This window comes from Pseudoalteromonas sp. PSi26 (assembly GCF_054960575.1).
On record NZ_JBHNYT010000008.1, the window covers coordinates 1 to 57328 of the forward strand.

At 39.5% G+C, this 57328-nt stretch carries 59 protein-coding genes, 1 rRNA gene and 1 pseudogene (1 of these 61 cut by a window edge); 45 read left to right on the plus strand and 16 right to left on the minus strand.

Going from position 1 to position 57328, the window contains the following annotated elements; genetic code table 11:
* Positions 1–105: 105 nt before the first annotated feature.
* Positions 106–220, plus strand: a 5S ribosomal RNA gene (gene rrf / locus ACFI34_RS10210).
* 928 nt (positions 221–1148) lie between these two features.
* Positions 1149–2072, plus strand: coding sequence for a glutaminase B (glsB, locus tag ACFI34_RS10215; RefSeq protein ID WP_462673400.1), 924 nt, complete (start codon positions 1149–1151; stop codon positions 2070–2072).
* 15 nt (positions 2073–2087) lie between these two features.
* On the opposite strand, the gene ACFI34_RS10220 is transcribed toward glsB, so the two are convergent.
* On the minus strand, positions 2088–3392 hold the full coding sequence (locus ACFI34_RS10220; RefSeq protein ID WP_010556927.1) for an inosine/guanosine kinase: 1305 nt from the start codon (positions 3390–3392) through the stop codon (positions 2088–2090).
* 178 nt (positions 3393–3570) lie between these two features.
* On the opposite strand from ACFI34_RS10220, the gene tadA reads away from it, so the two are divergent.
* Positions 3571–4068: a tRNA adenosine(34) deaminase TadA gene (tadA, locus tag ACFI34_RS10225; RefSeq protein WP_462673401.1), complete on the plus strand. Its 498-nt coding sequence runs from the start codon at positions 3571–3573 to the stop codon at positions 4066–4068.
* Between the two features lie 9 nt (positions 4069–4077).
* Here tadA and ACFI34_RS10230 read toward each other — a convergent pair whose 3' ends face one another.
* Positions 4078–4245, minus strand: a complete 168-nt coding sequence (locus ACFI34_RS10230) for a hypothetical protein (protein WP_006791597.1) — start codon at positions 4243–4245, stop codon at positions 4078–4080.
* A 164-nt stretch (positions 4246–4409) separates the two neighbouring features.
* On the minus strand, positions 4410–5840 hold the full coding sequence (gene mltF / locus ACFI34_RS10235) for a membrane-bound lytic murein transglycosylase MltF (RefSeq protein ID WP_462673402.1): 1431 nt from the start codon (positions 5838–5840) through the stop codon (positions 4410–4412).
* Positions 5841–6051: 211 nt separating this feature from the next.
* Here mltF and purL point away from each other — a divergent pair, with 211 nt between their 5' ends.
* The 4 genes from purL to ACFI34_RS10255 all read left to right on the plus strand — a co-directional run bounded on the left by purL (position 6052) and on the right by ACFI34_RS10255 (position 13072).
* Complete coding sequence (gene purL / locus ACFI34_RS10240) at positions 6052–9942, plus strand: phosphoribosylformylglycinamidine synthase (RefSeq protein WP_462673403.1); 3891 nt, start codon at positions 6052–6054, stop codon at positions 9940–9942.
* A gap of 133 nt (positions 9943–10075) precedes the next feature.
* Entirely contained in the window at positions 10076–12532 is a 2457-nt protein-coding gene (locus ACFI34_RS10245) for an intermembrane phospholipid transport YdbH family protein (RefSeq protein WP_462673404.1), read from the plus strand.
* Between the two features lie 2 nt (positions 12533–12534).
* Complete coding sequence (locus ACFI34_RS10250) at positions 12535–12732, plus strand: YnbE family lipoprotein (protein WP_010556932.1); 198 nt, start codon at positions 12535–12537, stop codon at positions 12730–12732.
* A gap of 10 nt (positions 12733–12742) precedes the next feature.
* Positions 12743–13072 (plus strand): YdbL family probable chaperone protein, encoded by a 330-nt coding sequence (locus ACFI34_RS10255; RefSeq protein WP_462673554.1) that lies wholly within the window; start codon positions 12743–12745, stop codon positions 13070–13072.
* 31 nt (positions 13073–13103) lie between these two features.
* Here the strand turns inward: ACFI34_RS10255 and ACFI34_RS10260 are convergent, their stop codons facing one another.
* Positions 13104–13652, minus strand: a complete 549-nt coding sequence (locus ACFI34_RS10260) for a DUF1415 domain-containing protein (protein ID WP_462673405.1) — start codon at positions 13650–13652, stop codon at positions 13104–13106.
* A gap of 2 nt (positions 13653–13654) precedes the next feature.
* Complete coding sequence (gene waaA, locus ACFI34_RS10265) at positions 13655–14932, minus strand: lipid IV(A) 3-deoxy-D-manno-octulosonic acid transferase (RefSeq protein WP_462673406.1); 1278 nt, start codon at positions 14930–14932, stop codon at positions 13655–13657.
* 182 nt (positions 14933–15114) lie between these two features.
* On the opposite strand from waaA, the gene ACFI34_RS10270 reads away from it, so the two are divergent.
* Both ACFI34_RS10270 and hldE read left to right on the plus strand, forming a co-directional pair.
* Positions 15115–15705, plus strand: coding sequence for a D-sedoheptulose-7-phosphate isomerase (locus ACFI34_RS10270; RefSeq protein WP_006791589.1), 591 nt, complete (start codon positions 15115–15117; stop codon positions 15703–15705).
* The gene (gene hldE / locus ACFI34_RS10275) at positions 15705–17144 is read left to right on the plus strand and encodes a bifunctional D-glycero-beta-D-manno-heptose-7-phosphate kinase/D-glycero-beta-D-manno-heptose 1-phosphate adenylyltransferase HldE (RefSeq protein WP_462673407.1); all 1440 of its coding nucleotides are present in this window, start codon (positions 15705–15707) and stop codon (positions 17142–17144) included. The genes ACFI34_RS10270 and hldE overlap by 1 nt, the downstream gene beginning before the upstream one ends.
* A gap of 87 nt (positions 17145–17231) precedes the next feature.
* Here hldE and ACFI34_RS10280 read toward each other — a convergent pair.
* Positions 17232–18449 (minus strand): annotated as a pseudogene (locus ACFI34_RS10280) (capsule assembly Wzi family protein); the annotation flags it as partial.
* Between ACFI34_RS10280 and ACFI34_RS10285 the strand changes: the two are divergent.
* Positions 18404–19414: a glycosyltransferase gene (locus ACFI34_RS10285; protein WP_462673408.1), complete on the plus strand. Its 1011-nt coding sequence runs from the start codon at positions 18404–18406 to the stop codon at positions 19412–19414. The pseudogene ACFI34_RS10280 and the gene ACFI34_RS10285 overlap by 46 nt on opposite strands.
* Here ACFI34_RS10285 and ACFI34_RS10290 read toward each other — a convergent pair.
* Positions 19403–20125: a 3-deoxy-D-manno-octulosonic acid kinase gene (locus tag ACFI34_RS10290; RefSeq protein WP_462673409.1), complete on the minus strand. Its 723-nt coding sequence runs from the start codon at positions 20123–20125 to the stop codon at positions 19403–19405. The genes ACFI34_RS10285 and ACFI34_RS10290 overlap by 12 nt on opposite strands.
* Before the next feature lie 123 nt (positions 20126–20248).
* Here ACFI34_RS10290 and ACFI34_RS10295 point away from each other — a divergent pair, with 123 nt between their 5' ends.
* The 6 genes from ACFI34_RS10295 to glpG all read left to right on the plus strand — a co-directional run bounded on the left by ACFI34_RS10295 (position 20249) and on the right by glpG (position 25507).
* A complete protein-coding gene (locus ACFI34_RS10295) occupies positions 20249–21310 on the plus strand; it encodes a glycosyltransferase family 9 protein (RefSeq protein ID WP_462673410.1) in 1062 nt (353 codons plus the stop codon).
* Complete coding sequence (gene gmhB / locus ACFI34_RS10300; RefSeq protein WP_462673411.1) at positions 21307–21867, plus strand: D-glycero-beta-D-manno-heptose 1,7-bisphosphate 7-phosphatase; 561 nt, start codon at positions 21307–21309, stop codon at positions 21865–21867. The genes ACFI34_RS10295 and gmhB overlap by 4 nt, the downstream gene beginning before the upstream one ends.
* Positions 21868–22034: 167 nt before the next feature.
* Positions 22035–23231, plus strand: a complete 1197-nt coding sequence (locus ACFI34_RS10305) for a glycine C-acetyltransferase (RefSeq protein ID WP_006791581.1) — start codon at positions 22035–22037, stop codon at positions 23229–23231.
* Positions 23232–23275: 44 nt separating this feature from the next.
* Positions 23276–24301, plus strand: a complete 1026-nt coding sequence (gene tdh / locus ACFI34_RS10310) for an L-threonine 3-dehydrogenase (protein ID WP_462673412.1) — start codon at positions 23276–23278, stop codon at positions 24299–24301.
* Positions 24302–24368: 67 nt separating this feature from the next.
* Complete coding sequence (glpE, locus tag ACFI34_RS10315) at positions 24369–24686, plus strand: thiosulfate sulfurtransferase GlpE (protein WP_243531466.1); 318 nt, start codon at positions 24369–24371, stop codon at positions 24684–24686.
* Positions 24683–25507 (plus strand): rhomboid family intramembrane serine protease GlpG, encoded by an 825-nt coding sequence (gene glpG / locus ACFI34_RS10320; protein WP_462673413.1) that lies wholly within the window; start codon positions 24683–24685, stop codon positions 25505–25507. The genes glpE and glpG overlap by 4 nt, the downstream gene beginning before the upstream one ends.
* Positions 25508–25513: 6 nt before the next feature.
* Here the strand turns inward: glpG and ACFI34_RS10325 are convergent, their stop codons facing one another.
* On the minus strand, positions 25514–25912 hold the full coding sequence (locus tag ACFI34_RS10325; RefSeq protein ID WP_006791577.1) for a flagellar basal body-associated protein FliL: 399 nt from the start codon (positions 25910–25912) through the stop codon (positions 25514–25516).
* 167 nt (positions 25913–26079) lie between these two features.
* On the opposite strand from ACFI34_RS10325, the gene ACFI34_RS10330 reads away from it, so the two are divergent.
* Together ACFI34_RS10330 and ubiA are read left to right on the plus strand one after the other, a co-directional pair.
* Positions 26080–26619 (plus strand): chorismate--pyruvate lyase family protein, encoded by a 540-nt coding sequence (locus tag ACFI34_RS10330; protein ID WP_462673414.1) that lies wholly within the window; start codon positions 26080–26082, stop codon positions 26617–26619.
* Positions 26616–27494: a 4-hydroxybenzoate octaprenyltransferase gene (ubiA, locus tag ACFI34_RS10335; protein ID WP_462673415.1), complete on the plus strand. Its 879-nt coding sequence runs from the start codon at positions 26616–26618 to the stop codon at positions 27492–27494. The genes ACFI34_RS10330 and ubiA overlap by 4 nt, the downstream gene beginning before the upstream one ends.
* Before the next feature lie 5 nt (positions 27495–27499).
* Here the strand turns inward: ubiA and ACFI34_RS10340 are convergent, their stop codons facing one another.
* The 3 genes from ACFI34_RS10340 to ACFI34_RS10350 form a co-directional block, all read right to left on the minus strand.
* Positions 27500–28120 (minus strand): 2OG-Fe(II) oxygenase, encoded by a 621-nt coding sequence (locus tag ACFI34_RS10340; protein WP_462673416.1) that lies wholly within the window; start codon positions 28118–28120, stop codon positions 27500–27502.
* A gap of 95 nt (positions 28121–28215) precedes the next feature.
* Positions 28216–29100 (minus strand): LysR family transcriptional regulator, encoded by an 885-nt coding sequence (locus ACFI34_RS10345; protein WP_462673417.1) that lies wholly within the window; start codon positions 29098–29100, stop codon positions 28216–28218.
* 360 nt (positions 29101–29460) lie between these two features.
* Positions 29461–29892, minus strand: a complete 432-nt coding sequence (locus ACFI34_RS10350; protein WP_006791572.1) for a DUF2721 domain-containing protein — start codon at positions 29890–29892, stop codon at positions 29461–29463.
* 81 nt (positions 29893–29973) lie between these two features.
* Between ACFI34_RS10350 and ACFI34_RS10355 the strand changes: the two genes are divergently transcribed.
* Genes ACFI34_RS10355 through tsaD form a run of 3 tightly spaced genes read left to right on the plus strand, consistent with a single transcriptional unit; the run spans position 29974 to position 31974 of the window.
* Positions 29974–30321, plus strand: coding sequence for a putative signal transducing protein (locus tag ACFI34_RS10355; protein WP_462673418.1), 348 nt, complete (start codon positions 29974–29976; stop codon positions 30319–30321).
* Entirely contained in the window at positions 30314–30904 is a 591-nt protein-coding gene (locus tag ACFI34_RS10360; protein ID WP_462673419.1) for a YjaG family protein, read from the plus strand. Before ACFI34_RS10355 ends, ACFI34_RS10360 begins: the two co-directional genes overlap by 8 nt.
* A 56-nt stretch (positions 30905–30960) precedes the next feature.
* Positions 30961–31974 carry a tRNA (adenosine(37)-N6)-threonylcarbamoyltransferase complex transferase subunit TsaD gene (gene tsaD / locus ACFI34_RS10365; RefSeq protein WP_462673420.1) on the plus strand — a complete coding sequence of 338 codons (1014 nt, stop codon included), beginning with the start codon at positions 30961–30963 and terminating at the stop codon, positions 31972–31974.
* Positions 31975–31983: 9 nt separating this feature from the next.
* Here tsaD and plsY read toward each other — a convergent pair whose 3' ends face one another.
* Entirely contained in the window at positions 31984–32595 is a 612-nt protein-coding gene (plsY, locus tag ACFI34_RS10370) for a glycerol-3-phosphate 1-O-acyltransferase PlsY (RefSeq protein ID WP_462673421.1), read from the minus strand.
* A 244-nt stretch (positions 32596–32839) separates the two neighbouring features.
* On the opposite strand from plsY, the gene folB reads away from it, so the two are divergent.
* From folB to ACFI34_RS10385, 3 genes are read left to right on the plus strand one after another with little or no spacing between them, the layout of a single operon-like run.
* On the plus strand, positions 32840–33199 hold the full coding sequence (gene folB / locus ACFI34_RS10375; protein ID WP_006791567.1) for a dihydroneopterin aldolase: 360 nt from the start codon (positions 32840–32842) through the stop codon (positions 33197–33199).
* Entirely contained in the window at positions 33200–33688 is a 489-nt protein-coding gene (folK, locus tag ACFI34_RS10380) for a 2-amino-4-hydroxy-6-hydroxymethyldihydropteridine diphosphokinase (protein ID WP_462673422.1), read from the plus strand.
* Entirely contained in the window at positions 33685–34485 is an 801-nt protein-coding gene (locus ACFI34_RS10385) for an undecaprenyl-diphosphate phosphatase (RefSeq protein ID WP_462673423.1), read from the plus strand. Before folK ends, ACFI34_RS10385 begins: the two co-directional genes overlap by 4 nt.
* Positions 34486–34535: 50 nt before the next feature.
* Here the strand turns inward: ACFI34_RS10385 and ACFI34_RS10390 are convergent, their stop codons facing one another.
* Positions 34536–35324 carry a hypothetical protein gene (locus tag ACFI34_RS10390; protein WP_462673424.1) on the minus strand — a complete coding sequence of 263 codons (789 nt, stop codon included), beginning with the start codon at positions 35322–35324 and terminating at the stop codon, positions 34536–34538.
* 246 nt (positions 35325–35570) lie between these two features.
* Between ACFI34_RS10390 and mpl the strand changes: the two genes are divergently transcribed.
* The 5 genes from mpl to trmB are packed head-to-tail and all read left to right on the plus strand — an operon-like array spanning position 35571 to position 39913.
* Positions 35571–36926: a UDP-N-acetylmuramate:L-alanyl-gamma-D-glutamyl-meso-diaminopimelate ligase gene (mpl, locus tag ACFI34_RS10395; protein WP_462673425.1), complete on the plus strand. Its 1356-nt coding sequence runs from the start codon at positions 35571–35573 to the stop codon at positions 36924–36926.
* A 1-nt stretch (position 36927) separates the two neighbouring features.
* Positions 36928–37548: a flavin prenyltransferase UbiX gene (locus tag ACFI34_RS10400; RefSeq protein ID WP_006791563.1), complete on the plus strand. Its 621-nt coding sequence runs from the start codon at positions 36928–36930 to the stop codon at positions 37546–37548.
* Positions 37548–38477, plus strand: a complete 930-nt coding sequence (locus tag ACFI34_RS10405) for an ABC transporter ATP-binding protein (RefSeq protein WP_462673426.1) — start codon at positions 37548–37550, stop codon at positions 38475–38477. Before ACFI34_RS10400 ends, ACFI34_RS10405 begins: the two co-directional genes overlap by 1 nt.
* On the plus strand, positions 38478–39245 hold the full coding sequence (locus ACFI34_RS10410; RefSeq protein WP_462673427.1) for an ABC transporter permease: 768 nt from the start codon (positions 38478–38480) through the stop codon (positions 39243–39245).
* The gene (gene trmB / locus ACFI34_RS10415; RefSeq protein WP_462673428.1) at positions 39245–39913 is read left to right on the plus strand and encodes a tRNA (guanine(46)-N(7))-methyltransferase TrmB; all 669 of its coding nucleotides are present in this window, start codon (positions 39245–39247) and stop codon (positions 39911–39913) included. Before ACFI34_RS10410 ends, trmB begins: the two co-directional genes overlap by 1 nt.
* A gap of 59 nt (positions 39914–39972) precedes the next feature.
* Here the strand turns inward: trmB and ACFI34_RS10420 are convergent, their stop codons facing one another.
* Positions 39973–41856 (minus strand): EAL domain-containing protein, encoded by a 1884-nt coding sequence (locus ACFI34_RS10420; protein ID WP_462673429.1) that lies wholly within the window; start codon positions 41854–41856, stop codon positions 39973–39975.
* A 276-nt stretch (positions 41857–42132) separates the two neighbouring features.
* On the opposite strand from ACFI34_RS10420, the gene panP reads away from it, so the two are divergent.
* Positions 42133–43761 carry a pyridoxal-dependent aspartate 1-decarboxylase PanP gene (gene panP, locus ACFI34_RS10425; RefSeq protein ID WP_462673430.1) on the plus strand — a complete coding sequence of 543 codons (1629 nt, stop codon included), beginning with the start codon at positions 42133–42135 and terminating at the stop codon, positions 43759–43761.
* A gap of 53 nt (positions 43762–43814) precedes the next feature.
* On the opposite strand, the gene argE is transcribed toward panP, so the two are convergent.
* A complete protein-coding gene (gene argE / locus ACFI34_RS10430; RefSeq protein WP_462673431.1) occupies positions 43815–44960 on the minus strand; it encodes an acetylornithine deacetylase in 1146 nt (381 codons plus the stop codon).
* Positions 44961–45181: 221 nt separating this feature from the next.
* On the opposite strand from argE, the gene argC reads away from it, so the two are divergent.
* The 13 genes from argC (at position 45182) to ACFI34_RS10495 (ending at position 55523) form a co-directional block, all read left to right on the plus strand.
* Positions 45182–46192 carry an N-acetyl-gamma-glutamyl-phosphate reductase gene (gene argC, locus ACFI34_RS10435; RefSeq protein WP_462673432.1) on the plus strand — a complete coding sequence of 337 codons (1011 nt, stop codon included), beginning with the start codon at positions 45182–45184 and terminating at the stop codon, positions 46190–46192.
* Complete coding sequence (gene argB, locus ACFI34_RS10440; protein WP_462673433.1) at positions 46192–46959, plus strand: acetylglutamate kinase; 768 nt, start codon at positions 46192–46194, stop codon at positions 46957–46959. The genes argC and argB overlap by 1 nt, the downstream gene beginning before the upstream one ends.
* A 7-nt stretch (positions 46960–46966) precedes the next feature.
* Complete coding sequence (locus ACFI34_RS10445) at positions 46967–47899, plus strand: ornithine carbamoyltransferase (protein WP_462673434.1); 933 nt, start codon at positions 46967–46969, stop codon at positions 47897–47899.
* A complete protein-coding gene (locus tag ACFI34_RS10450) occupies positions 47896–49098 on the plus strand; it encodes an argininosuccinate synthase (protein ID WP_286890498.1) in 1203 nt (400 codons plus the stop codon). Before ACFI34_RS10445 ends, ACFI34_RS10450 begins: the two co-directional genes overlap by 4 nt.
* Positions 49099–49146: 48 nt before the next feature.
* Positions 49147–51012, plus strand: a complete 1866-nt coding sequence (argH, locus tag ACFI34_RS10455; RefSeq protein WP_410899110.1) for an argininosuccinate lyase — start codon at positions 49147–49149, stop codon at positions 51010–51012.
* Between the two features lie 259 nt (positions 51013–51271).
* Positions 51272–51472, plus strand: a complete 201-nt coding sequence (locus tag ACFI34_RS10460) for a hypothetical protein (protein WP_286890501.1) — start codon at positions 51272–51274, stop codon at positions 51470–51472.
* An 18-nt stretch (positions 51473–51490) separates the two neighbouring features.
* A complete protein-coding gene (locus ACFI34_RS10465; RefSeq protein WP_286890503.1) occupies positions 51491–52024 on the plus strand; it encodes a hypothetical protein in 534 nt (177 codons plus the stop codon).
* Positions 52025–52377: 353 nt separating this feature from the next.
* Positions 52378–52887 (plus strand): hypothetical protein, encoded by a 510-nt coding sequence (locus ACFI34_RS10470; protein ID WP_462673435.1) that lies wholly within the window; start codon positions 52378–52380, stop codon positions 52885–52887.
* Positions 52887–53417: a hypothetical protein gene (locus ACFI34_RS10475; RefSeq protein WP_462673436.1), complete on the plus strand. Its 531-nt coding sequence runs from the start codon at positions 52887–52889 to the stop codon at positions 53415–53417. Before ACFI34_RS10470 ends, ACFI34_RS10475 begins: the two co-directional genes overlap by 1 nt.
* Positions 53417–53947, plus strand: a complete 531-nt coding sequence (locus ACFI34_RS10480; protein ID WP_462673437.1) for a hypothetical protein — start codon at positions 53417–53419, stop codon at positions 53945–53947. The genes ACFI34_RS10475 and ACFI34_RS10480 overlap by 1 nt, the downstream gene beginning before the upstream one ends.
* A complete protein-coding gene (locus tag ACFI34_RS10485; RefSeq protein ID WP_462673438.1) occupies positions 53947–54477 on the plus strand; it encodes a hypothetical protein in 531 nt (176 codons plus the stop codon). Before ACFI34_RS10480 ends, ACFI34_RS10485 begins: the two co-directional genes overlap by 1 nt.
* Positions 54478–54501: 24 nt before the next feature.
* A complete protein-coding gene (locus ACFI34_RS10490; protein ID WP_462673555.1) occupies positions 54502–55008 on the plus strand; it encodes a hypothetical protein in 507 nt (168 codons plus the stop codon).
* A complete protein-coding gene (locus ACFI34_RS10495) occupies positions 55008–55523 on the plus strand; it encodes a hypothetical protein (protein ID WP_462673439.1) in 516 nt (171 codons plus the stop codon). The genes ACFI34_RS10490 and ACFI34_RS10495 overlap by 1 nt, the downstream gene beginning before the upstream one ends.
* A gap of 59 nt (positions 55524–55582) precedes the next feature.
* On the opposite strand, the gene coaD is transcribed toward ACFI34_RS10495, so the two are convergent.
* Positions 55583–56074: a pantetheine-phosphate adenylyltransferase gene (gene coaD, locus ACFI34_RS10500; protein WP_006791542.1), complete on the minus strand. Its 492-nt coding sequence runs from the start codon at positions 56072–56074 to the stop codon at positions 55583–55585.
* A 188-nt stretch (positions 56075–56262) separates the two neighbouring features.
* Here coaD and ACFI34_RS10505 point away from each other — a divergent pair, with 188 nt between their 5' ends.
* Together ACFI34_RS10505 and thiI are read left to right on the plus strand one after the other, a co-directional pair.
* Positions 56263–56916 (plus strand): TetR/AcrR family transcriptional regulator, encoded by a 654-nt coding sequence (locus ACFI34_RS10505; RefSeq protein WP_462673440.1) that lies wholly within the window; start codon positions 56263–56265, stop codon positions 56914–56916.
* Positions 56917–57014: 98 nt separating this feature from the next.
* Positions 57015–57328, plus strand: the start of a protein-coding gene (thiI, locus tag ACFI34_RS10510) for a tRNA uracil 4-sulfurtransferase ThiI (RefSeq protein ID WP_008129371.1). It continues 1144 nt past the right edge of the window; 314 of the gene's 1458 nt are visible here — the first part of the coding sequence; it begins with the start codon at positions 57015–57017; its stop codon lies beyond the right edge, outside the window.

Genomic DNA, 57328 nt, shown 5'->3' on the forward strand with positions numbered 1-57328 from the left:
GATGATAGTGTAGCATTTGCTATGTGAAAGTAGGACATTACCAGGCTTCAAATTTAGTCGAAGGACTTTAAACTAAATAAAAATAAGAAAATTGAAAAGAATTTTCTTGGTGACAATAGCGTTTTGGACCCACCTGACTCCATGCCGAACTCAGTAGTGAAACGAAACAGCGCCGATGATAGTGTAGCATTTGCTATGTGAAAGTAGGACATTACCAGGATTTAATTAAGAGAAACCCGTTACAGCAATGTAACGGGTTTTTTGCTGTTTGGGGTTTAATAAATAGCCAAGAGCCCAAATCGCACTCGGTAGTGGCCGCTCTCGTACATCCTGTACTTCACGGCATTCGTATTCCTATACATCAAACAAAACAGTTCGAGGGGAGCCCCGCGGAAGGCCGCCCCGACGCAAAGATAGTATCCCATGTGCTATGTGACTCTCCACTGCTGTGGGCACCATGACATTACCAAGCTTCAATTAAGAGAAACCCGTTACAGCAATGTAACGGGTTTTTTGTTGTCTGGGGTTTAGTAAATTGGCGTTAAGCATACCGAGTTCAGTAATAATACCAATCCTAAAGTGAGCTTACATAATACCGACCAACACAATGAAAGTATGCTATCAGCGATGTGACTTTTTATCCCTCGGGTATTCAAGTGAGTGGTGCAACGACTTTAATTAAGCGAAGCCTGTTGCAGTAAAGTGACGCTTTTTGTATTTTGAAATGAAGTAAATCAATTAAGTTACAATTTCAAGGTGAGCTTTACTAATTCGTATAATTAAAGGATCTAGTCTTAAGTAAGGTAATAATATAAACAACAAGGTTATATTATTTATCTCTGTCTAATAACTGATAACTTTAACCCTATAAGCGTCAGCTTTTCTATCAGGGGTTGATTAAATATTACAGCTAAAGAGTTTAAGGTTTGGTGAATAATAGCCTTATGTTTAGGTGATATAAATAGGTTATTGAATTTGCCAATTAGTGGTACTTATCATTAATTGTTTTTTCTTGTCGTTTGACCTCGCTTTAGAATGTTTATTGCGAATATAATTCACAATACAATTAATTTCATCTAACTAAACTAGCTCGTTTAATCTGAGGCATGGTAATATTTTCATTTAGCTAAATCTATTTGAGGTGCTAATTGCCGACTACAGATTACCAACGTGTATTAAATGAAATTACTCAAGAAGTCGCCCCTTTACTGTCTAAAGGGAAAGTAGCCGATTATATCCCTGCACTTGCTGAGGTTGACCCTGAGCAGTTTTCTATTGCCATATACACTACTGAGGGTGAAATCATTTGCGCAGGTGATTGTTCTCAGCGATTTACCATTCAATCAGTATCTAAAGTGATGACATTAACCATGGCGTTACAGCGTTATGGTGACGAACTTTGGAACAGGGTAGGTAAGGAGCCCTCTGGTACAGCGTTTAACTCGCTTACGCAACTTGAATTTGAAAAAGGTGTGCCGCGTAACCCATTCATAAATGCGGGTGCTATTGTTACTTGTGATGCGCTTTATAGCCGCTTGTCTGCACCTATGCACTCGATGCTCGAAACATTCAGGTTACTATCAGGTAATCGCGGCATTGTGATTGATAAAAAAGTGGCTAATTCTGAGTATGAATTTAGACACCGCAATGCTGCTATGGCGCATTTGATGAAATCGTTTGGTAATTTTGAGAATGACGTTGATGATGTGCTTTGGTCGTATTTCAACTTTTGCTCTATTGAGCTTAATTGTGTTGAACTCGCTAAGGCATATAGCTTTTTGGCAAATAGAGGAGTTGATCAGCCATCTGGTGAGCAGGTTTTAAGTAGTCGTCAAAATAAACAGCTTAATTCACTATTATTTACCAGTGGTTTATATGATGCTGCGGGTGATTTTGGGTATAGGGTCGGTATGCCAGGTAAATCAGGGGTATCAGGAACTATTCTTGCGGTATTACCTAATAAGTTTACAGTAGCCGTTTATTCCCCAGGGCTTAATTCGTTTGGTAACTCAGTGGCAGGAATAGCAGCATTAGAGCTGCTATCTAAAAAGCTTGATATTTCTATCTTTTAGAGAGATGAAGGGAGCTTATTGCTCCCAATATACTTGCTCTAAACAATCTTCACGTTCAGGTAAACCACGCGATAAGCGGGGAGAGTGCTGAACAAGTACTTCATAACTTGCTCTGTTTGCATATTTACTAATTTGTGCAAGAGATGAGTATGTAATAGCTTGTTGATCGTGCTTTGCTGAGTTAGCGACATTAAGCTTATGATAAACATTTGCTGATAAGTCATGAAGTACAGCAGCGAGTGCACAGTCGCCAGCGCCATTGGTATTTTTGATTGAGTCAGGTCCGCCCATAAAAGGAGCCGTATGGCTGTATGCTCTTATAGGGTTTTCGCAATCTGCTTTACGCATAGCGCGTGAAAATTCATAGCGATTAAAGTCTGCAATAGCACCAGGCAGTAGTGGGTATTCGGTTTCACGTTTAAAGCTGTCGTCAACATGGCCTGCCATGAATAGCCCTTTTTCACCTGCAGTGCATATAACAAGATCTACCCAATCTAGTGCTTTGTCTGCTGCTAAAAGCGGGTCTTCAAACCCTGTAATAGCGAAGCCTTCTTCTTCGTTCATAGCAAGAATATCTACATGCTTTTCAACAAAGTTTGCCCACCAAGCAGGGTCTTGCTCAATTAAGAATTTAGTGCCTAGTGTAAGAACAACAGGCACGCCAGCATCGTTAGCATATTTAACTGCTTGCATAGTCGCATCAGTCATAGTTTCGTCATCTTGTGTTCGCATAAGGTATGCACTAATGACTAAAGCCGATGAGTTTTCTATCAACGATTTATCTATTGATTCTGGACGAAGGTAATTCATTAAACCCGCACTGATTGCAAAGGTGCGTTCGCCCGTTTCGTCAATAAGAGTGAAACAACGGCCTATTGGACCATCAACAGGTTGTAAATAGTCTAAGTCTACACGGCTTGAGGTATTACATAAAAAGCGGTATGCGTAACTGCCAATTTTAATGTTTTCACTCATTACGCCTAATAAAACAGAGCGATCATCTGCAAGTACAGAATAGTTGTGCATTGTGTTACCAATGGTTCCACCTGCAAATTCATAATCAACCATGTCGTTTAATTTTAAGCGGTCGTAAAGAGCATTTGTTATGTCACTGTCTATAACTTGTGACATGCCTCTGCGTAGTTGAAACTCATCAAGGAAAGCTTGATCAACTTTTGCTTCTATATCAACAACTATTTGATCGATACCCGTAATATAGCTACGTTGTAATCTATCTGTTGCGTTAAGTTGATTAGTTAGTGGATCTTTGGCTTCCACTGGAAAATAATGTTTATGCCTGCGGCGTCCAGGAAATTTCATTCGCTACCCGTGTTGTGAGCTAAATAAAAAAAGCGAGAGATTATAACGTAAATCAGCGGCAGTGAGCCATTATTAACAGCTAAATAGTGTTTTATTTTTGCAATAAAGTAATCATTGCCGCGCTTTAGGATGTTAACTAGGTATAATTAAAGCATAAAACGTAATTTAAGAAGAAATAATGAACAAGCCATTTGACGACGCTTATTGGATGGAACAAGCGCTTTTGTATGCAAAACAAGCCGAGCAGCTTAATGAGATCCCAGTAGGTGCTGTTTTAGTAAAAGATAATCAACTTATAGCATCTGGATACAATCGTTCTATAATTGATAATGACCCTTCAGCTCATGCCGAAATGATTGCAGTACGAGAAGCTGGCAAAGCACTCAATAATTATCGCTTAATTGACTGCACGTTATATGTAACACTTGAGCCATGCTCTATGTGTGCAGGATTATTAGTGCATAGCAGAATAAAGCGTTTAGTATTTGGAGCTCCAGATGCAAAAACTGGTTCAGCTGGCTCTATTATGAATTTACTGCAGGAGCCAAGGCTTAACCATCAAGTTGAAGTTATTGGAGGGGTATTAGCCGATAAATGTGGTAACACTATATCTGAATTTTTTAAGCGAAGAAGGGCGCAAATTAAAGCAGCCAAGAAGGCTGCTCGTGGGGCTTAAAAAATATTATTAATTGCCCGCTGGTATAGTGTCTTGTGCTTCCATTTGTTGCATAGCAAACATACGGCGACGCCAAATTATTTTTTTGTGTAAACCACGTAACATGATACGACGACGTGTCGCCGTTGAATAAATAACGTTTCTTTTTAATTTTTGTGTGCGTCTACGTTTTAGCATGTGTTCTCCTAATGCGTGAGAGTGAGAAAGGCACAAGATATATCTTTGAAAAAATTGAAATATACAATTACCACACATTAGTGATCATTTAATGACAAGTAAACAGATATTTTAGTTACCCACTACTTTGAAGCCGTAAACTTTCATAATTAATAAGGCTCGCACTAATTCGTAATCCGCAATGGCGATTCATCTTGTTTTATATTGCTGTTGTCATCACGCTCTGTAGTGATATTTTCTTCGGTCATCGCATTGTTCTCATCAAGCCATACCAGCGCGTCGTAGTATCTGCGAATATTATCAACATATTTTACAGCCACATCGCCACGCGCATAGCCATAACGTGTATTACGGTAATATCGCTTTTTGATTAATAGCGGTAAGCGTTTTTTTACATCGGCCCATTTATCTGGGCTTGCCCCTTGTTGTTGGGTGATAATCCGCGCGTCGTTCACATGACCCCAACCAACATTATAGGCAGCCAAAGCAAGCCACGTTCTGTCTGGTTGAGGAATTCTGTCAGGAATACGGGTTATTAATTTGCTTAGATATTGAGCACCGCCACGAATATTCTGTTCAGGCTCGAGACGATTTGTTACACCAACTTGTTTAGCCGTACTGCGTGTAAGCATCATAATACCGCGAACTCCCGTTGGTGATTTAGCGCGAGGGTTCCACATCGACTCTTGGTAACTTAATGCTGCTAATAAACGCCAATCAAGATCTCCTGCATATTGTTCAAACCATGGCTGATATGTAGGTAACGTTTCTTTTATTGCTTCTATGTAAGCTAATGTATTTACGTAGTTAAACTGGCGTACATGACCAAAATATTTTTCTTCAAGTACATAAAGTTGATTGTTTTGTTTTACTTCACCAAAAAATGGCACGAGCAGCGCATATAAAGAATCATCTTTTGACTTGCGAAGTATCCAAGCAATTGGGTCATTATGACTTACTGAGAAGCCAATGCTTAAATTAGGGTGATACCGGCGAAATAACGAAAGAGTGTGGGAGTCAGCAAGGGTGTAGTCTATTTCACCATCTATAACCGCTTGTAAAAGTTCTTCTTCGTCAAATTCTTCACTTTCTATCCAGTTGAGTGATGGGTTGTTTTTTTGAGCTTTTTTCAGGGTAAGTGAGTGGCTACTTTTTGCAATAACCGTAAAATTCCCATCTAGATCGTCAAACTTACGAGGACGAACACGACCTTGTTTATATACTAATTTTTGACTGATTGTTCTGTAAGTTGGGCCATATCTGTATTGCTGCGCACGCGTTTTATTGTAAGTAAGTCCTGAAGCAATTAAGTCTAAGTCACCACTTTCAAGGCGATCAAACATATCAGATAAATTAAAAAAGGGGACTATTTCAAGCTCAACACCTAAGTAATCAGCAAAAGCCTGAGAAAGCTCATATTCAAAGCCTTGCTCGCCCTGAACTGCTTGATAATAATTGCTCGCACTTGCTAACGTGCCAACACGTATTTTGTTTTGCTCTTTGATGTGGGCAAGTTGAGTTGGCTGCTCTTGCATATTACATGCACATAACAGCATAACTAAAGTGATGATTATTATTAGCTTTTCTTTGAACATTGAGTGCCCCTTTAACACGCTAACACCCGTTATAACAAAACTTAGCCATTTCGTCACTTTCCCTTTTATTTTATTAGCTAAAACGGATTTTAAATAAAGCTAAAAAGTTAATTTTATGAAAAACTAAATTTGGAGTTAAATATGATGGCTAATTGGACTATAATGCGTGCCTAAAATATCGTTCAATCCCTAACCCCGGATGAAATTATCTATGTTGATCCTTCGTGGTGCACCAGCACTGTCAGAGTTCAGAGTTAATAAAATTTTAGCGCGTTGCAAACAATCGCAACTTCCAGTCACCAACGTATATGCCGAGTATGCTCATTTTGCCGATATAACATCGCCTTTGAGTGTTGATGAGCAAACCAAGCTTGAAAAGCTATTAACTTACGGTCCTACTATTGCCGAGCATACCCCAGCTGGCACATTAGTACTTGTTACACCTCGTCCTGGTACCATTTCGCCTTGGGCATCTAAAGCAACCGACATAGCGCATAACTGTGGCCTTAAACAGGTCCATCGTGTAGAGCGCGGTATTGCTTATTATATAGAAGGTGAACTAAGTGCAGAGCAACTTGCACAAGTAACGGCGTTATTACACGACCGTATGACTGAAGCAACTCATACTGAGCTTGAAGCAGCAGCGCAGTTATTCCGCAATGACTCGCCTCGCGAAATGTCATCAGTTGACATTTTAGGTGGCGGGCGCGAAGCATTGGCTGCGGCAAACGTTGAACAAGGTTTTGCGCTTGCTGATGACGAGATAGACTACTTAGTAGAAAACTTTAAAAAGTTAGGACGTAACCCTAACGACATCGAATTGTTTATGTTTGCGCAAGCAAACTCAGAGCATTGCCGTCATAAAATATTTAATGCTGATTGGACAATTGATGGTATTGAGCAGCCTAAATCGCTGTTTAAAATGATCAAAAATACATTTGAGCACAATCCTGAAAATGTGCTGTCGGCGTACAAAGATAACGCAGCAGTAATGAAGGGCTCAAAAGCGGGTCGTTTCTTCCCGAATGCGCAAGGTGAATATGCGTATCATCAAGAAGACATAGAAATTTTAATGAAGGTAGAAACCCATAACCACCCAACAGCTATAGCACCATTTTCAGGTGCGGCTACAGGCTCAGGTGGTGAAATTCGCGATGAAGGCGCAACAGGCCGCGGCTCTAAGCCAAAAGCGGGTTTAGTTGGCTTTACGGTTTCTAACTTACGTATTCCGGGTTACGAGCAACCGTGGGAAAGCGACTTTGGTAAACCTAATCGTATCGTAAATGCGCTTGATATTATGATGGACGGCCCTTTAGGTGGCGCGGCATTTAATAATGAGTTTGGACGTCCTAACTTATTAGGTTACTTCCGCACGTATGAAGAAAAAGTAACAAGCCACAATGGTGAAGAGGTACGTGGTTACCACAAACCAATTATGCTTGCCGGTGGCTTAGGTAATATTCGTGCTGATCATGTTCAAAAAGGCGAGATTCCAGTAGGCGCAAAACTAATTGCGCTAGGCGGCCCAGCTATGAACATTGGTTTAGGCGGTGGTGCAGCGTCAAGCATGGCATCGGGCCAATCAAACGAAGACTTAGACTTTGCGTCTGTACAACGTGAAAATCCTGAAATGGAACGTCGTTGCCAAGAAGTAATCGACAAGTGTTGGCAGTTAGGCGACGAAAACCCAATTGCATTTATACATGATGTAGGCGCAGGTGGTTTATCAAATGCGTTTCCTGAATTGGTAAACGATGGTGGCCGTGGTGGTAAATTCCAACTACGTGATATCCCTAATGATGAGCCTGGCATGGCACCACACGAAATTTGGTGTAATGAATCGCAAGAGCGCTATGTACTTGCTGTAAGTATTGAAGACTTTGACCGTTTTGAAGCAATTTGTAAGCGTGAACGTGCACAGTATGCAGTAATAGGTGAAGCCACAGAAGAGCGTCACTTAACTGTTGCCGACAGCCACTTTGATAACAGCCCTGTTGATTTGCCGCTTGATGTATTATTAGGTAAAGCACCTAAAATGCATCGCGATGTAACTTCAAAGCAAGTTACCGGTAAGGCAATTGACGCAGAGACGATTGATATAGCCGAGGCTGCTCAGCGTTTACTGCGCTTACCTACCATTGCAGAAAAAACATTCTTAATTACCATTGGCGATCGCTCGGTTACCGGTTTAGTAGCGCGGGATCAAATGGTGGGCCCTTGGCAAGTACCTGTTGCTAACTGTGCAGTTACCGCAGCAACGTACGACACTTACCACGGTGAAGCGATGTCACTGGGTGAGCGCACGCCGGCAGCATTATTAAATTATGGTGCCTCGGCGCGTTTGGCTGTGGCTGAGTCACTCACTAATATTGCTTGTGCAAACATTGGCAGCCTTGAGAACATTAAGCTATCTGCTAACTGGATGGCTGCAGCGGGTCACCCAGGTGAAGACGCAGGCCTTTACGAAGCCGTAAAAGCGGTAGGCGAAGAGCTTTGTCCTGCGCTTGGTTTAACTATACCTGTAGGTAAAGATTCTATGTCGATGAAAACGACATGGAAAAACGAAGACGATAGTGCTGAGCAATCAGTAACGTCGCCGTTATCGCTTATTATTACAGCCTTTGGCCGTGTTGACGACGTGCGTAAAACAGTAACGCCACAGTTACGCACTGATAAAGGCGATACATCACTTATTTTAGTTGACTTAGGCGCGGGCAAAAACCGCATGGGTGCATCAAGCCTTGCACAGGTTTATAAACAGCTTGGTGATGTTACACCAGATGTAGACAGCCCTGAGCTACTTAAAGGCTTTTACAATGCCATGCAAGCACTTGTCGCTGATAGCAAGTTACTTGCTTATCATGACCGCTCAGACGGTGGTTTATTTACTACTGTAACTGAAATGGCGTTTGCTGGGCACACCGGTGTGACTGTTGATTTAGCTGGTTTAACCGGGACAGACCTAGAAGCACTTTATAACGAAGAGCTTGGCGCGGTAATTCAAGTGGCTAACAGCGATTTAGATGCCGTAAATGCTGTATTTGAACAACACGGTGTAGCTGCAATTAGCCACGTAATTGGCTCGCTTAATAGCGACGATAGCATTGTATTTAACCGTGGTGAGCAAACAGTACTTAATCATACTCGTACTGAATTACGTACTATTTGGGCCGAAACAACGTACCAAATGCAAGCACGTCGTGATAACCCTGAGTGTGCTAAGCAAGAGTTTGACGCTAAATTTGATGCAAAAGATCCAGGCTTAAACGTAAAACTTAACTTTGACTTAAACGAAGATATAGCCGCACCTTACATTGCAACGGGCGCTAAGCCGCAAATGGCTATTTTACGTGAGCAAGGCGTTAACTCGCATTTAGAAATGGCTGCTGCGTTTAACCGTGCTGGTTTTGCCGCTGTTGATGTACACATGAGCGATATCCTCGAAGGGCGTTTAACCCTTGAGCAATTTAAAGGCTTAGTGGCATGTGGTGGTTTCTCTTATGGTGACGTATTAGGCGCCGGTGAAGGCTGGGCTAAGTCTATATTGTTTAACGATATGGCACGCGATCAGTTCCAAAACTTCTTCCACCGTGAAGACACCTTTAGCTTAGGTGTGTGTAATGGTTGCCAAATGTTATCAACGCTTAAAGAGCTAATTCCAGGTACTGAGCATTGGCCACGTTTTGTAACAAATAAGTCAGAGCGTTTTGAAGCTCGCTTTAGCTTAGTTGAAATACAAGAAAACCCATCTGTGTTCTTTAATGGTATGGCTGGGTCGCGTATGCCAATTGCTGTATCTCATGGTGAAGGCCATGCAGAATTTGCAAACGATGCCGCCACTAAAGCTGCGCTTGAAAGCGGCACTGTTGCGGTTAAATTTGTAGATAACTATGGTAACCCGACAACGCAATACCCGGCTAACCCGAATGGTTCACCAGAGGGTATTACCGGTATTACCTCTACTGATGGCCGTGCCACTGTAATGATGCCGCACCCTGAGCGTGTATTCCGCGCTGTTGCTAACTCGTGGCACCCAGATGAGTGGAAAGAGGATAGCCCATGGATGCGTATGTTCCGCAACGCACGTAAAAATGTAGGTTAAAAACGATATATACAAGTTAGATTCATAATCTAGCTGTAAAATAAAAAAGGCTGCACTGTGCAGCCTTTTTTGATTGCGTAGATTTAAAATTACGATAGTTTGTAAAGTATAAATAAAAGCTTATAAGGACAGTATGTTAAAGCGCGTTGGTTTAATTATGGGTGCTGTATTGCTAAGTATAGTTTTGCTTGGCTATGTATTTCGTTTGCCACTATTACAATGGGCTGTAGCGCCTGAACTTGAAAAAGCAGGTGTTACCTTAAGCTGCCTAGATTTTTCGCTTACGAGTAAGTTAAATGTGCACGTACAAAAAGCCTGTTTAAGTTACCAAAATCAAGAGCTTGCTCTTACAGGTATTACTGCTAATACTAAGCATGTTAAAGTTAAACACGCAGTACTTAATGTAAATCCATTCTCTAAAAGTAGTAAAACAAGCACTGCTGCCACAATTTTAGATTTAGCGCTTCCTGAAAAAAGGCCAACAATGACAGTTGAGCATTTAACTATACACAGTGCGTTTTTAAAGCGCCCGCTAATGCTAAATATTACCGAGCCCACGCTTAACCAGTTTGTAGTCAATGGTGATTTAAACGCAAGCGCAACGCTTTACAATAATAAGGTACAAGGTAAGCTTAAAGTTAATGATGGATTATTGAAGCAACTACTTAAAATAGATAATGACTTATTAAGTGGACTTAGCTTTAATGCAGCGCAAACATTTAGCTTTAACGGGGTAGAGGCAAGCCTTACTGGTGATTTACAAGCCCAGTATGACTATAAAATGCAAAGCTGTGATATAACATACAGCTCCAAAGGTGTGCTAAGTGCTACCTATAATTTAAATAGCCAAAACCTTGAGCTTGACCCAAGCACGCTTAAAAACAATGTAAAACTTAGTAATAACTGCCAATCTCTTATTCCTGAAAGTGCCTACAAGTCATTTGCTATAAAGCAGCTACCACTTAATTGGAAATGGGCTTTAGCTAAACCAATTAATTTTGCACATAACTACCTAACTTTACCGTTAATAACTTTCAAAAGCGCAGATCAAGCCAAGCAAAATATAGATATAACGTTTACAGATACGTTTATAAATACCGCTGCCCCGTTACTAAGCGCACGCACACAGCTAAAGGCACAGCTACATACAGATGAAATAGACGCTATAACGCTAAATACGCAGCTTGAAAACGCACAACTAAGTGGCAATTACGATATTGCGTTAACCGCTTTGCCTGAATTTTTACTGGCTGAGGCTAATAGTGTTAAAGCCAAAGGGGGCTTTACAGTTACTCAACTTATTGATTTTAAGCCCGTAGGTAACGCACATATTGAGTTTAGCTTTGATAGCGCAGCTGCTTATGGCAGCGCTCTTAAAGGCTACACAGGTAACCTTGAAGCAAGCATGAATGAAAAGCTCGATGCAAAAGTAACGCTTAAAAGTAAGCTTAAAAGCATGCAATACAACGAGTATAAGCTCACTGGTATAAATAATACCTTCAGTGCAAAGGCAAACTTAGGCGTGGGTGAGTTATTTGCTCATTTATCAGCGAATACTCAAATAAGTACACTGACAAGCCCTAGTATTGATTTAGAAAATATAAACGTAGATTCAAAAGGCTTGCAAAGCCGAGCGCTTAAAGCGTCTCATCATGTATTTGTAAACGGTATAAATCTGGTGGCGAATCACCATATTTCAAAAGTAGAACACCCGTTTGAAGTTATAGTCCCGCAGCAAAGTGTACTTTCGCTAAATTCAATTATTAGCCAATTTGAGCCGTTAGCTCAACTCACTCAAGGCGAGTTTAATGGGCGTATTAGTGGCGATGTTAACTTACAAAAAGCCAATTTTAATTTAACTATTGATGATACCAGCGCGCTTTATAACGATTACTTAGCTAACCAGTTTAGTACGCAACTTAGTGGGCAATATGATTCAGGGCAGCTTAATGTTGAGCCAACTACCTTTAACCTCAATGAATTAAGAGCTGGCGCAGTAGTTAATAATATCAACGGTAAAATAAAAGTGGTTAACAATAGCGCGCAGGCCTTTGATGTTGAAGGCGATATTTTTGGTGGTAAATTTTCTTTAGATAAATACACGCTTTTAAAGCAGCAGCAAACAGCTAATGTTACGTTTGAAAATGTTGATGCCAGTAAATTAATAACGCTTGACGATAAGTCGGGTATTACCCTAACAGGTAGGCTAAAAGGGTCGTTGCCGTTTTATTTTGATGACACAGGGGTTGAGGTAAAAAATGGCAGCCTAGCCAATCAAGGCCAAGGGAAGCTTATTATTAGCAATAACGCAGCGTTTGAGTCTGTTATTCAACAGCAACAAGAATTACAACCTGTACTGGGCTTACTTAAAAACCTTGATATACAAAAACTTAATAGTACAGTAGCACTTAAAAGTGATGGTTGGTTAAATTTAGGTGTTAACTTACACGGCTTTAATGAGCCACAGCAGCAGCAAGTTAATTTTAACTATAACCACGAAGAAAACGTGTTTACGCTACTAAGAGCGCTAAGATTAAGTGACGAAATAACACAAAAAGTTGAGCAGCAATATTCTCAAAAAGGAAACTAATGATGAAAAATTCGTTAAGCATTAAGGCAATCATAGCCCTTGCTGCTATTAGCGCATTAAGCGCATGTACACACAGAGTAGAAGTAGCAGCTAAAGAGCCAATAACTATCAACCTTAATGTAAAGGTTGATCACGAAATTCGTGTGAAGGTAGATAAAGAACTCGATACCTTGTTCAGTGACGACAGCGAATTATTTTAGGAGCTAAATGATGACTATAAAAAATAAATTAAGTTTTGCCACTTTAATTGGTGCAGTGTGTATGTCGTTTTCGGCGTGGGCGATTAGTTTAGATGATGCTAAAAGCCAAGGGTTAGTGGGTGAGAACAGTTCGGGTTATTTAGGCTTAGTAGTACAAAATAGCGAAGCTAAAGCTGTTGTTGAAGAAATTAACGCAAAGCGTAAAGCTCAGTATTTAAAACTAGCTAAAAAGAACAATTTATCGCTCGCACAAGTAGAAGCACTCGCAGCGGCTAAAACAATCGAAAAAACTCAAAGTGGTCATTATGTTGAAGTAAATGGCAGCTGGGTTAAAAAGTAATACAAACAGCTAAACAGATAAAACCGAGCGTTTAGGCGTTCGGTTTTTTTATGCCTTCTAAAAGTTGCTGCCAAAAGTCGATGCCTTTTCGCCTTGCAAGTTTAATGTTGTGCTCTGGAATAGATTCTGGCTCGTTATAGTTATCAAGCGCTTCGCTCATACTCAGTTCGCGAATTAAATGTAATGTAGGGTAGGGAGCTCGGTTTGTGTAATTTGCGGCATCATCTTCGTCGCTGTCGGCAAATACGTAGTCAGGGTGGAAATTAGCAATTTGATATTTACCTTCAAAGCCTTGTGCAACCAGTAGCGCATTGGCTAAATCAACTAAATCTAAAAAGTCTTCAAAATCGCTAAAGCCCTTATCAAACAATATTAATGTGGTTTCGCGCTCTGGATTTTGATCAAGCTGTGTGCATTGCTCAAGCATATCCATTACGGCATCATCAATTTTTACTGCTGGACTAAGTACATAATGAATGCAGTTGTTCTCAACTTCTTTGCGGGCAAATGGGCAAAAGTTATATTTTACAATAACAGACGATACCCACTCACGGGTTTGAGTAATAGCTAAATTGGTCATGCTTATGGCTCTAAATATTGATTAATTATGGTCAATGTTTTTTTAATGGCGCCTTGATTTTTTAATACGCACTGCTGTGCTTTACTCCCTAAAGTTTGGCAGGCTTTAGTGTTTTGGCTTAGATTAATTAATTGTGTAGCAAGTTCATCGGTGTTTTCAACAACGATAGCCCCTTTAAGTTTAATTAGCTCAGGGTAGATATGATCAAAATTATACGTTTGTGGGCCAGTTATAACACCGACCGAGAAAGCTGCCGCTTCAAGTGGGTTATGCCCGCCGCGGCGAATTAAACTGCCGCCTACATAACTGACATTACCAGCACCATATAAACATTGCAGCTCGCCAAGTGTATCAGCTAATAGTACTTGCTCGTTTTGATAGCTATTGTTGCTGCGACGACTAAAGCTAAGCGTGCTTTGAACTAACGTATCGGCTACTTTATCAAATTGCTCAGGGTGTCGAGGGGCAATAATTAAAAGCGAATTAGGGTGTTTTTTTAATAGTTGCTGGTGGGCATTTAATATCATTTCGTGCTCAAGTGGGTGAGTAGAGCCTGCCACCCATACAAAACGCTCTTGGGTTTTATATTGTGCTTTAAGATTTGCTACTTTAGTTAGTTGCTCATTGCTTGGCGTAATGTCGAACTTTATTGAGCCTGTAACATGGCTTTTTGAGGAGGTTAAACCTAGCTCAATAAACCGCTTGGCATCTTTGTGATTATGGCTTGCAAGTACCGTGATTGAACGCATAATTATTTGCGTTAACTTAGCCACCTTTTGGTACCCTTGTTGCGACTTTTCGCTCAAGCGAGCATTAAGCACCAGTACCGGAATATTCTTTTTATGGCTTATTGCCATTAAGTTGGGCCAAAGCTCGGTTTCTAATATGCATAGTGCTTGTGGGTTTATACGTTTTAAAAATCGGGCGGTCGAAAACGGGATGTCCATAGGTAAATAACTACACGCCACGGTGTTTTTAAATTGATTAATTATTTGCTCGCGACCTGTAGGGGTATTACAGGTAATAAGTATATTAAGCTTTGGGTGTTGTTTTTGCAGCGCTTTAATAAGTGGTGCAGCAGCAAGTACCTCACCTACAGAGGCGCAGTGCACAACTAACGGTTTACCTTTACTTGTAAATAAGCTTTTGCCCACAAAGCCAAAACGCTCTTTAAAGTGTGCACGGTAGCCTTTGTTTTTTTTACCTCTTAATACATATAAGTAAAATACAATCAGCGGGCTAATTAAAATTAAAGCGAATGAGTAAAAAATGCGTGCCATACTGAACTTTTATTGAGGTAAGTGCCCTTAGTTTAACGCGAAAGTGATAATTTCTGAACATGTAGAGCACTAAATTATGTTCCAGTTCAGCTATATTCCTATAAAATACACACAACTAAATAAAACTGTGGAATAATGGATTCAATTTTTTCCTGCCATTTCAGTTCCTAGAGGAATTTTTCATGTCAATTATCGATTCTGTGGCAACAAGCTACGTTGAAAGTTTAAACCGTCATCAAGCCTTATTTGAAACGATGGAGGCTTATCATCAAGAGTCTATGCAGTTATTAGAAGTATGCCATAGTGCATTACAAGCTGGTGGTAAGGTTATTTGGTTTGGTAACGGCGGAAGTGCTGCAGATGCTCAGCATTTGGCGGCCGAATTTGTGGTACGTTATAAATTAGAACGCGGACCGCTTGCGTCTATGGCGCTCACAACCGATACGTCAATTCTGACTGCGCACAGTAACGACTACCACTTTGATACGGTATTTGAGCGCCAAGTTCAGGCACTGTGTAAACCAGAAGATTTAGTTATTGGTTTAACAACCTCAGGTACCAGTGCAAATATTAATTTAGCACTTGAAGCCGCTAATAAAATAGGCGCGTTTACGGTTGCATTAACAGGCCGTGATGGCGGAAAAGTAAAAGACATTGCCAAGCTTCCAATTATTATCAAAAACGATGAAACAGCACGTATTCAAGAAGCGCATATGTTTATTGGCCACTGGTTATGTGAAGCCATAGATATGGTTGTTGCGGAGCAGCAGTAATGGATTTATCGCTATTAAAAAACTTATCTAAAGCGCGTATTTTAGTAGTGGGTGATGTAATGCTCGATCGCTACTGGTACGGCGACACTGGGCGTATTTCACCAGAAGCACCAGTCCCTGTTGTTAAGGTAAGCAAGTTTGAAGACAAAGCCGGTGGTGCTGCCAATGTTGCTAAAAACATCGCTAGGCTTGATGCCAAAGTAGGGCTACTTGGCTTAATTGGTGAGGATGAAAGTGGGCAGATTTTAGAAACAATTTTAAAAGGTGAAAAAATATGCTCACAACTTGTGAGTGTATGTGATTTACCGACTATTTCTAAAATGCGCGTTATTAGCCGACATCAACAACTTGTACGCCTTGATTTAGAAGAAACCTTTAGCGAGCAACATAGCCAGCTGTTATTAAACCGCTTAGAGCTGGTGCTTGATGAATACGATTTTGTGGTGTTTTCTGATTACAGTAAAGGCTCACTCAGTTTAATTAAAGAGATGGTGAGTATTGCAAAAGCGGCGGGTAAAACCGTACTTATCGATCCTAAATCGCCAGACTTACATTTGTACGAGGGCGCAGATTATATTACGCCTAACTTACATGAGTTTAATTTAGCGGGTGGTAAAACCGGCTCTGAAGAAATTTTAGCTCAAAGCGCCCGTGAGCTTATTAGTAAAAATGGTATTAAAGCCATGCTACTTACACGCTCAGAGCAAGGTATGTCGTTAATTAATGCCGATGAAAAACACGACTTTGCAGCTCAGCAATTAGAAGTGAGCGATGTAACTGGCGCAGGCGATACCGTAATTGCAACTTTAGCTGTAATGCTTGGGGCAGGTATGGCCCCTAAAGATGCAGTAGAAATTGCTAATTTAGCCGCCGGTATTGTAGTAAGTAAACTTGGGGCAGCCACAGTGTCACCAGAAGAGCTAAGCCAAAAGCTAGGCCAATACTTACACACTAATGGCGAGCACTACCAAACTCCGTTTGATGATGTACTGCAGCATATTGAGTTTGCAAAGCAAAACGGCGAAACCATTGTATTTACCAATGGTTGTTTTGATATTTTACACGCAGGTCACGTGCGCTACTTAGCACAAGCTAAAGCGCGTGGAGATAGGCTCGTTGTTGGGCTAAATAATGATGATTCAATCACTCGCTTAAAAGGCCCCGAGCGCCCGATAAACCCGCTTGATGAGCGCGCAATGGTATTAAGTGCACTTGCCTCTGTAGATTGGGTTATTCCGTTTGGCAGCGCTGAGGAAAACGATACACCCGCTAAATTAATCGAGCAAATAAGCCCTGATATTTTAGTGAAAGGTGGCGATTATACCGTAGAGCAAATAGCCGGTGCCGATCATGTACTGCGCCATGGCGGCAAAGTAGAAGTGCTGACGTTTTTAGATGGCTGCTCTACATCAAAAGTGATTAGTAAAATAAAGCAGTAAGTATATTTTGCGTATAAAAGAGGGGATGAAAGCGTTGCTATCATCCCCTTTTTTTAAAGCCTGAATAAAGTGTATTTAAAATACTGGCTAAAAGTTATATTCGTATTTAGCAAAGGCAGATGTGTCATTTTCTGCATCGTCATTTTTAGATGCAAAAGCACCTAATGTTAAACGCCCACCCATGGTGATTTTTCTGTAACGAAGTTCAAGCTGTTTTGAGTTATAACCCGTTTTAGTAATTGTATTACCTATATCAGGATTATCAGGTGCTTTATCACTATTATCGCTATTGTAATCCACGCTACGTAATTTTACCTGCCAGTCATCACCATTCGAGAGTTGACCTAATAAAGTTAATACTACAGATTGCGCATCATTATCAAACGTTGAGCCTATGGTACGGCCATGGTAACGGTAACCTGATTTGTAATCTGAGTGCTCGTAATAACAGTTTTCATTCGTTGATTCAGCTGCACACGAAACACCCGTATCTATGTATTCTACATTCACTAATACATTTTGATCGTAAATACGTTGGGTCGTTTGCACACCAAATAAGTAAGCTCGGTCAGCAGGTTTAAATTGTGAGCTGGCATCCTCACCTATGGTGCTGGCATAAATGGCGTATGGGTGGCTAAACAATGTGTCAGACCAGCGAATATCGAGGCCTGCAAGTTGATTTCCAATTTTAGACTCTAGCTGACTATCGCAATTTTTATTGCCGTCAATACAGTTAGTTTGCCCAGTAATAACATCAATAAAGTCACCAGCAGAGCTTGGTTGCCCTTCGCCGGCCCATTGTGCAGACCAACTTACCGCTATTTCCAACTCTTGAATTGGGCGAATATTTAAACGGCTGCTCCATAGTAACGCATCAGGAATTACGCGGGTTGATTCGAGCTTTGCCATTTGTGCTGTGAAGCTCCATTGCCCTATCCAGTTTAACCAAGGTGTTTCAAACGCAGTGCTTTGCTCACGCGTTACACTCAGAGCAGGTAGTGGCTTTGCATTACCTGACATAATTAAACTGTTATCAACACCTGGGCCCCAAAATTGCTCTACGGCGCCGGCTCTAAAAATCCAATTACCTAAGCGGTATGCTAAATAGCTATCGTCAAATGAAGTGTCGTTACAATCTTCAAGCGCTTGAGCATCTAAGGCTATATCATCAGTTGTTTTCCCTTCAATTAAACACTTTTTGCCATCGTTTCGGTAGTTAATAGCAATCTTTGCTGCAAAATTATCCCCAAGGTAAGCGTATGCTGCGCTTAATTCAGATTTTTGAGTGTTGGTCGCGCCAAAGCTCCATTGAATACGATATTCCTGAATGCATTAATGTCGATAGTTTATTTTCTGATAGGGCTTCAAAAGTCGATCGATTTTGGAAAATAAATAAAAGCGTTGCGAAGTTAGAAGCCTGGTTTAACAATAAACAAAGAGATATAGGTACTATAGATTTAGTACTTTCCAACCTTGATAGAAGCAATAATTTACTCGCTAAAAGCACGGTTAAAAATGTGCATTTTGTTGTGCATAACTCAGTAAATGCAGAGCTGGCTAGGCAAAAAAAATTAGGCCCGTTTTCTTATCGCTATCTTAAAAAATCAAAGCAAAACTTAAATGGTAAGTCACTCGTTTGTGTATCTAAAGGGGTAGAGCAAGAAATCATCGAAGGCGATTTAATTACCCCAAGTGCAATAACCACTATTTATAACCCCTTTAATTTAGCCGAAATAAAACGCCAATCTGATGACCTCAATGTAACTATTCCGCAGTCGCCTTATTTGATTCATGTAGGGCGTTTAGCTAAACAAAAACGCCACGACATTTTATTTGCGGCATTTGCCAAGCTTGATAAAAAATACAAATTGGTTCTTTTATGTAACAAACCTAGCAAGGCAATTAAGCTTGCAAAAGAGTATGGCATTGCAAAGCGATTAGTTGTCCCCGGGTTTGAACAAAATCCTTATAATTGGATTAAGCAGGCTGAAGCATTGGTATTGAGCTCTGACTTTGAAGGGTTGCCAACAGTATTAATCGAAGCATTAGCTGTTGGCACGCCGGTAGTAAGTACTAATTGTACGTTTGGGCCTAGCGAAATCTTAACAGGCGAGCTGGCTAATTACTTAGTGCCTGTAGGAAATAGCAAAGAGCTAGCGGCTAAAATAAAACTCGTTTTAGCAAATAAGCCAAATGTCGAAAGCGCCGATATTTTGAATAAAGTGAATGCTGAGCTAGTAGCTCAGCAGTATTTGGCTCTACGCAGATAGTTTTTGGCTGTAAAGGGCATTTAACGTTTCCCAATCATTGCTTTGCCAATTAAAGATGCTATTACGGCCTTGCTCTTTTGAAAATGAACGCTTTAAGCGCGCTAAATTACTTTGTTGCCATTGCGGGTTAGGAACTTTTAACTCCCCGCGATCAAAGTCGATAATATATACGTCGCCGTCTTCATTAAATAAAATATTATTGATATTTAAATCGGCGTGATATACCCCTTTGTTATGAAATAGCGCAATAGTGTCGGCTATGCTTTCAAGCTCACTACTATTTAAAGGGCGCTCAATTAAAATGTCGAGCAGGCTTTTAGCGCCGCTTACCGCTTGTGTAATTATATCGCCGCGGTAAATCAAACCACTAGTGCTTACTCTGGCTGCAATTGGCTTAGGCACATTTAGGCCGAGTTCAATGAGATTTATCATTAAGCTGAACTCTTTACATACGCGGGTGTTTTTAAGGCCAAGGTAGAGGTATTGATCGCTTAATACCTTACCAACCAAACCGCCGCGCCAATAATGTCTAAGTACAGCCGTTAAATCCTCGTGTTTAAAGAACCATGCTGTAGCGCGGCCTTTTTTAGCGCCCACTATTTTATTTTGCTGTTGCCAATAAGTTGCATCAAACCAGTTTATATCAACAAGGTTAAAATAGTCTGGATGGCTTAAAATAGTGTGCTTGCCTTGCGTTAGTGTTTTAAACATAGCTCGTTAAAATAATTCAATAATAGGTATATATTAACGTGTTTTATGGCGCAGGATAAGAGCTTGCATTAACGCGAGTATAATTTAAGATCCCAGCATACTATTTAAAGCCTAACGGAATGTGTGACTCAAGTGCCTAACTACTCCTCTATTTGTATTTTAAGACTCTCTGCTATTGGTGATGTATGTCATGCTGTTAGTGCTGTTCAAGCAATTCAAAAAGCGCACCCTAATGCAAAAATAACCTGGGTAATGGGTAAAGTAGAGGCTATGTTACTTGCTGATTTACCAGGCGTAGAGCTGGTGATCTTTGATAAAAAAGAAGGTAAGGCTGCGCTTAAAAAATTAAAAAACACCTTTAATGGTAAGCAGTTTGACGTGCTTCTTAATATGCAGGTGGCATTAAGAGCAGGCTTTGTAGCACGCTGTATACCTGCAAAAGTAAAAATAGGCTTTGATTGGGCACGCTCAAAAGAACTACACAGTTTGTTTATAAATAAACGTATAGCCCCACAAAAAGAAGCACATGTGCTAGAGGGATTTAAAGGCTTTGCGGGGGCAATTGGTGTAGATGATTACACGCCTACTTGGCAGATGCCTTACAGCGCACAAGATCAAAACAAAGCAGATGAATTACTAGGGCAAGAGTATTTAGCCAACAAGCTATTTGTAATTTCGCCAGCGGCTAGTAAAGCTCAGCGAAACTGGTTGCCTGAACGTTATGCTGTACTTGCTGACTACGCGCACGAGCAAGGTTTTAATGTTGCTTTAACCGGCGGGCCTACTGAGCTTGAAGTAAATTTAGCGAATAACATTATAAAACATAGCAATAGCCCAATTTTAAATTTAGTTGGTAAAACAAAGCTTAAAGAGCTGCTATGTGTTTTAAAAAGAGCTGATTTAGTCCTTGCCCCCGATACTGGCCCTGCTCATATGGCAGTAACGGTTGGCACACCAGTTGTTGGTTTATATGCTCACTCGAACCCTGCACGCACTGGCCCTTATTTATATCAAGATTATGTGGTAGAGGTTTATCATCAAAATTTACTTGAGCAAACGGGTAAAACTGCGCAGCAAGTCCCCTGGGGTACCCGAGTTAAAGGGGATGATTTAATGAGCCAAATAACGACAGATAGCGTAAAAACAATGTTTGACCATGTTGTGAACAAAGAGGGGCTTGAATGAGTATTAAACTACATAAAGCGCTTTTTTTAGACCGTGACGGCGTGGTGAATGTAGACCACGGCTATGTATATCAAAGTGAAAAGTTTGAATTTATTAAGGGCATTTTTAGTACCTGTAAAACATTTTTCGACGCGGGCTATAAAATTATAGTAGTCACAAACCAATCAGGCATTGGGCGAGGTTATTATAATGAGGCTGAATTTAAAGCGCTTACTCAGTGGATGAAAACGCAATTTAGTGACCACGACATTAAAATTGCCGATGTTTATTTTTGCCCGCATCACCCTAAAAAGGCGTTGCCCGAATATTTAAAGCAATGTTATTGCAGAAAGCCAGCCCCAGGCATGTTGCTGCAAGGCATAAAGGAGCATAATATCGATCCTGAGCAGAGTATTATGGTTGGTGATAAGCTCAGTGACATGCAAGCTGCTCAAAAAGCCGGTATTGCAACCCGAGTATTAGTGCGCTCGGGGCAAAGCTTTGACGAAAGCGCAAAGCAAAATGCCGATTTAGTGATTGATTCAATAGATGATTTAACTAAACGTTTACCGTTATAAAACACGCTTTATTTAAGCGTGTAAACTGGCACATATTCCTTACATTGAGCGCGTTTGCGACGAACTGCAAACCGTGCATTTTTCTCGTTAAACTTTTACAATACACACCATCATAAACAGTGGCATCAACGTTGTTGTTTACCCGTTCAATTAAATGGAGACTACAGATGAGAGCATCTGCTTTTTTTAGCCAATTACAAGAGCAAATTGAAGACGTTAAAGCCCAAGGCCTTTATAAAAGCGAGCGTATAATTACCTCGCAGCAACAAGCTCAAATTGAAGTAGCATCTGGCGATAAAGTTATTAACTTTTGTGCTAACAACTACTTAGGTCTAGCAAATAGTCCTGAGTTAATTAAAGCAGCGCAAGGCGGTTTAGACGACCACGGTTTTGGTGTGGCCTCTGTGCGTTTCATCTGTGGTACGCAAGACATTCACAAAACACTTGAGCAAAAAATTAGTGCATTTTTAGAAACCGAAGACACCATTTTATACTCTTCTTGTTTTGATGCTAATACAGGCTTGTTTGAAACTATTTTAGGTGCTGAAGATGCAATTATTTCTGATTCACTTAACCATGCTTCGATTATCGATGGCGTTCGTTTATGTAAAGCTAAGCGTTTTCGCTATGCAAATAACGACATGGCTGACCTAGAAAAGCAATTAATTGCCGCAGACGAAGCTGGCGCTAAAACAAAGTTAATTGCCACTGACGGCGTGTTCTCTATGGACGGCGTAATTTGTAATTTAGAAGCCGTGTGCGATTTAGCAGATAAGTACGATGCGCTTGTTATGGTTGATGACTCTCACGCTGTAGGTTTTGTTGGCGAAAATGGTAAAGGTACACCTGAATACTGTAACGTACTTGACCGTGTAGATATAATTACTGGTACATTGGGTAAAGCGCTGGGCGGCGCATCAGGTGGTTACACCTCAGGTAAAAAAGAAATTGTTGAGTGGTTACGTCAGCGTTCTCGCCCATATTTATTCTCAAATTCATTAGCACCATCAATTGTAACTGCATCAATTAAAGTACTAGAGATGCTTGAAAATGGTGGCGAACTTCGCGCTAAGCTTTGGTCAAATGCAAAGTACTTCCGTGAGCAAATGGAAGCGGCGGGTTTTACTTGTGCAGGTAAAGATCATGCCATTATCCCCGTAATGCTAGGCGACGCTAAAGTAGCATCACTTATGGCAGACAAATTACTTGCAGAAGGCATTTACGTTACGGGCTTTTCATTTCCAGTTGTACCAAAAGGCCAAGCACGTATTCGTACGCAAATATCAGCAGCGCACAGTATAGAGCAGCTAGATACAGCTATTGCAGCCTTTACCCGCATTGGCAAAGAAATGGGCGTTATTTAATTTTTTAAAACTAAGAAATGACTTGGTTTTTGTGAGCGTAAATTATGAAAGCATTATCTAAATTAAAAGCAGAACCGGGTATCTGGATGACAGATGCACCTAAGCCTGAAGTGGGCCATAACGATCTGTTAATTAAAATACGTAAAACAGCGATTTGTGGCACCGACGTTCATATTTATAAATGGGACGAGTGGGCGAGTAAAACAATTCCTACACCTATGGTTGTTGGCCATGAGTACGTTGGTGAAGTGGTTGATATGGGTCAAGAAGTTCGCGGCTTTTCAGTGGGTGACCGGGTATCTGGCGAAGGTCATATTACCTGTGGGCATTGTCGAAATTGTCGTGCTGGTCGTGTGCATTTATGCCGTAATACCACAGGTGTTGGTGTTAACCGAGAAGGCGCGTTTGCTGAGTACTTAGTCATTCCAGCATTTAATGCATTTAAAATTCCAGACAACATATCTGACGATTTAGCCTCTATTTTTGACCCATTTGGCAATGCTGTACACACAGCACTTTCGTTTGACCTAGTAGGAGAAGATGTACTAATTACTGGTGCCGGTCCTATAGGTATTATGGCTGCAGCTGTTGCAAAACATGTAGGCGCGCGTCATGTAGTAATTACTGATGTTAACGAGTACCGATTAGAGCTTGCCCGCAAAATGGGCGCAACTCGCGCGGTGAATGTTGCAAATGAAAAGCTTGAAGATGTTATGACCGACCTAGGCATGACAGAAGGCTTTGATATTGGTCTTGAAATGTCGGGTGTGCCAAGTGCATTTAATTCAATGCTTAATAATATGAACCATGGTGGCAAAATTGCCATGCTCGGTATTCCACCATCAGACATGGCAATAGATTGGAACCAAGTCATTTTTAAAGGTTTAGTGATTAAAGGTATTTATGGTCGCGAAATGTTTGAAACCTGGTACAAAATGGCAAGTTTGATTCAGTCAGGTCTTAATTTAAGCCCAATCATTACACATCAATATTCTGTAGATGACTTCCAAGCTGGCTTTGATATGATGATTTCAGGTCAGTCAGGAAAAGTAATTTTAAACTGGGATTAATTCCAAAAAAATTGCAAGAAGGGCGGCTATGGCCGCCTTTTTTATTTTATTTATTAAAGAGAGTTCAATGGCATTTAAACATATATCTATTGCGCAAACGCATGAGTTATTAGACAAAGAAGACGTAGTAATTGCAGATATACGCGATCCTAACTCGTATCAAGCAGGCCATATTCCGGGGGCAGAGGCACTATCGAACGCAAACATTGCCCAGTTTATGATGGAAAAAGAGTTTGATCAGCCCATTATTATTGTTTGTTACCACGGCATGAGTTCGCAAGGTGCTGCTAGTTACTTAGTTGAGCAAGGTTTTGAGGATGTATATAGCATGGATGGTGGCTTTACAGCCTGGGAAGCGGCCTACAGCGAGAAAGTTGAACGATGATAGAGCTTGGCAGTTTAAATAACCCGCGTGCCGCACAAGGCTTTATAGATTATTTAAAAAGCCAAGGTTTAGACGGGCACTTACATTCAACTGATGGTAGCCACGTTATTATTAGCGTATCTGAAGAGCATTTTCATCAGGTACAGCCGCTTTGGGCTGAGTTTACTCAAAACCCAGGCCATTCTCGTTACCAGCAAGCTTCTTGGAGTGTAGGTAGTACGCAATCACCTTTAAAATACCAAGGGCAATCGCTTAACCTTAAAGCGCGGTTCAAAGCGCTGAGTTGGCTTAATCAATCGGTAAGTGTACTCAGTATTGTTATTTATGTTGCATTTTTACTGGGTGGTTTCGAGAGCATTTATTCTGCATTACAGTTTAACCCCTCATACCCATTGACGTGGTTTACGCCAGCCTTGGTTCACTTTAGTGCTATACATATTGTGTTTAACTTAATTTGGTGGATATCGCTTGGTGACAATATTGAAAAACAATGCGGAAAATTGAGCTTAATTGGCCTGTTTTTTATTACTGCTTTAATTAGTAGTTGGGCGCAATATTTAATTGTTGGGCCTAATTTTGGTGGGCTAAGTGGCGTGGTATACGGCTTACTGGGGTATTGCTGGATCCATAGCTTTTTAAATCCACAAAAACCCGCATTGGTGAGTACCTCAATTGTAGGTTTTATGCTTGTTTGGTTAGTGCTTGGTTTTGCTGATGTGTTGTTTGTTGGAATGGCAAATTGGGCACATTTAGGGGGGCTAGTGAGCGGAATGGCGTTTGCCTACACCGCTCAACTGTTCACTAAAAAGCATACAAAATAGTTGAATTTAGTGATATAAATACTTAGTAAATAGTACTTCACGTATAATTTCCTGGCCTGTTTCTTCTTTTAACAGGCTTTTTAACTTTTCTATACATTTTGCGCGAATTTCTTCTCGGCCAGTCAATGACTTTATTTTTTCTTCTGGCTCTTTCGAAAAAATCTCTACAATAGCATCTCTTAATAAAGGGGTATGATGTTCAACAATGGCAATGTCTGAATTGTTACTAAGCATTAGGTCAACGGTAACGCGCACGTAACCCATTTTTTTACTTGATGCGCCAATATAATTAGTAATTATGTCAGGTTCAAAACCAAAATAACCAACCGTTGACTCTGCACGGGCACTTAGGCTCACTAAACTCATAATTAATGTAAGAAGACCTACGTATACTATTTTTTTCATATTTAAAGCGTTTCCGAAAACCTGTTGTAAATAGTTTATACTTAATAATAGGTAATAAACAGCGCCAAGCAATTATTTATATTAGTTACTTAGGTTGGTGAATAGGCACTTTTTCAAATGCTTAGGCAATGTTATCATTTACTTGGATTATATTTTATTGAGTTATTGTGACAACTTTTCCTTTATCTTTATCAGCTAACTGGCTATCGGATATACAAACCGATGACTTAACACCTACAGAGCAAGAATGGCTTTTTGAGCCGCATTCTTTAACTGCTAAACTAAAAAGTAAAGCAACCTCTTTTAGTGTAAAAGTACTCAGCGAACAGGCGTTTAATTTAAGTCATGAACAACAGCAATTACTAGGCTGTAAAACGTCATCGGCGTTAAACCGAGAGGTGCTTTTGTTGTGCGATAATAACCCCATGGTTTACGCTCAAAGTTGGCTGCCAAATAACCAAACGCACAACTCGCTTCATAATATGGGGGAGCGCCCTTTAGGCGATGTTATTTTTCAACAACCTGAGCTTGTTCGTCAAAATATTGAAATCGCGCGTTTTGATAACAAACATCTATTACAGAATTTGGTTACCGAGCTAAATTTACCAACTCAAACATTATTAGGCAGGCGTAGCGTGTTTTCGTTAAATGATTACCAATTTTTGGTGGCGGAAGTATTTTTACCTGGGGCGTACCTTTACTCATGAAATTAGCAGGTATAAAAGCAAAACATTTTCCTTATTATTTACAGCTTATGCGTGTTGATAAGCCCATAGGTACTTTATTGCTTTTATGGCCAACCTATTGGGCTTTATGGCTTGCAAATAGTGGGATGCCGAGCTTAGTTAATTTTACAGTGTTTACTTTGGGGGTTGTAGTAATGCGTAGTGCGGGCTGCGTAATAAATGATTTTGCAGATAGAAAAATAGATGGTTCTGTAAAACGCACAGCTCAACGTCCTCTTGCATCTGGTACGGTAGCAAGCGGAGAAGCGCTAAGTCTATTTTTATTACTGATCACTTTAGCATTTATTTTGGTTTTAATGCTGAGCTTTAACACTATTTTATTGTCTGTTGGTGCACTTGCGCTCGCGTTTTGCTATCCGTTTATGAAGCGATATACCCAGTTGCCACAAGTCGTGCTGGGTGCAGCATTTGGTTGGGCAATTCCAATGGCTTATATGGCATCTATTGATGCATTACCTCTACAGGCTTGGTTGCTGTTTGTTGCTAATGTATGCTGGACGGTTGCGTACGATACCATGTATGCCATGGTCGATAGAGATGATGATGTGAAAATTGGTGTTAAATCGACTGCTATTTTATTTGGTTGTTTCGACCGTCATATCATTTTTATTTTAAATGCTCTATTTATTGCATTTGTTGCCTATATTGGGTTAGTTAACCAGTTAAATATGGCTTTTTGGGCCGGATTACTTATAGCCACAGCATTACTCATTTACCAACAAGTATTAATTTTAAAGCGAGATAGAGACGCATGCTTTAAAGCTTTTTTAAATAATCATTATGTTGGTATGGCTATTTTTATTGGTTTACTGCTCTCGTACCCCATTAACATTTAGTTATATTAACGAGGTGGATCAATAATCCCGCTAATTGATGCGTTTTTTCTAAACCAGCCAGCAATTGAATACCGATTATCTACCGCTGGTAATACTTCGTGGACAAAGCGCTCGCTTTCAAATAAAACTAACGTTCCTGCCTCTGGCGCAATGCTTACTTCAACCACTTTGCTTTTGGGCTTATAAATAACAAGCTCACCGCCCTCATTGGGCGTGTTTAAGTATAAAACGCTGGTAAATACTCTATTTGAGCGTCCTTTAAAGGCATCGACATGCTTTTTATAAAAATCACCGTGAGTGTATTTTGCGTAGTGGCATTCGTAATCAAACAGCCCCATAAAAAAAGTGCGATTGAGCGTTGTGCGAATACTCTCCATAACAGCTAGGTAGGTTAATTGTGCTTGGGACGAACCATCAAACCAATAAGTTTTATCTTTTCGAATATTATCGTCAATTTGTAAATGATTTAAGCGACCAATACCTGCATGGCTAAAATGCGGATTTATGCGATAACAATCAGCCATTAAATCAGCTATTAATTCTTTGTTTAAGGCATTGGGAATAACTGTATAACCGCGGCTTTCAATATCGTTATAAAACGCACCATCGGCTGAAAAGTTGATCATTTATGTGGTTCTTTTTTTGAAGGTGCGCCAGTTTAGCCGAAAAAAAGTAAAAAGCTATTGTTTTGTGCCGCACCTATTTCAAAAATAACAATGGATTAATTAATTGTTGTTGCTGCTTTTTTAATAAGCGAAAGCAAATGTGCTAAGTGTTCAGTAACAGCTGTTTGTTGATTTGTTTGAACAACTAACTGCTCATGGCTTAGATCTTTATTTGTTTTTAACTGAACCAGGTCAGTGTGTTCTGCCACAGTGTTTGCATGTTCAATGCTGGCGATTGCAAAACTATCGGATTTAATAATGCCGGAGATAACCTGTTCAATACTGCCCATTTTGATAGTTGATGATTTATTTAAAGAATCAATGGCCTCGTTCAGCATATTTTGAACTTGTTTTGATTGAGAGAAACAACCAAAGGCTGAATAAGAGTCTAGTTGTTGTTTGCTTATGTCATTTTTTTGGGCAAGCGGATGATGCTTAGATACAAATAAAATAAGCTGATCAGGCAAATGAATATCACTACCAATGCTATTTACAGCTTGAGAATAAACGCTAATGTCTATTTCACCTTCCTGAAGCTTGCGTGTTAACTCGTGTTGTTCTTGCAATTGCATCTCGATTTTTACATGTGGGTATTGCGCTAAAAATTGACCACATGAAATAGGTACAATGTTACTCGCTTTATTTGTGTAACCAATAATGAGTTTTTCATCGGCATTGCCATGAACAGATTGAAACAAGCGCTTTTTGGTGTTTTCTAATTCGCTAAGTGTATTTTTGGCGTAATCAAGAAAGAGTTTGCCTTCAGGAGTCAGTTTTACTGAGCGGGTTGAGCGCGTAACTAGCTCGTAGCCCATTTCATCTTCTAGGGTTTGAATACTACGGGTAAGTGCAGAAGTACTAATTTGCGTTTTTTCTGCGGCTTGTCTGAAGTGACGTAACACACCCAGTGCTACAAATTGTTCTAATTGCTCAAATCTCACTTTATAGTCCCTTTTTATAAGTAAGTTATGATGTAATAACACATCAATTTTTTGTCTGTTTTATCTGTCTAAATTATTAATAAATATATGTAAATTTAAAAAAGATAAGCTACACAATATATCTGTTTGCACAATAATAAAAGTGTAAAGATGTTAAAAAGTATTAACCTTTAGACTAAAGACTAATATTTTTTTATTCACCTAACATCCTTATCTGGCAAAGTTAATACTAAAAAGCAGGTATAAATCTATAAATAAAAATACTAAGTATATTTAATTTGCTAATTAATGAAAAAGTATGCCACAAAGTAGGGCATTGATTAAGCAATAAATTATAATATTTGCACGAATTTTAGTCTTTTAGCTTGTTTTATTATCAAAGTTTTTGTTTGCTCTGTTACTTAATGGTTTGTTTTCAATATTTTGAAGTTCAATTTCTATCGCATCACATGAAATATGAATTTCAAATAAAGACGTTAATAAAGATAAACTTAAACAGGTTAGGCTTACGCCAAATAAAATAATTCCTGTTGTATTAAACTCAATAAAAAGAGCAAACATAGACAGGGTACATAATAAAAAAGAGCCTACACCGTAAACTTGCATGGTTCTTATAAGCTTTATGCGCTTTCTTAAATTGGTGATTTGCGCAACCACTACAGGGCGAATTGACTCGCCTTCTCTGGCATTTAACTCTCTTATTAATTGCGCAAGTACTAAAAATCGGTTTGTATAAGCAAGAAGTAACAAAGATATAGCTGGAAAGAGTAGACCCGGAGTTGTAAGTGTCATGCTTGCGCCTTTTTTGAATATTGTTTAATAAATTTCTCAATACCTTAAGGTATTGTACACACAAAATAATTGAGGTCGATATTGCAAATTTATAAAAACACAACAGATAGTGCATTTAATTGGATAACAATTTACAAGGCAGCCAACACGTTAGAGGCTAATATTGTTAAGGGGTTAATTCAAGCGGGTGGAATAGAGTGTAAAGTTGCAGGAGAAATGCTTCAAGGTGCACTTGGGGAAATTCCATTCGATCAGGCGCAAGTTAGTGTGCAGGTTTATGCGATAAAAGAGCGCCATGCGCGACAAATATTGGTAAACTATCAACAAGTAAAACAATCCGCTCCAGATTGGGTTTGTCCTAACTGTAATGAGCATAATGGATCAACATTTGATTTTTGTTGGTCATGTGAGACGTTAAAGAATGACTAAAGCAAATAATTTTCAGCGTATTAGAGAGCTAAACTATTTACAAAAAGCGGTATTAGCAAGTGCGCTAATTGAACGTATGTTGCCAAATTATGGTTTATTTAGTGAGGCTACGGGGTTTGGTGATGAAAAGTTGCTTCGTAATGCGCTTAATGTTTGTTGGGAAAAAATCTTACTGCCAAAAAGTAAGATTGACTTAGAAAAGCAAGTTGAAAAAGTAGAACCTAATGTCCCAGAGCTTGCTGAATTTGATATGTTTGGTACATACCCAGCTATTGATGCGGCAACGTCATTACTAAGCTTGATGCATGGTTTAATGGCACAAGACGATAAAGAGTTCGTAAGTGTTAGTAAAATTTCGCAAGCAACCGTTGCGCGCTTTATTGAATACCAAATGACAGTTGAAGGTGAAATTGCAGATAACACCGCTGTTAGGGAACACCCTTTGATGCAGTATGAAATTGAAGTGTTAGCTGAGCTTATTGATTTTGTTGAAAATATGGGGCGTATTACTTCAGAAAGTGTAAAGGCGCTGAAAAAATTTGCTGTTGTTGATGGTCAAACAAATATTGGTTTGGCGTTATAAACAAATTAAGTAACTTGAACTTTGGTTAAGTAGTGAAAAAAAGCGGGAGAAGTACAATGCGAATTTTAGGCATTGAATCGTCATGTGATGAGACTGGTATTGCAATTTATGATGACGAGAAAGGTTTATTAGCCCATCAATTATACAGCCAAGTAAAAGTACATGCTGACTACGGTGGTGTGGTTCCTGAGCTTGCGTCACGCGATCATGTGCGTAAAACTCTACCTCTTATTGATGCAGCGTTTGCTCAAGCGGGTTGTGGCCCTGAAGATCTAGATGGTATTGCTTATACCGCTGGCCCTGGCTTGGTTGGGGCGTTGTTAGTGGGTACCTCAATTGGCCGCTCTTTGGCTTATGGCTGGGGTATTCCTGCTGTTGCGGTTCATCATATGGAGGGTCACTTACTTGCTCCTATGCTTGAAGAAAACGTACCTGAATTTCCGTTCATTGCGTTACTTGTTTCTGGTGGCCATACCATGATGGTAAAAGTTGAAGGTATTGGTCAATACGAAGTACTGGGCGAGTCTGTTGATGATGCTGCAGGTGAAGCGTTTGACAAAACAGCTAAGTTATTAGGTCTTGATTACCCAGGAGGCCCTCGCTTAGCTAAATTAGCAGAGCAGGGTGTGCCAAAGAGATTTATCTTTCCTCGTCCAATGACTGACAAGCCAGGCTTTGATTTTAGTTTTAGTGGCTTAAAAACTGCGGCGTCGATTACCATTCGTGAAAATGCCGAAGACGAGCAAACTAAAGCTGACATAGCTCATGCATTTCAAACTGCCGTTATTGATACGTTAGTTATTAAATGTAAGCGAGCGCTAAAGCAAACAGGAATCAAACGTTTGGTCATTGCAGGTGGAGTAAGCGCAAATACCCAGCTTAGGCTTCAGCTTGAGCGTGTGATGCAAGGGATGAAAGGTGAGGTTTATTATCCGCGTACAGAGTTTTGTACAGATAACGGCGCCATGATTGCTTATGCCGGAATGCAGCGTTTAAAAGCAGGTCAGTTTGCAACTCTCGATATGAAAACAAAGCCACGTTGGCCAATAGACAGCCTCGAGCCCATTTAATTTAACGGGTTATGTTGGTTTATTTTCATCGGTGGGGGCGTTTTTAGCCCCCACTTTTGGTTCTTCGCCCGCAAATAACCTAACTATATTTGTTCTATGGCGAAAAATAATGAGCACCGTGATAAAAACCACTGGCAATGTATATAGGGGCTTAATTAACCACGTATAAAGCGGTGCGAGTAAAACGGTGACTAGGGCGGCAAGTGAAGAATAGCGACTTACTGCAACTATAATTAGCCAAGTAGTAATTAATAACCCAGCTAGGGATAAACCTATTGGGAGTAAAGCCCCAAATGCTGTTGCGACGGCTTTACCGCCTTTAAAATTAAAAAATACAGGGTACATGTGACCTAAACAGGCGCCTACGGCAACTAAGCCAAGTACCAAAGGCTCAAGTTGTAAAAAATAAGCCCCCCACACGGGTATCGTGCCTTTTAAAATATCAAAAACAAGAACTAAAACAGCAGGGAAAGCGCCACCTAAGCGGTAAACATTAGTTGCGCCTGGATTATTTGAGCCATGTGTACGGGGATCTTGAAGTTTAAATAGACGCGACACTAAGATAGCCGATGAAATCGACCCAAGTAGGTACGCTAAAACAAACATCAAAATAGCTAACACATAGTTCCTTATATTTTTATCGTTATACCCATTACATTTAATGCAATTAACATCGTTTTTGGGCTATTATTGGCGGCAAAATTTATCGTGAAAATTAATATACTTCTACCAAATTTAGCTAAACGCGTTATTTTGCTATTGTAGAAGGAATTTTTACATATTTAAACACTGATTAAAGCATATACAATATTAATTTATAATTAGTTTATGTGGTTAGAACAGTTGCTGGTCTTTTGGAGTATCAATGGATAAGGTATTTATATCTCAATTGCACGTCGACACTATTATTGGAGTGTACGACTTTGAAAAAGAAAGTAAACAGAGCCTTTATTTTGATATTGAAATGCTAAGTGATATTAAACCAGCCGCCGCAAATGATGACATTAATCTAGCACTTGATTACGCAAAAGTAAGCGAGCGTGTCATTGCGCATAGTACAGCTAAACCTGTTGAGTTGCTTGAAACACTTGTTGAGCAATTGGCTGACATTATTTTAACGGAATTTAATACAACTCAAGTTAAAATTAGAGTTAGTAAACCTGCTGCAGTTGCGCAAGCGCAAACTGTAGGAGTAGAAATAACACGTAATAAGGCAAGCGTTTAAATGGCGCAAATATACATTAGCCTTGGATCAAATATTAACAAAGAGCACTATATGCAAAGTGCCTTAAAAGCACTTAAAACGCATTTTGAAAATATAGAGCATTCGTCTGTTTTTGAAAGCGAAGCTGTCGGTTTCGTAGGTAATAACTTTTATAATTCGGTCGTTGGGGCAAAAACAGACAAGCCGTTAGCTGAAGTGTGTGCATTACTAAAAAAAATAGAGCGTGATAATGGTCGCACACCGAACGATAAAAAGTTCAGCCCAAGAACTCTTGATTTAGATTTATTGTTTTACGATGATGTGATTTGCGATAGCCCCGCGCAATTACCACGTGACGAAATAACCAAAAATGCATTTGTATTACAGCCTCTCAGTGAGGTTGCCCCCGGTTTTTATCACCCTGTAGCTAAGCAAACAATTGCTCAATTATGGAATGCATATAATAACCCTCAACAAAAACTATGGAAGGTGGAGTTTTCTAACCCATGAGTATTTTAGAAATAGTAATTTTAGCGCTAATTCAAGGTTTTACTGAGTTTTTACCCATATCTAGCTCGGCACATTTAATTTTACCCTCACAAATATTAGGGTGGGAAGACCAAGGACTTGCTTTTGATGTTGCAGTGCATGTAGGGACATTAATAGCGGTTGTTATTTATTTTCGTAAAGAGGTGGCTGACATTCTCAGTGCGTGGTTTAAATCGTTTGGCACACAAGGTAAAACAGACGACAGTAAACTTGGCTGGTGGATTATTTTAGGGACAATACCTGCTGCTGTATTTGGTTTGTTACTTAAGGATTTTGTTGAGTTATACCTACGAAGTGCATGGGTCATTGCAGCCACCACCATTATTTTTGGTTTGCTGCTCTGGTACGCTGATGCCAAAGGAAAACAAGTTAAAACAATTTATCAACTTAATTGGAAGTCGGCTCTTATGATTGGCTTGGCACAAGCCGTTGCTATGATACCGGGAACGTCTCGTTCAGGTATTACAATGACAGCGGGTTTAATGCTAGGTATGAATAAGCAAAGCGCAGCGCGCTTTTCGTTTTTACTCGCCATTCCTGTTATTTCAATGATGGGTCTTTATTACACAATAGAGCTTGCATTGGGCGACCACGTTGTTGAATGGGGCACATTGTTACTAGGGGTGGTACTGTCCTTTTTATCTGCTTATGCGTGTATTTATTTATTTTTAAAAGTGATTGAACGAATGGGAATGTTACCTTTTGTAATTTACCGATTAGTTTTAGGTTTAGGTTTAATCGTTTTTTTAAGTATGTAGATTAATAGCCTCAGTATTATGAAAAAAGCACCGTTAGGTGCTTTTTTGACTTATAAATTAAGTAGATAGGCCTCAATAAATTGACTTTGATTAGGTGCTTTAGGTGATGTTTTAAACGTTAATACACCGTCGTTTTGGCGAAGCTTTAGTTTATCGCTAAATTGACAGTTGATTGTGTTGAAGTGCGCTATATCTTTTTTAAACTTTATATCTTTTTTACACATATTAACCATTTCATCTGCTACTTGAGCACAAAAAGAACCAACCGCATAAGTCTGCAGAAGAGTGTCATCAATTGAATCCCATTGTATAGTCGTTTTAATACTTAGGCCGCACTGATTTGTGACTGAATCGTTTGCGGTATCTATTTTTGATTGTTGATATTTTAAATGCTTTTGACGGTTAAAAAGAGCAAGTTCGGCTTGAGTCCCTTTATTGATATGCTGTTGATACTGAGCCTTCAAATCTTCAACAATAGCAGGGTTAGCCCCTTCTTTTTTTGCTAAATAAATACCTTCTCTCGTGTCTGGTATGTATAAAGTATAGCTGCAACAACGGTAACCCTTATCAATGCTTATTAAGCTTCGCTCAGTTCCATCGTATGTAAATTTATAAGCTTTATTACTCCCTCGTGGCTTTAGATCCATTAAAAATGTGATGCCATCAATGTCGTGGTTGATCCCGGTTACTTTAACAAGTGCTTGTTTTTGATCTTTAGTAGGAGCTATTACAACACTGTAGCCTTCTTGAGAAATAAGCTCTATAGGATATTTTGCAAGATCGAGGGCAAAACTCTGCGACGATAAAAATAGAAAGGTCAAAAATAATAACTTCTTCATAGAAAATCCTTTTAAATAATTAAAAACGTATGCGCATGTGAGTTTATAGCATTGATACTACTTGATCAAAAGTGAGTACAGTTAGCTAAGTTGAACGAATAACAGTTAAAAGTTAAAGGCGATGATATGCACTTTTTAACCCATCGAAATACCTACATATAATGGTAAGTAAGCGCGAAATTTGGCATTATAGCGCCATTAAGCTTTGCACAGCTGCAAAGTGAGCATACGGTTTAAGGAAAGTATATGCATATTCATATTTTGGGCATTTGCGGTACGTTTATGGGCGGTATTGCAGCCATTGCTAAGTCACTTGGCCATAAAGTAACAGGTTCAGACCAAAACGTTTACCCACCTATGAGCACCCAACTTGAGGATCTTGGTATTGAGCTTACTCAAGGTTACGACGTATCTCAACTAGAGCCAAAACCCGATATGGTTGTGATTGGTAATGCGATGAGCCGAGGTAACCCTTGTGTTGAATATGTGTTAGATAACAGCTTACCTTATACCTCAGGTCCAGAGTGGTTAAAGCATAACTTATTGCAAAACTCTTGGGTGCTCGCGGTGGCTGGTACGCATGGTAAAACAACTACAGCGAGTATGCTTGCCTGGATATTAGAATATGCTGGTTTAAAACCGGGGTTTTTAATTGGCGGCATAGTGCAAAATTTTGGTGTGTCGGCAAAGGTAGGTGAAACGCCTTTTTTTGTAATTGAGGCAGATGAATACGACACCGCCTTTTTTGATAAACGTAGTAAGTTTGTGCATTACCTGCCACGTACACTTATTTTGAATAACTTAGAGTTTGATCACGCCGATATTTTTGATGATTTAAACGCAATTAAAAAACAATTTCATCACTTAATGCGTACACTACCTCACAGCGGTAAAGTCATTTGGCCAAAACAAGACAAAGCACTTGAAGACGTAATATCGCAAGGGCTATGGAGTGAAAGCGAAACGTTAGATGGCGATTGGGGCTATGAACTAATTAAACCCGATGGCAGCGAGTTTGATGTACTTTTGAATAATGAGCAGCAAGGTACGGTTAATTGGGGTGCAATTGGCGAACATAATGTTAAAAATGCGATTATGGCAATTGCCGCTGCGCGCCATGTAGGGATTGCTGTTAGTCATAGTATTGAGGCACTTGCCGAGTTTATAAGCCCGAAAAGGCGAATGGAACTCAAGGCCGACATAAACAGCATTAAGGTGTATGACGATTTTGCTCATCACCCAACAGCGATTAAAACAACCTTAGCGGGTTTACGCGCTAAAGTCGGCAATGAAAAAATTATTGCTATTTTAGAGCCCCGCTCAAACACCATGAAAATGGGTGTACATCAACACACGTTACTTGCTTCATTGGCTGAGGCTGATGAGGTGCTTTTGTTTGAACCTGAAAACTTAGGTTGGTCGCTTAAAGAACAAGCCCAAACAGCGGGTATGCAATGCTTTAACAGCACACAGTTGATTATTAATACGGTGCTTGAAAATGTGCAGCCTAATCAACACATTTTAATAATGAGTAATGGCGGTTTTAATGGCCTTCATCAGCAACTTGTTGATGGTTTGGCTGATAAATACAGCGGAGAATAATTTGCAATTTAAAGATAAAATCACCTTAGCGTTTAGCGGTGCCTCTGGCGCACCATATGGTTTAAAGCTGCTTGAAGTGTTACTAGAGCAGCAATACCAAGTGTATGTCCTTATTTCGAGCGCAGCCCGAGTTGTGCTTGATACTGAGTCAAACATAAAGCTCTCGGCAAATGAAGATAAAGCCACTGAGCAGTTAAATACGCTATTTGATGCACAGCCACAACAATTACAAGTATTTGGTAAAGATAACTGGTTTAGCCCTGTAGCCTCTGGCTCTGCAGCGCCGAAAAAAATGGTTGTGTGTCCATGCAGTGCGGGGTCAGTATCGGCGATTGCGGTAGGCGCATCTGATAATTTACTAGAGCGTGCGGCTGATGTGGTGATTAAAGAACGTGGTCAGCTTATTTTAGTGCCGCGCGAAACGCCTTTTAGCGAGATCCATTTAGAGAATATGCTGAAGCTATCGCGATTGGGTGTAACCATTATGCCCGCAGCCCCTGGCTTTTATCATAAACCGCAAAGCATAGAAGATTTAGTTGATTTTATGGTGGCACGCATTTTAGATCACTTAAACATTGAGCATACTCTAACAAAACGTTGGGGCTATGGTGAGGGTAAGTAATGAGTAAGCAAAGTATTGCATTAAATATTGAAGGCCTTACCAAGGTATACAAAAACGGCGTAGAGGCTGTTAAAGGTGTTGATTTACAGGTAGAAGAGGGCGACTTTTTTGCATTACTTGGGCCAAACGGCGCAGGTAAATCAACAACCATTGGTGTTATTTCGTCCTTGGTTAATAAAACTGAAGGTAAAGTGGAGGTATTTGGTTGCGACATCGATACCCATCTTGAAGCTGCCAAGGCGCATTTAGGTCTAGTGCCACAAGAGTTTAACTTTAGCCAGTTTGAAACGTTGACCCAAATATTAGTAAATCAAGCGGGTTATTATGGTGTGCCGCGCAGTGAAGCACATAAGCGCGCAGATAAATATTTAGCTCAGCTTGGGTTACTTGAAAAAAAAGATAAACAAGCGCGCTCTTTGTCTGGCGGTATGAAGCGTCGTTTAATGATTGCGCGCGCACTGATGCACGAACCCAAGCTGCTGATTTTAGATGAGCCAACAGCCGGTGTTGATATAGAGCTGCGCCGCTCAATGTGGGAGTTTTTACGCAAAATTAATGAACAAGGCGTAACTATTATTTTAACCACGCACTACCTTGAAGAAGCTGAGTTATTATGTAAAAACATCGCTATTATCGATAGCGGGCGCATTGTTGAAAACACGACGATAAAAGCACTACTTGCAAAGCTTGATAAAGAAACGTTTGTACTTGATTTAAAAATGCCAGCTAAGCCAGTCACGTTGCAAGGTTATAAATTTACCATGACGGACGATCATACTATTGAGGTTGAAGTAGCTAAATCACAGGGCTTAAATGCAGTGTTTAGTGCGCTTACAGAGCAAGGCAATACTGTATTAAGTATGCGTAATAAGGCCAATCGATTAGAAGAGCTATTTGTAGGATTACTAGAGCAAGGGCGGGGCGAATAAATGTTTAAATATGGCGTAGCGCTAAAAAGTATATGGATTAAAGAGTGTATTCGTTTTCTACGTATTTGGGTGCAAACTCTAGTACCACCTGCCATAACAATGAGTTTGTATTTTGTTATTTTTGGTAACCTCATAGGCTCGCGCATTGGTGAAATGGGTGGGTTTAGTTATATGGAGTTTATTGTACCGGGCTTAATAATGATGTCGGTTATTACAAACTCATATTCTAATGTGGCTTCTAGTTTTTACTCGACTAAATTTCAAAAAAGTATAGAAGAGCTGCTTGTTGCGCCAGTGCCTAATTACATTATAGTACTAGGCTATATGGGCGGTGGTATGACTCGCGGCATGATGGTGGGCTTTATTGTTACCTGTGTATCGCTGTTGTTTGTTGATATTCAAATACACAATATATTTGTAATTATGGCAACGGTAATTTTAACCTCGGCGGTGTTTGCGCTAGGTGGTTTAATTAACGCTATTTACGCTAATAGCTTTGATGACATTAGTATTATTCCCACATTTATACTTACTCCGCTAACGTACTTGGGTGGCGTATTTTATTCAATTACCTTGCTACCTGAGTTTTGGCAAAATGTATCGCAAATCAACCCTATCATCTATATGGTTAACGCATTTAGGTACGGGTTTTTAGGTGTATCGGATGTTGATTTAACCATCGCATTAGGTGTTATTTTAGTGTTTATTACCGTGCTATTTACTGTTGCGCTTACATTAATCAAAAAAGGTGTGGGGCTAAGACACTAATGAGTGATGCAAATTCTCGAAGTATTGTATCTAATCAGGCCGGTATTCACGAAAAGCTTGATGAAATAGTAAATAAGCATTTAAACGCCGAGTTTAAAAAGCCTATTGCAGCACACACGCAAGCGGCATTTGATGAGGTTAATGAAAAGGTTAAGGCATTTAATGGCCCTCTTATTTTAGACTCTTGCTGTGGTGTAGGTGAAAGTACAGCTAACTTAGCTAAGCTTCATCCTGATGCTCTTGTGGTCGGGATTGATAAGTCGTCGCATAGGCTTGATAAACACGACGTTCAATATAAGCAAAGCGACAGTGGTCAGTATATTTTGGTACAGGCTGATTTAAATGATTTTTGGCGCTTAGCAGTTGCAGCAAATTGGCAGCCTAGCCACCACTATTTGTTGTATCCAAACCCATGGCCTAAATCTAAACATATTCAACGCAGATGGCACGGTGCAGCTATATTTCCTTATATTGTTAAGTTAGGTGGCTTATTAGAAGTACGCAGTAACTGGGATATATATGTTAAAGAATTTGCAAGGGCGCTTGAACTAACCAGCCATATTTGCGAAGTGCAGCCTTATCACAGCGACGATGCAATCACCCCGTTTGAGCGAAAATATTGGGCCAGTGGTCAGCAAAGTCACCGGCTTGTTATTGATTTAACTTAAGTTATGTTTAAGCGTTTTTCTATCGACTCAAAATAGCTTTATCACTAACGTTTGGTTAATTAACTGACTAATTCAGCATTTTCTGGTGTAGCAAATTGTGGCGCAGGTTGGGCAAAATGGTTACCCTGCATTAGCGTCACATTTGCTTTTTGAAGCGCATTTACGATGGCTGCGTTTTCTACAGATTCAGCAATAAGCAGTAAATCTAATTGGTTAGCAAATGCTGCTATATGCTCAATAAATAAGTAAATGTCGTTATCGTGTATTATCTGTTTTATCAATTCGCCATCTAACTTAATACCGTCAACTTCAAGTTTTAGGACATTTGAAATATTTGAATAACCGCTACCAAAGTCATCAATTATTACCTTAACCCCTTTACTTTTAACCATAGAAATAAATGCTTTAACTTCAGAATAATTTGCAATCGCTTGGGTTTCTATTAACTCTAAAGTGATATTGCTTGGGTGCGGATAGCGCTTAAGCTCGTTTGTGATGAATTCATTCAAGCTTGGGTCTAACATGTCTTGCGCTGTTATATTTAAGCTCCAACAAATGTTCGTTTTTCTAAAGCGGCTAATGCACTGTGAAAATATAGTGCGGGTTAATAACCCGTCCATTCTGGAGCGAGTAACTACATTTAAAAACGCATCAGGTTTTAAAATCTCTCCGCTTGCGGTAACCATTCGCGCCAAACATTCGTACTGCACTATCTGATTTGTTTTGGTATCTATTATTGGCTGAAAGTAAGGCACAATACGGTTGTTATCAAATGCATCATGCACTTCTTTGGCCATTTCTACATTATATTGATATTGAGTTTTAACATCGTGAAGTGCTTTAGAATAATTAATAACTGTGTGTCTACCTTGCTTTGCTTGTAGTGCAGCAATATGAGCATTTTCAAGTAATAGCGATTTATTACCCGTCGCAATACCAGCACACAATGTAATGTATATAAATGGATCAGTTAATAAAGGCGTATTGGCATTATAGGTTTCGATTAAATCGTTCAGCTCTTCATAAGGTGTTTCTTTAGGTGATAGCAGCACCAATTTATTGGTGGCTAAGCGGTATAAATGACAGTTGGCAGAACAGCGGCTTTTAAAATGCATAAGTAAGTTTTTCATTACTTTATCGCCGATTTCGGTGCCGTAAAAGCTATTTATATCTTCAATTTCATTAACCCAGACAACGGCTAACTGCATATGATGACTGTTACTTTTTTTAAGTAAGTATTCCAACGCAATGTGGTTTTCAAACCCTGTACTGGAGTCAGTTGCTAATGAGCGCTTAAGTAAGTAAACATAAATAGCGGCAACGAGTACAGCTATAAAAAAGAAGAAGCTTGCCATAGCTGCTGCTTTAGAGACGCTTTCGCTTAGCTTTTGGTTAAGATCAAGAATCGTAATATCAGCGCCAGTAAGGTAAGTTTTACCTGTTTTATCGTCAACAAAAGGGATAAATATAGTTTTAAAGTGCCCCCATTGATCGGCCGATACTTCAAATACCGGCTCAGTGGAGTAAAAAGCGCTTATGTTGAGATCGGTTGCTTCTGGGTATATATCTAAATATTGCGTTATTTTGCCATTGTTCATATCGTCTTGCGTATAGCTAGATGCAGTAAAATATACGCGGTTATTTTTTAATATCATTGCATATACATATGCCACATCAAGCGCTTGTGCAAACTCAGAAAGCTGCCTGCTTTTGACTTCATAGTCAAAAAAATTAATTTGACCGTTTTGATTCATGGTATTTAGGTAGTCATCACCGAGTATATGCTTAACACTGGCTGCGGCATTAAGAAGGCGCGCATCAACAGATTCCATAATTTCAGCGCGGGTTGTCTGGTAGGTGTAGTAAATATAGACCACTAAACTGAATAAAAATAAAGCAAAACCAGCCACTAACCAGCTCACTTTCACTCTTCCCTTAAGCATTGCCTGTCCCTTTTTTGTTGTTTTAATGATTATACTTAAAATACAAAATTGCCCAATAAATAATTAGTATTTATTAAATTAAATAAAATTTTAATTAAATTAACACTTTTTTGTCATGCGAGGTGTTGCTTTTAAGGCTTTTAACGAGACATTTTACTTATATTGCAGTACAGTTAGCGCAATTATTTAGAAACACTATTGCTTAACTTACCGCCATATTTGGGCGTTTTTACTAGTTAAACAAGTGTTTTAGCAACACACACACTAGGTATTAAGATGGATCAAAAGCGTTGTGCCGTCGCCTCTAAAGAAAGCCTCAAGCGTATATTTACTGTACCTGAAGCGCCTGACTCAACTTTAAGCAAAATTGAGCTTGAAATATCGAGTAATTTAGCAGGTTTTTTAAACGAAAATATAGCGGCAATCGAAAAACCATTACATGAAATTGAAAAAGACTTTCAAGCTGCGGTGATCCCAGAAAACCCAACGTTTGTATCTGCTTATGCTCAAGACATAATGGAGCAACTTGTTGCGCATTCTGTGCATACGGCTGCACCAAGTTTTATTGGTCATATGACATCAGCTTTACCGCATTTTTTACTGCCACTTTCAAAGTTGATGGTGGGACTAAATCAAAATCTAGTAAAAATTGAGACATCTAAGGCATTTACTCCACTTGAGCGTCAGGTGTTAGGTATGATGCATCATTTAGCCTATGGCCAAAATGATGCGTTCTACTCTAAATGGATGCACAGCGCTAAAACCTCACTTGGCGCATTTTGCTCAGGTGGCACGGTTGCAAACATTACTGCGCTTTGGATTGCTCGAAATCGTTTGTTAAAAGCCGATGGTGAATTTACCGGTATTGCAGCCCAAGGGCTAGTGGCTGGTATGCTGCATTATGGATACAAAGGCTTAGCGGTATTAATTTCAGAACGTGGTCATTATTCACTAGGGAAATCGGTTGATTTATTAGGGATAGGGCGCGACAACTTAGTTGGTATTAAAACAACGGATGACAACAAGGTCGATGTAACTGCCATGCGAGACAAAGCCCGCGAACTTGAGTCCAAAGGCATTAAAGTAATGGCGATTATTGGTGTTGCAGGTACAACCGAAACCGGCAATATTGATCCGCTTAACGAAATGGCTGATTTAGCGCAAGAGATTAACTGTCATTTTCATGTTGATGCAGCATGGGGTGGAGCAACGTTGTTATCGAACACGTACCGTCCTTTGTTGTATGGTATTGAGCGAGCAGACTCAATTACAATTGATGCCCACAAACAAATGTATGTCCCGATGGGCGCAGGTTTAGTGTTATTTAAAGATCCCGCTGCAACCGATGCAATAGAACACCATGCTGAATATATATTGCGTAAGGGCTCTAAAGATTTAGGTAGCCACACACTCGAAGGTAGCCGCCCTGGTATGGCTATGTTAGTGCATGCTTGCTTACGTGTTATTGGCCGTAAAGGCTATGAAATGCTAATAGATAGAAGCATTAAAAAAGCAAAATATTTTGCTGATTTAATCAAAGCAGATGAAGATTTTGAGCTTATTTCAGAACCTGAACTGTGCTTGCTCACTTATCGTTATGTGCCAAAACAAATAAAACAAGCGATTGCTGAGGCTGATGAAAAAACACGGATTGATATTTTTGCCTCACTAAATCGTTTTACAGCCAGTATGCAAAAACGCCAGCGTGAGTCAGGTCGTTCGTTTGTGTCGCGTACTCGTTTGACCCCAGCTCAATACGATAATCAACCTACGGTTGTGTTTAGGGTTGTACTGGCTAACCCGCTTACCTCGGGTGTGATTTTAAAAGAGATATTAGCTGAGCAAAAAGAGCTTGCTAAAACAGACCCTGTATTTAAAAAGTATTTAAGCAAATACATGAAATAGTAAATGCCGCATTTATAAAAAAGACGCTAACAAGCGTCTTTTTTATTGCTTGGTTAAAAGCAACAGGCTTTTATAATATTGCTAATGATGTGCTGTGAAGGCTTTATTTTTTCCATAGCTAAAAATTCGTCAGGTTGATGCGCTTGGTTAATTGAACCCGGCCCCATAACTATGGTTTCACAACCTAGTTGCTGAATAAAAGGTGCTTCTGTACAGTAATTAACAGCAATGGCTTTTTGGCCTGCTATTTTTTCTGCAAGTTGAACTAGCGCACTGTCGGTATGGCCTGTAAATGCCGGTATTGGGTCGTGCAGGTCAATTACACTCACTGAGTTAGGGTATTGTTCGTTAATCTCTTTTGTTGCATCTAGAAGCAGTGCTTGCAACTCTTGCACGCTAAGCCCTGGCAATGGGCGCATATCAATATGCATTTCACAACAACCACATATTCTATTTGCGTTGTCACCACCATGAATATTACCCAAATTTAAAGTAGGATAAGGTATTTCAAAGTGGCTTAGTGAATACTTATTCTTTAATTGCTCTTTTAAGATCAGTAATTTTGAAGTCACTTTATGCATAACTTCAATGGCGTTTAGACCACGTTCGGGATCTGAGCTGTGCCCTGAGCGTCCTACGACTCTTATAGCTGTACTCATATGGCCCTTATGTGTAAATACCGGAGTCATATCAGTGGGTTCACCAATAATACAGCGTGCTGGCTTTAAGTTAGGATGTTTGCAAATTTGCTGTGCGCCTGCCATTGTTGTTTCTTCATCGGCGGTAGCAAGTATTAAAATAGGCTGTGTTTGTAGTTTTTCATCTAGTTCGCTTATAGCTTGTAATACGAAAGCAAAAAATCCTTTCATATCAATACTGCCTAGCCCATACAGTTTGTTGTCGAGTTCTGTTAATTTAAACGGATCATGATTCCAGCGGCTGTCATCAAACGGCACTGTGTCGGTATGCCCAGCAAGCATTAAACCGCCATCGCCAATGCCACGTTTTGCTAATAAGTTATAACGCCCTTTTTTACCTTCAAGTTCTATTATTTCACAGGTAAAACCGAGCGTTTCACACCAGTGGGCAAGTAACTCGATAACGTTTTTATTACTCATGCATTCGCTGTCTTCAATTGCACTGATAGACGGGGCTGCAATTAATTGCTGGTACATAGAAATAAACGAAGGCAAAGACATAAAAAATTCCAAAATAACTATTCAATTTAATTGCATAACAATATAAAAGTATTTATTATGAATATCAATTCACTTTTTAAGCATAAATATATTAAGTAACACAATGAAGATAATGCGACGATAATCAAAATTCATTAACAAAAAAGACTTACTTAGCATCTAAGCTAGTGTAAGCGAACACATAAATAAGTAGTAATAGATTTTAAGATAGTGAGCAAATAATGAATGTAACGATTATTGGCGCAAGTGGTTACAGCGGCGCAGAACTAGCAAGCCTTATTGCTAAACACCCAAGTTTAACTTTATCAGGTTGTTATGTATCTGAAGGTAGCCTAGACAAAAATAAATTACTGAGTGATTTATACCCAGAACACTTAGGCTTACTTGATATTCCTTTACTTCCTCTTACTGACTCAGCGTTCAACGACATTAACGCGAATGCAGATTACATATGCTTGTGTACCGATCATAAAGTAAGTGTAGATTTAGCCCCGCAATTTTTAGCAATGGGTAAAAAGGTATTTGACTTGTCTGGTGGTTACCGCCTTGCAAGCAATGACGATTATGTTACTTATTACGGCTTTGAACATAAGCACCCTGAGCTGCTAAATGAATCGGCATACGGTTTAGCAGAGTGGAATAGCAATGCAATTGCAAATGCAAAGTTAGTGGCTGTTGCGGGTTGTTACCCTACTGCGGCGCTGAATGCGTTAAAGCCACTTCAGCAAGCAGGTTTGTTAAGCGACGACAAAATTATTATTAATGCAGTATCGGGTGTTACCGGCGCAGGGCGAAAAGCCAGTGTCGGTACTCATTTTTGTGAAGTATCGCTAGCGCCATATGGTTTATTTAATCATCGCCACGGACCAGAAATAGAGCAACACCTTGGTCATCAGGTTTTATTTACACCTCATTTAGGTAACTTTGCTCGCGGTATTTTAGAAACCATTTACGTGCAACTAAAACCTAATGTTACAAGTGAGCAAGTGGCTAAGGCCTACAGCGTGCTTGAAAACGAGCCTTTAATCCGCTTATTAGGTAGTAAGATCCCGTCAATTAAGGGAGTTGCAAAGCAGCCTTATGTTGATATTGGTTGGCAGCAGCAAGGCTCTCAACTCATTGTTATGGCAGCTATTGATAATTTATTAAAAGGTGCTGCAGGGCAAGCCCTGCAGTGTATAAATTTATCAATGAATTTAGACCACACCACAGGCTTAAAAGGAGCGTTTTAATGGCTAAAAAAACGTGGGTTATTAAGCTTGGCGGCGCTGTACTCAATACTGAAAATGCTGCTCATGCGTTATTTGATGTGTTGTCTAATCAGCCAAGTCATAACTTTGTAATTGTGCATGGTGGCGGGGCATTAGTCGATACATGGTTAAAAGAAGCCGGTTTTGTTAGTGCTAAGCATCAAGGTTTACGTATTAGCCCGGCAGAACAAATGCCCCACATAGTTGGTGCACTTGCAGGCTGTGCAAACAAGCAGCTAATGGCTCAAGCTATTGCTTCCGGCCACAAACCTGTTGGTTTAAGCCTTTACGAAGCAGGCGTAGCCGCATCGCAAAAGCTCAAAGCATTGTGTTTAGTAGGTAAGTGCGAAAGCAACGATGACTCTATCATTAACGATTTACTAAAAATTGGGCGCCTACCTATTGTTAGCTCTATAGGATTTGATGAACAAGGACTTTGGTACAACGTTAATGCTGACGAGGCAGCAGCAGCTATCGCAAATAATTTAAATGCAGAACTTATTTTTATGACTGACGTAGAGGCCGTGCTTGACGCTAATAAGCAGCCGTTACATAACCTTGACACAAAACACATTGAGACTTTAATTGCAGAGGGAGTAATTGTGGGCGGGATGGAGGTCAAAGTTAAGACCAGTCTTCACGCTGCCCTACACTTACGACGCGGTGTGTATATTTCCAGCTGGCAAAAGCCAGAAAATTTAACTGCTTTGCTAAACGGCGAGCATGTCGGAACGAAGATTACACCATAGGGTTACCATGTTAGAGAATTTTTTAACCGGTCTAGAGTTAGACCAACAAGGCGCACTTGAATTATTAAAGCTAGCGCGTGATTTAAAAGCAAATCCCGAGAAATACAGCCAAGTATTAGCGGGCAAATCAGTGGTTACACTATTTGAAAAACAGAGCTTACGTACGCGTTTATCGTTTGATATTGGCATTAACCGTTTAGGTGGTCACGCTGTATATTTAGACCAGCAAAATGGCGCTATGGGCGCACGTGAATCAGTAAAAGACTTCGCGCTTAATATTTCTACATGGGCTGATGGTATTGTAGCGCGTGTAAACCAGCACAGTACGTTAACCACCTTAGGTGAGTACTCGAGTGTACCTGTAGTTAATAGTTTGTGTGATTTATATCACCCATGCCAAGCATTGGCAGACTTTTTAACGCTTCAAGAAGTACATGGCGATGTAAGCGAGCTTAAAGTCGCTTATTTGGGTGAAGGTAATAACGTTACCCATTCATTAATGCTATTAGCGGCAACACTCGGTACTGATTTTGTTGCTGTTACGCCAAAAGGGTGTTCGCCTGATTCGCAAATTCTTAAAAAGGCTGAGCAAATAGCAGCTATGAATGGCGCATCAGTCATGGTAAGTGACCGTGTAGAAGCGGCGGTTGGTGCAAACGTTGTTTACGCCGATACATGGGTTTCAATGGGGGACGATACGCCGCTTGAGCAAGTAAAAGAAAAATACATGCCTTATCAGCTAAACCAAGCATTGCTAGATCAAACAGGGGCGACTACGGTATTACATTGCCAACCGGCACACCGTGAGTTTGAAATTACCTCTGAGGTAATGGACGGCCCAGCATCAAAAATTATTCAACAAGCAGAAAATCGCATGCATGCGCAAAATGCTCTGCTAGTTACATTACTAAATCCAAATTTTGTTAAGGAACACCTATGAGTTCAATTAAAAAAGTCGTTTTAGCCTATTCAGGTGGTCTAGATACATCGGCTATCGTGCCATGGTTAAAAGAGAACTACGGCTGTGAAGTAATCGCGTTTGTTGCCGATGTAGGCCAAGGCGCAGAAGAGCTTGAAGGCGTTGAAGAAAAAGCCATCGCATCAGGCGCATCTGAATGTTACGTAGTTGACTTAAAAGATGAAATGGTAAGTGACTACATTTACCCAACGCTTAAAACGGGTTCTATTTACGAAGGTACGTATTTACTTGGTACCTCTATGGCGCGCCCAATTATTGCTAAGGCGCAAGTAGAAATTGCACGCAAAGTAGGGGCTGATGCACTTTCACATGGTTGTACGGGGAAAGGTAACGACCAAGTACGTTTTGAATCGTGTTTTGCAGCGCTTGCACCCGATTTAAAAGTTATTGCGCCATGGCGTGAGTGGGACTTATCAAGCCGTGAATCACTACTAGATTACTTAGCTGAGCGTGATATTCCGTGCTCTGCTTCAGCAACAAAAATTTACAGCCGTGATGCAAACGCATGGCATATTTCGCACGAAGGCGGCGAGCTTGAAGATCCATGGTGTGAGCCTAGCGATCAAGTTTGGACCTGGACTAACTCTCCAGAGCAAGCCCCAGATAAAGCCGAACTTGTAACATTAAAAGTAGTTGAAGGTGAAGTGGTTGCCGTCAATGGCGAAGAGCTTAAACCTTATGATTGTTTAGTTAAATTAAACGACATTGCATCACCGCATGGTGTTGGCCGTGTTGATATAGTAGAAAACCGTTTAGTCGGTATGAAATCTCGCGGTTGTTACGAAACCCCAGGTGGTACCGTGATCATGGCTGCGCTTCAAGCAATAGACGAGCTAGTACTTGATAAATCAAGCCGTAAGTGGAAAGAAGTATTAGGCGGCGAATTTTCGCACTTAGTGTACGACGGACGTTGGTTTACGCCACTGAAAGACTCTATTTTAGCGGGCGCTGAGGCACTGTCTACATTAGCAACGGGTGAAGTGGTACTTAAGCTTTATAAAGGCCAAGTGACTGCGGTTCAGAAAAAATCACCTAACAGCCTATACAGCGAAGACTTTGCAACCTTTGGCGAAGATGATGTGTATGACCAATCACATGCTGAAGGCTTTATTCGTTTGTTCTCGCTTTCAAGCAGAATTTCGGCGTTGTCTAAAAAGTAAATTTTACGCCCCTTGTAAAAGGGGCATTACAGGGTTTGGAGATATTTCATGGCATTATGGGGCGGACGTTTTTCTACGGGTCCAGACGAGGCGTTTAAGCAATTTAACGACTCTCTTCCATTTGACTACCAATTAGCAGAGCAAGATATTATTGGCTCTGTGGCATGGGCTGGCGCACTTGAACAAGTTAACGTGTTATCAAACGATGAGCACAAAGAATTAGTATCGGCATTATACGAGTTACTCGAAGAGGTAAAAGCAGATCCAACCGCTGTAGCTACCTCAGGTGCTGAAGATATTCATTCGCACGTTGAAGCGGCTCTAATTGAGAAAGTGGGTGATCTAGCTAAAAAGTTACACACAGGCCGAAGTCGTAATGACCAAGTAGCCACCGACTTTAGATTATGGTGCCGTGATACTGCCGATCATATTTTAAAAGCCATTGCCCAATTAAAAGCTGAGTTTGTTGCGTTGGCCGAACGTGAACTGGGGACTATTTTACCAGGTTATACCCATTTACAACGTGCACAACCCGTATTATTTAGCCACTGGTGTATGGCATATGTTGAAATGCTAGAACGCGACGAAAGCCGTTTGCAAGACGCTAAAGCCCGTATGAACTATTGTCCGCTAGGCAGTGGCGCGTTGGCTGGCACTGCTTACCCAATTGACCGCCAAACACTTGCACAAGGGTTAGGCTTCACTGGAGCAACAAAAAATAGCCTTGATGGCGTTTCAGACCGTGACTTTGTTGTTGAGCTATTAAGTTGTGCTTCAATTTCAATGATTCATTTATCGCGTATGTCTGAAGATTTAATTTTTTATAACTCAGGTGAAGCGGGCTTTATTGAGCTTGCCGACAATGTTACGTCTGGCTCGTCTTTAATGCCGCAAAAAAAGAATCCAGATGCACTTGAGCTTATTCGTGGTAAAACAGGCCGTGTATTTGGTGCTTTTAGCGCCATGATGATGACCCTTAAAGCATTACCACTTGCATACAATAAAGATATGCAAGAAGACAAAGAAGGCATTTTTGATGCAATGCCAACATGGCTTGCGTGTATTCATATGGCACAAGCGTGTATTAAAGGCGTAAAAGTAAAAGGTGAGCGTACATTGGCTGCGGCAAAAGGTGGCCATGCAAATGCAACCGAGCTGGCTGATTACTTAGTGGCTAAAGGGGTACCTTTTAGAGAGGGGCATCATATTGTAGGTGTGTTGGTGCAGCTTGCAATAAGTGAAGATAAAACCCTTGAGGAGCTCTCACTTGAGCAATATAAATCAGTAAATGATGTATTTGAAGACGACGTTTATCCGGTACTTGAAATAGACGCCTGTATTAAAGCGCGTCAAGCAATTGGCGGTACCTCTATTGAGCAAGTCACTAGCGCAATTAAAGCAGCCAAAAAAAAACAGCAGATAACGGTTCGTGATGCCAACCTAGACGACGTTGAATCAATTGCAAAGCTTATTCAACATTGGGCAACCGTCGGCGAAAATTTGCCGCGTGCTAAAAGTGACATGGTGCATTCAATTAATGAATTTGCTGTAACCGAAATAGACGGCAAGGTGTCGGGCTGTGCATCGCTGTATATATACGATACCGGCCTTGCAGAGATACGCTCTTTGGGTATTGATCCGCAAAGTGCGGTGACTGGGCAAGGGCGGCAATTAGTTGACCATTTGCTAATAAAAGCCAAAAAATTGGCACTTAATCGCGTAATTGTGCTTACTCGCGTGCCAGACTTTTTTGAAAAACAAGATTTTGCTTTTTGCAGTAAAGACAGCCTGCCTGAAAAAGTGATGAAAGATTGTGAATTGTGCCTTCGTAAAGAAAACTGCGACGAAGTAGCAATGGAATACATTTTAAAGCCAAGTAACAAAGCGGCGATCCCGTGTAAATTCGTGGCTTAAACTCCCTGGATACAAAAAACGTACGGTTACCCCTGTGCGTTTTTTTATGCCTTAGCACATCTGGTCGGATGTGTTTTGGGTGTTTAAACTTTGTGATTTACCTAAAAAAATAAAATTTAAATAAAAGTTGGTATATAGCTTGCTAATAGTTACGTAGTTATAAAATAGCAACTACCACCATGAGTTGTGCATATACCTACACAATGGTGTGATTTAGTTTTACGCCAATTAAATTTAAACTTTTATAAGGATCAATTACATGCAAATTTCAGCTAATAGCCAAGTGCAAATGCAAGCATACAACAAAACACAACAATTACAGCCTGCGGCTGAACAAACTGCTAGCACTAAAACCCTACAATCTGATACAGTAAGTTTTTCGCAAGAAGCAATGAGCGCATCGAGCGAAGACATCCAACGTTACGGGGTTCTTCTTCCTGGTCACATAAAGCCAAAGTAATTTAATATAAGGTTGTAAATGTTTTTAACTGAGTTTTTTGGTTTCTTCTCACTATCTGCCTTTGCCATGTGGGGCTTTTTGATGGCGTTTTTTTTCAATTTATTTGTTTATTCGCTGGATTTAAAAAGAAACACAACTTTGCTACTGAGCTCGTTTATTATGATGGTCTCTTATACCTTATCGGATTACTTTACTACATGGCTTTCTATAAAAAATATTACCTACTTAGATTGGGCTTTGTATGACTTTTCAACCATATTTGCTTTATCTATCTGCTTTTTTGTAATAAAAAAAACTACCTCATCTTTTTTGTACTTATTAGTTGGTTTGAACGTTAATTCTGCATTCTTTATTTTTATGCATGTAGACCTCCATATTCTTGAAAATCGCGATCCATGGTTACTTTGGGATGCTTATGTTTACACTGTTAACTTAGTTGATTTAACTATGATTGTTGCATTAATAGTTGATAGAGATATTTTAGGTCTGCATAAACTTAAAAATACAATATGCAAATTACTAAATCCAAAGGCTAATTTAAAAGTACCCTAGTTTAAAATTCATTTTTATTTTTACGATGAAAAAATAAAAAATCATAAATTAAAGTACGGTAGCTTTACTTCAAGTGACTATAGTGTAACTACCAGCCATTATAAAGTATTAAGCCACTGTCACTCAGCTTTAGACTGTAAAACAAAAGCATACTCCTAAAACTTGGTAAACAACTAAATCATGAATAGCTTTAAATACAGCCCCAACTATCTTCGTACATTAGCGCATTAGTACAATGGGGTATTTTTTAATGTATTTTTTGTCCTACTTGGTTTTAAGCATATACAAACCCATCCAATTAAATATGTATTTACCGGCCAGAACTGTTGGCTCTTACTATGTAAGCGATTACCATGTTAGATGATCTGATGTTAACCCCAGATGTAAGTTTTTATATTGGAGCATTGGTACAGTGGGGTTTTTTAATGGCCTTTTTGTACTCATTAGTTTCTAGCATTAATACACCTGACAAAAAGCGTGTTTGGTTATCTCTAGTGATGACGGTTTCATATCTATCAAGCCTTTTTATAGATATTCAAACAATTCAGTACCTCGATTTTTTTTATTTTGATATAGCTACTATTTTTGCCCTAGTGGTACTTAATTTATTTATTAAAGAGAGGTTTATATTCGTTTATTTACTAGTGGGGCTCTCAGTGAATGCCATCTTATTTTTAGGAATGCATTTGGATACCGTGGTTTTTAATAACTACGAGCCTTGGCTTTTTACAATAGTTTATTCTTGGCTAGTTAACTTTAACGACTTTGCCATGGTTGCCGTTTTTTTCATTAAAAAAGATTTCTTGCGTTTGGTTAAATTGAAAAATGTTGTGTTGAATCGTAAAACATCGGTGGCTATGTAATGGGTGTTTTTTTGGAGGACTTCTTTTGGAGCCTCGCTGAAATTAGCGAGCTCTTAGGCATACTTATTACATGGTTATTTGTTTTTACATTTTTATATAACTTGTCGGCGGCCATTAATAAATCAGACAACAGCCGTACTCAACTGTCATTCATTATGATGGTTTCTTACACGTTGAGTTTGTACATAAATATATACACACCACTACGGTACCTACAATTATTTTCCTTTGATGTCGTCACTATTGCCGTTATTTTGATTTGGCGATTGTGCTTAGGTAAAGTTATCCCTATTGGCTTTTATTATTTAATAGTAGGGCTTTGTATTAATGCAGCGCTTTTTATGGCCATGCATATTGATCGAATAGTAAGCACAAATTATGAGTTTTGGTGGTTGTGGATGCTTTATGGCTTTTCAACACTTATTGTTGATTTCATAATGGCTGTAGTACTTATTGCTAATAAAGATATTTTAGGTTTGGTAAAACTGAAAAATATTTTACTGAATCGTAAAACACCGGTGGCTAGGTAATGGGTAGTTTTTTGGAGGACTTATTTTGGAGTCTCGCTGCAATTAGTAATCTCTTAGGTATACCTATCACATGTTTATTTGTTTTTGCATTTTTATATAATCTGTCTACGGCCATTAATAAATCAGACAATAGCCGTACTCAACTGTCATTAATTATGATGGTTTCTTATACGTTGAGTTTGTTCATTGACATGTATACATCATTCCTGTTCCTAAAATTATTTGCCTTTGATGTGGTCACTATTGCCGTTATTTTTATTTGGCGGCTGTGCTTAGGTAAAGTGATCCCTATTGGTTTTTATTATTTAATAGTAGGGCTCTGTATTAACGCATCGCTTTTTATGGCCATGCATATCGATACTATAGTAAATCCAACACATGAATTTTGGTGGTTATGGATGCTTTATAGCTTTTCAGCACCTATTGTTGATTTCATAATGGCTTTAGTACTTATTGCCAATAAAGATATTTTAGGGTTGGTTAAATTGAAAAGTGTTGTCTTGAATCGTAAAACACCGGTGGCTAGGTAATGGATAGTAATTTGGAAAGTATATTCCTAAGTATTGCTGAGATTGGTGCGCCTCTTGGTATTTTTATTACGTGGCTATTTGTTTTTACTTTTTTATATAATTTATCCGCGGCTATTAATAAACCTGATAATAGCCGAACTCAACTGTCATTCATTATGATGGTTTCTTATTCGTTGAGTTTGTACATATATGCATATACGCCATCGGTGTTTTTACAATTATTTGCCTTTGACGTTGTTACTATTGCCGTCATATTTATTTGGCGGCTGTGCATGGGTAAAGTTATCCCTATTAGCTTTTATTACTTAATTGTAGGGCTATGTATTAATGCAGCGCTTTTTATGGCTATGCATATTGATACAATAATACAGCTTTATGGTGGATATTGGTGGTTATGGGCGGTATACGGGTTGGTAGTGCCGCTTGTTGATATAATAATGGCTATAGTACTTATTGTTAATAAAGATATTTTAGGGTTGGTTAAATTAAAAAATATTTTACTAAATCATAAATCAAAGCCGGTGAAATAAGGAAAGTGTAGTTTGGTAGACTTTATGTGGAGTCTCGCTGCAATAAGTGAGCTCATAGGTATAATTATTACGTGGTTATTTGTTTTTACTTTTTTATATAACCTTTCTGCAGCGATTAATAAACCTGATAATAGCCGAACTCAACTGTCATTAATTATGATGGTCTCTTATACGTTGAGTTTATACATAGACGCTTATACTCCAGCGCCTTACCTTCAATTATTTGCCTTTGATGTCGTCACCATTGTCGTTATTTTTATTTGGCGGAAGTGCTTTGGTAAGATAATTCCGATTAGTTTTTATTACTTAATAGTAGGGCTGTGTATTAATGCATCGCTTTTTATGGCCATGCATATTGATAGTATTATAAATCCAAATTGCGGATATTGGTGGTTGTGGATGGTTTACGGTATCTCAACACTTATCGTTGACTTCATTATGGCTTTAGTACTTATTACAAATAAAGATATTTTAGGCCTGGTTAAATTTAAAAACAGTGTACTAAATCGTAAAAAACAAGCTGCTGTTTAATGGGGCGCTTTTTGGAAGATTACTTTTGGATGATGGTTTCAATAGCTGAACCTTTTGGTATTTTTATAACGTGGCTATTTGTTTTCACCTTTTTATATAACTTGTCTGCGGCTATTAATAAAACCGATAATAGCCGAACTCAACTCTCATTCATTATGATGGTTTCGTATACTTTGTGTTTATACATAGATATGTATACACCACTTAGGCATTTACAGTTATTTATTTTTGATGCGGTTACGATTGCGACTTTTATTATTTGGCGTTACAGCCTAGGAAAAGTGATCCCTGTCAGCTTTTACTACTTGGTAGGGGGGTTGTCTATTAACGCCACGCTTTTTCTGGCAATGCATGTTGATTTTATAGTAAACCCATATTGCGGTTATTGGTGGTTATGGGGAGTTTACGGGTTAGTGATGCCGCTTGTTGATATAACAATGGCTGTCGTACTTGTTACTAATAAAGATTTGTTAAAACTGGTGTGGTTAACTAAAAAACTAACCACACGTGCTTAATGTATTATTAGAGGCTTAATACCCCTATATTTTTTGCTTTGGTAAAGCACTCACTAGGCTTAATTAGTATTGCAGCCTACTTTTTCTTTGAGTGCTTTTACAATAATAGGGTCTACAAATTCGCTTACATCGCCATGATGACGCGCCACTTCTTTAACTAAAGTAGATGAAATAAAAGAATTCTTTTCAGCCGGTGTTAAAAATACACTTTCAAGGTCGGGGTTTAGGCGGCGATTCATGTTTGCTAATTGAAATTCATAATCAAAGTCAGACACCGCTCTTATACCGCGAATAAGTACGTGTGCATTGTGATCGCGTGCTAAATCGGCCAGTAATCCAGAAAAACCAATGACCTTTACGTTATCTAAGTGGCTTAATATTGTGTTTGCTAGCGCCACACGTTCTTCAAGGTTAAAACATGGCTGTTTACTTGGGTTATTAGCAACAGCAACCAAAACAGTGTCAAACATTTTGGCAGCACGTTGTATTAGGTCTGTATGCCCATTAGTAAGTGGATCAAAAGTGCCGGGGTAAATTGCAGTAACGTTCATAAGGTTCACAAATTATAATTTTGTAGCAGTTTAACAGTGTTTACAGAACAAATCAGCCCAGTTGCTAGTGCAGCCATTAGCGGTAATTTTAAGCGTTGTTTAGGGCGTGTTTTAATTGTTAATTTTGTTTATACTGCCTATCCAAATTTGAGTGTAATGTAGCCAATAGACTATTTGAGTATTAGTATATGAATACCAAGGAAAAAATAATACACACCAGTATTTCGTTGTTTAATGAAAATGGTGAGCGTGCAATCACAACGAACCATATTGCATCGAGCTTAGGGATGAGTCCGGGGAATCTTTATTATCACTTTAAAAATAAAGAAGATATTATTCGCCATATTTTTGCGCTTTACCGTGATCACTTAAGTACACATTTTAAGCCTATTGATAAAGACGACGATGCATTTAGTCATTTAACTGCTTATCTCGACTCGCTATTTGAACTTATGTGGCGTTTTCACTTTTTTTACGACAACCTTGGCGATATCCTCTCTAGAGATACCGACTTAAAACAAGCGTATATTGATTTTCAGCTTGAGTTATTAGAGCAAGTTCGTAACGTTATTTTGGGATTGCGTGATAAAGGCATGATTGCCATTGACGAACAAGACGTGACCGAGTTAGCACACACACTTAAACTCACTGTTAGCTTTTGGACACCTTATATAAAAGCACGAAGACCCAGTGGTGCGTTGGCTGAGCAAGATATTTATTATGGTATTTTAAAAGTATTGGCTTTATTTAGGGCCTACAGCACAGAAAAAAGCAGTGTACAGATGAACCAACTTCGCGAAAAGTACACGGCACTTGCACAACAAGCACCGGCAGTAGCATAACGCCTCATTTATTGGCTGTTTCCTAGACGTTAAAATTTTTGCTATAATCGCGCGCCAAATGCCTGGGAGCGCGAATTCCCGCAGTCTAAGAGTGAACTATGCTTAAATTTATCGTCAAACTACACCCCGAAATAGCTATCAAAAGCCGCTCGGTTCGTAAACGCTTTACTAAAGTGTTAGAAAATAACATTAAAATTGTATTGCGTCGTATTGACGAAAAAGTACAAGTAAGAAACAACTGGGATAACATTTCAGTTGTCACTAAATTAACTGACGCGCAAACTCGGTTAGACTTTATTGATGGTTTGCAACGCATTCCAGGTATAGTGCAATTTATTGAAGTGACCGAAGTCGAATTTAGTACTTTGGACGAAATTTATCAAAAAACCTTTGAGTTAATTGGCCACACAAT

Coding starts and splice junctions, on each gene's coding strand:
- ACFI34_RS10220 (WP_010556927.1), bottom strand. CDS start 3,392: ATGAAATTTCCTGGACGCCGCAGGCATAAACATTATTTTCCAGTGGAA.
- tadA (WP_462673401.1), top strand. CDS start 3,571: ATGAACAAGCCATTTGACGACGCTTATTGGATGGAACAAGCGCTTTTG.
- ACFI34_RS10230 (WP_006791597.1), bottom strand. CDS start 4,245: ATGCTAAAACGTAGACGCACACAAAAATTAAAAAGAAACGTTATTTAT.
- mltF (WP_462673402.1), bottom strand. CDS start 5,840: ATGTTCAAAGAAAAGCTAATAATAATCATCACTTTAGTTATGCTGTTA.
- purL (WP_462673403.1), top strand. CDS start 6,052: ATGTTGATCCTTCGTGGTGCACCAGCACTGTCAGAGTTCAGAGTTAAT.
- ACFI34_RS10245 (WP_462673404.1), top strand. CDS start 10,076: ATGTTAAAGCGCGTTGGTTTAATTATGGGTGCTGTATTGCTAAGTATA.
- ACFI34_RS10250 (WP_010556932.1), top strand. CDS start 12,535: ATGAAAAATTCGTTAAGCATTAAGGCAATCATAGCCCTTGCTGCTATT.
- ACFI34_RS10255 (WP_462673554.1), top strand. CDS start 12,743: ATGACTATAAAAAATAAATTAAGTTTTGCCACTTTAATTGGTGCAGTG.
- ACFI34_RS10260 (WP_462673405.1), bottom strand. CDS start 13,652: ATGACCAATTTAGCTATTACTCAAACCCGTGAGTGGGTATCGTCTGTT.
- waaA (WP_462673406.1), bottom strand. CDS start 14,932: ATGGCACGCATTTTTTACTCATTCGCTTTAATTTTAATTAGCCCGCTG.
- ACFI34_RS10270 (WP_006791589.1), top strand. CDS start 15,115: ATGTCAATTATCGATTCTGTGGCAACAAGCTACGTTGAAAGTTTAAAC.
- hldE (WP_462673407.1), top strand. CDS start 15,705: ATGGATTTATCGCTATTAAAAAACTTATCTAAAGCGCGTATTTTAGTA.
- ACFI34_RS10285 (WP_462673408.1), top strand. CDS start 18,404: ATGCTGCGCTTAATTCAGATTTTTGAGTGTTGGTCGCGCCAAAGCTCC.
- ACFI34_RS10290 (WP_462673409.1), bottom strand. CDS start 20,125: ATGTTTAAAACACTAACGCAAGGCAAGCACACTATTTTAAGCCATCCA.
- gmhB (WP_462673411.1), top strand. CDS start 21,307: ATGAGTATTAAACTACATAAAGCGCTTTTTTTAGACCGTGACGGCGTG.
- ACFI34_RS10305 (WP_006791581.1), top strand. CDS start 22,035: ATGAGAGCATCTGCTTTTTTTAGCCAATTACAAGAGCAAATTGAAGAC.
- tdh (WP_462673412.1), top strand. CDS start 23,276: ATGAAAGCATTATCTAAATTAAAAGCAGAACCGGGTATCTGGATGACA.
- glpE (WP_243531466.1), top strand. CDS start 24,369: ATGGCATTTAAACATATATCTATTGCGCAAACGCATGAGTTATTAGAC.
- glpG (WP_462673413.1), top strand. CDS start 24,683: ATGATAGAGCTTGGCAGTTTAAATAACCCGCGTGCCGCACAAGGCTTT.
- ACFI34_RS10325 (WP_006791577.1), bottom strand. CDS start 25,912: ATGAAAAAAATAGTATACGTAGGTCTTCTTACATTAATTATGAGTTTA.
- ubiA (WP_462673415.1), top strand. CDS start 26,616: ATGAAATTAGCAGGTATAAAAGCAAAACATTTTCCTTATTATTTACAG.
- ACFI34_RS10340 (WP_462673416.1), bottom strand. CDS start 28,120: ATGATCAACTTTTCAGCCGATGGTGCGTTTTATAACGATATTGAAAGC.
- ACFI34_RS10350 (WP_006791572.1), bottom strand. CDS start 29,892: ATGACACTTACAACTCCGGGTCTACTCTTTCCAGCTATATCTTTGTTA.
- ACFI34_RS10360 (WP_462673419.1), top strand. CDS start 30,314: ATGACTAAAGCAAATAATTTTCAGCGTATTAGAGAGCTAAACTATTTA.
- tsaD (WP_462673420.1), top strand. CDS start 30,961: ATGCGAATTTTAGGCATTGAATCGTCATGTGATGAGACTGGTATTGCA.
- folB (WP_006791567.1), top strand. CDS start 32,840: ATGGATAAGGTATTTATATCTCAATTGCACGTCGACACTATTATTGGA.
- folK (WP_462673422.1), top strand. CDS start 33,200: ATGGCGCAAATATACATTAGCCTTGGATCAAATATTAACAAAGAGCAC.
- ACFI34_RS10385 (WP_462673423.1), top strand. CDS start 33,685: ATGAGTATTTTAGAAATAGTAATTTTAGCGCTAATTCAAGGTTTTACT.
- ACFI34_RS10390 (WP_462673424.1), bottom strand. CDS start 35,324: ATGAAGAAGTTATTATTTTTGACCTTTCTATTTTTATCGTCGCAGAGT.
- mpl (WP_462673425.1), top strand. CDS start 35,571: ATGCATATTCATATTTTGGGCATTTGCGGTACGTTTATGGGCGGTATT.
- ACFI34_RS10405 (WP_462673426.1), top strand. CDS start 37,548: ATGAGTAAGCAAAGTATTGCATTAAATATTGAAGGCCTTACCAAGGTA.
- ACFI34_RS10410 (WP_462673427.1), top strand. CDS start 38,478: ATGTTTAAATATGGCGTAGCGCTAAAAAGTATATGGATTAAAGAGTGT.
- trmB (WP_462673428.1), top strand. CDS start 39,245: ATGAGTGATGCAAATTCTCGAAGTATTGTATCTAATCAGGCCGGTATT.
- ACFI34_RS10420 (WP_462673429.1), bottom strand. CDS start 41,856: ATGCTTAAGGGAAGAGTGAAAGTGAGCTGGTTAGTGGCTGGTTTTGCT.
- panP (WP_462673430.1), top strand. CDS start 42,133: ATGGATCAAAAGCGTTGTGCCGTCGCCTCTAAAGAAAGCCTCAAGCGT.
- argE (WP_462673431.1), bottom strand. CDS start 44,960: ATGTCTTTGCCTTCGTTTATTTCTATGTACCAGCAATTAATTGCAGCC.
- argC (WP_462673432.1), top strand. CDS start 45,182: ATGAATGTAACGATTATTGGCGCAAGTGGTTACAGCGGCGCAGAACTA.
- argB (WP_462673433.1), top strand. CDS start 46,192: ATGGCTAAAAAAACGTGGGTTATTAAGCTTGGCGGCGCTGTACTCAAT.
- ACFI34_RS10445 (WP_462673434.1), top strand. CDS start 46,967: ATGTTAGAGAATTTTTTAACCGGTCTAGAGTTAGACCAACAAGGCGCA.
- ACFI34_RS10450 (WP_286890498.1), top strand. CDS start 47,896: ATGAGTTCAATTAAAAAAGTCGTTTTAGCCTATTCAGGTGGTCTAGAT.
- argH (WP_410899110.1), top strand. CDS start 49,147: ATGGCATTATGGGGCGGACGTTTTTCTACGGGTCCAGACGAGGCGTTT.
- ACFI34_RS10460 (WP_286890501.1), top strand. CDS start 51,272: ATGCAAATTTCAGCTAATAGCCAAGTGCAAATGCAAGCATACAACAAA.
- ACFI34_RS10465 (WP_286890503.1), top strand. CDS start 51,491: ATGTTTTTAACTGAGTTTTTTGGTTTCTTCTCACTATCTGCCTTTGCC.
- ACFI34_RS10470 (WP_462673435.1), top strand. CDS start 52,378: ATGTTAGATGATCTGATGTTAACCCCAGATGTAAGTTTTTATATTGGA.
- ACFI34_RS10475 (WP_462673436.1), top strand. CDS start 52,887: ATGGGTGTTTTTTTGGAGGACTTCTTTTGGAGCCTCGCTGAAATTAGC.
- ACFI34_RS10480 (WP_462673437.1), top strand. CDS start 53,417: ATGGGTAGTTTTTTGGAGGACTTATTTTGGAGTCTCGCTGCAATTAGT.
- ACFI34_RS10485 (WP_462673438.1), top strand. CDS start 53,947: ATGGATAGTAATTTGGAAAGTATATTCCTAAGTATTGCTGAGATTGGT.
- ACFI34_RS10490 (WP_462673555.1), top strand. CDS start 54,502: ATGTGGAGTCTCGCTGCAATAAGTGAGCTCATAGGTATAATTATTACG.
- ACFI34_RS10495 (WP_462673439.1), top strand. CDS start 55,008: ATGGGGCGCTTTTTGGAAGATTACTTTTGGATGATGGTTTCAATAGCT.
- coaD (WP_006791542.1), bottom strand. CDS start 56,074: ATGAACGTTACTGCAATTTACCCCGGCACTTTTGATCCACTTACTAAT.
- ACFI34_RS10505 (WP_462673440.1), top strand. CDS start 56,263: ATGAATACCAAGGAAAAAATAATACACACCAGTATTTCGTTGTTTAAT.